This is a genomic window from Halalkalibaculum sp. DA384 (assembly GCF_043951955.1).
Classification (GTDB): Bacteria; Bacteroidota; Rhodothermia; order Balneolales; family Balneolaceae; genus JAMQKA01.
Genome location: NZ_JBINJE010000002.1, coordinates 173,015 through 230,685, shown reverse-complemented (window position 1 = coordinate 230,685; position 57,671 = coordinate 173,015). Strand labels below are relative to the sequence as shown.

General features: G+C 50.6%; 52 protein-coding genes and 1 tRNA gene (2 of these 53 running past the window's edge). 36 read left to right on the top strand and 17 right to left on the bottom strand.

Going from position 1 to position 57,671, the window contains the following annotated elements; translation table 11 throughout:
• A protein-coding gene (locus tag ACG2E4_RS02350) for a VWA domain-containing protein (protein WP_395259315.1) crosses the window boundary here: on the top strand, window positions 1-891 show its 3' portion. 171 nt of this gene lie to the left of the window's left edge; the window shows 891 of its 1,062 coding nt (coding positions 172-1,062); its start codon lies beyond the left edge, outside the window; it ends in the stop codon at window positions 889-891.
• A 78-nt stretch (window positions 892-969) separates the two neighbouring features.
• On the opposite strand, the gene ACG2E4_RS02345 is transcribed toward ACG2E4_RS02350, so the two are convergent.
• A complete protein-coding gene (locus ACG2E4_RS02345) occupies window positions 970-1,497 on the bottom strand; it encodes a PH domain-containing protein (RefSeq protein WP_395275595.1) in 528 nt (175 codons plus the stop codon).
• Between the two features lie 220 nt (window positions 1,498-1,717).
• Here ACG2E4_RS02345 and ccsA point away from each other — a divergent pair, with 220 nt between their 5' ends.
• The 7 genes from ccsA (at window position 1,718) to ACG2E4_RS02310 (ending at window position 7,354) form a co-directional block, all read left to right on the top strand.
• Window positions 1,718-2,386 (top strand): cytochrome c biogenesis protein CcsA, encoded by a 669-nt coding sequence (ccsA, locus tag ACG2E4_RS02340; RefSeq protein ID WP_395259313.1) that lies wholly within the window; start codon window positions 1,718-1,720, stop codon window positions 2,384-2,386.
• Window positions 2,383-2,655, top strand: coding sequence for a hypothetical protein (locus tag ACG2E4_RS02335; RefSeq protein WP_395259312.1), 273 nt, complete (start codon window positions 2,383-2,385; stop codon window positions 2,653-2,655). Before ccsA ends, ACG2E4_RS02335 begins: the two co-directional genes overlap by 4 nt.
• 4 nt (window positions 2,656-2,659) lie before the next feature.
• Window positions 2,660-3,058: a cytochrome c maturation protein CcmE gene (locus ACG2E4_RS02330; protein WP_395259311.1), complete on the top strand. Its 399-nt coding sequence runs from the start codon at window positions 2,660-2,662 to the stop codon at window positions 3,056-3,058.
• 138 nt (window positions 3,059-3,196) lie between these two features.
• Entirely contained in the window at window positions 3,197-5,710 is a 2,514-nt protein-coding gene (locus ACG2E4_RS02325) for a heme lyase CcmF/NrfE family subunit (protein WP_395275594.1), read from the top strand.
• Window positions 5,711-5,736: 26 nt separating this feature from the next.
• Window positions 5,737-6,396, top strand: a complete 660-nt coding sequence (locus ACG2E4_RS02320) for a hypothetical protein (RefSeq protein WP_395275593.1) — start codon at window positions 5,737-5,739, stop codon at window positions 6,394-6,396.
• A gap of 61 nt (window positions 6,397-6,457) precedes the next feature.
• Window positions 6,458-7,186 carry a tRNA pseudouridine(38-40) synthase TruA gene (truA, locus tag ACG2E4_RS02315; RefSeq protein WP_395275592.1) on the top strand — a complete coding sequence of 243 codons (729 nt, stop codon included), beginning with the start codon at window positions 6,458-6,460 and terminating at the stop codon, window positions 7,184-7,186.
• Between the two features lie 93 nt (window positions 7,187-7,279).
• Window positions 7,280-7,354: transfer RNA gene (locus ACG2E4_RS02310), tRNA-Asn, on the top strand.
• A gap of 157 nt (window positions 7,355-7,511) precedes the next feature.
• On the opposite strand, the gene ACG2E4_RS02305 is transcribed toward ACG2E4_RS02310, so the two are convergent.
• The 8 genes from ACG2E4_RS02305 to ACG2E4_RS02270 form a co-directional block, all read right to left on the bottom strand.
• Window positions 7,512-8,795 (bottom strand): mechanosensitive ion channel family protein, encoded by a 1,284-nt coding sequence (locus ACG2E4_RS02305; protein WP_395275591.1) that lies wholly within the window; start codon window positions 8,793-8,795, stop codon window positions 7,512-7,514.
• Between the two features lie 367 nt (window positions 8,796-9,162).
• Window positions 9,163-10,071 (bottom strand): alpha/beta fold hydrolase, encoded by a 909-nt coding sequence (locus ACG2E4_RS02300; RefSeq protein WP_395259306.1) that lies wholly within the window; start codon window positions 10,069-10,071, stop codon window positions 9,163-9,165.
• A 242-nt stretch (window positions 10,072-10,313) separates the two neighbouring features.
• Window positions 10,314-11,948, bottom strand: a complete 1,635-nt coding sequence (locus ACG2E4_RS02295; protein WP_395275590.1) for a LuxR C-terminal-related transcriptional regulator — start codon at window positions 11,946-11,948, stop codon at window positions 10,314-10,316.
• 611 nt (window positions 11,949-12,559) lie between these two features.
• Window positions 12,560-13,468: a hypothetical protein gene (locus ACG2E4_RS02290; protein WP_395259304.1), complete on the bottom strand. Its 909-nt coding sequence runs from the start codon at window positions 13,466-13,468 to the stop codon at window positions 12,560-12,562.
• Window positions 13,469-14,026: 558 nt separating this feature from the next.
• The gene (locus ACG2E4_RS02285) at window positions 14,027-15,862 is read right to left on the bottom strand and encodes a hypothetical protein (protein WP_395275589.1); all 1,836 of its coding nucleotides are present in this window, start codon (window positions 15,860-15,862) and stop codon (window positions 14,027-14,029) included.
• 290 nt (window positions 15,863-16,152) lie between these two features.
• On the bottom strand, window positions 16,153-16,443 hold the full coding sequence (locus tag ACG2E4_RS02280) for a Smr/MutS family protein (protein WP_395259302.1): 291 nt from the start codon (window positions 16,441-16,443) through the stop codon (window positions 16,153-16,155).
• Window positions 16,444-16,488: 45 nt separating this feature from the next.
• Window positions 16,489-17,358 carry a CHAD domain-containing protein gene (locus ACG2E4_RS02275; protein WP_395275588.1) on the bottom strand — a complete coding sequence of 290 codons (870 nt, stop codon included), beginning with the start codon at window positions 17,356-17,358 and terminating at the stop codon, window positions 16,489-16,491.
• 58 nt (window positions 17,359-17,416) lie between these two features.
• Window positions 17,417-17,614, bottom strand: a complete 198-nt coding sequence (locus ACG2E4_RS02270; RefSeq protein ID WP_395259300.1) for a hypothetical protein — start codon at window positions 17,612-17,614, stop codon at window positions 17,417-17,419.
• 445 nt (window positions 17,615-18,059) lie between these two features.
• Here ACG2E4_RS02270 and ACG2E4_RS02265 point away from each other — a divergent pair, with 445 nt between their 5' ends.
• Entirely contained in the window at window positions 18,060-18,470 is a 411-nt protein-coding gene (locus tag ACG2E4_RS02265) for a DoxX family protein (protein ID WP_395259299.1), read from the top strand.
• Window positions 18,471-18,574: 104 nt separating this feature from the next.
• On the opposite strand, the gene ACG2E4_RS02260 is transcribed toward ACG2E4_RS02265, so the two are convergent.
• The gene (locus ACG2E4_RS02260; protein WP_395275587.1) at window positions 18,575-19,975 is read right to left on the bottom strand and encodes an FAD-binding oxidoreductase; all 1,401 of its coding nucleotides are present in this window, start codon (window positions 19,973-19,975) and stop codon (window positions 18,575-18,577) included.
• Between the two features lie 553 nt (window positions 19,976-20,528).
• Between ACG2E4_RS02260 and rmuC the strand changes: the two genes are divergently transcribed.
• Window positions 20,529-21,923 (top strand): DNA recombination protein RmuC, encoded by a 1,395-nt coding sequence (gene rmuC, locus ACG2E4_RS02255; protein ID WP_395275586.1) that lies wholly within the window; start codon window positions 20,529-20,531, stop codon window positions 21,921-21,923.
• Between the two features lie 90 nt (window positions 21,924-22,013).
• Window positions 22,014-22,610, top strand: coding sequence for a hypothetical protein (locus tag ACG2E4_RS02250; protein WP_395275585.1), 597 nt, complete (start codon window positions 22,014-22,016; stop codon window positions 22,608-22,610).
• 247 nt (window positions 22,611-22,857) lie between these two features.
• Here the strand turns inward: ACG2E4_RS02250 and ACG2E4_RS02245 are convergent, their stop codons facing one another.
• From ACG2E4_RS02245 to ACG2E4_RS02235, 3 genes are all read right to left on the bottom strand, one after another.
• Window positions 22,858-23,754, bottom strand: coding sequence for a hypothetical protein (locus tag ACG2E4_RS02245; RefSeq protein ID WP_395259295.1), 897 nt, complete (start codon window positions 23,752-23,754; stop codon window positions 22,858-22,860).
• Between the two features lie 122 nt (window positions 23,755-23,876).
• Window positions 23,877-24,749 carry a class I SAM-dependent methyltransferase gene (locus tag ACG2E4_RS02240; RefSeq protein WP_395259294.1) on the bottom strand — a complete coding sequence of 291 codons (873 nt, stop codon included), beginning with the start codon at window positions 24,747-24,749 and terminating at the stop codon, window positions 23,877-23,879.
• 16 nt (window positions 24,750-24,765) lie between these two features.
• Entirely contained in the window at window positions 24,766-25,461 is a 696-nt protein-coding gene (locus tag ACG2E4_RS02235; protein ID WP_395275584.1) for an RluA family pseudouridine synthase, read from the bottom strand.
• 812 nt (window positions 25,462-26,273) lie between these two features.
• On the opposite strand from ACG2E4_RS02235, the gene uvrC reads away from it, so the two are divergent.
• The 6 genes from uvrC (at window position 26,274) to ACG2E4_RS02205 (ending at window position 33,097) form a co-directional block, all read left to right on the top strand.
• Window positions 26,274-28,142, top strand: coding sequence for an excinuclease ABC subunit UvrC (uvrC, locus tag ACG2E4_RS02230; RefSeq protein ID WP_395275583.1), 1,869 nt, complete (start codon window positions 26,274-26,276; stop codon window positions 28,140-28,142).
• Window positions 28,143-28,591: 449 nt separating this feature from the next.
• Window positions 28,592-29,239 (top strand): RNA polymerase sigma factor, encoded by a 648-nt coding sequence (locus ACG2E4_RS02225; RefSeq protein ID WP_395259291.1) that lies wholly within the window; start codon window positions 28,592-28,594, stop codon window positions 29,237-29,239.
• On the top strand, window positions 29,223-29,870 hold the full coding sequence (locus ACG2E4_RS02220) for a hypothetical protein (protein WP_395259290.1): 648 nt from the start codon (window positions 29,223-29,225) through the stop codon (window positions 29,868-29,870). The genes ACG2E4_RS02225 and ACG2E4_RS02220 overlap by 17 nt, the downstream gene beginning before the upstream one ends.
• Before the next feature lie 349 nt (window positions 29,871-30,219).
• Window positions 30,220-30,969, top strand: coding sequence for a DNA repair protein RecO (gene recO, locus ACG2E4_RS02215; RefSeq protein ID WP_395259289.1), 750 nt, complete (start codon window positions 30,220-30,222; stop codon window positions 30,967-30,969).
• Window positions 30,970-30,971: 2 nt separating this feature from the next.
• On the top strand, window positions 30,972-32,519 hold the full coding sequence (locus tag ACG2E4_RS02210; RefSeq protein WP_395275582.1) for a trypsin-like peptidase domain-containing protein: 1,548 nt from the start codon (window positions 30,972-30,974) through the stop codon (window positions 32,517-32,519).
• On the top strand, window positions 32,519-33,097 hold the full coding sequence (locus ACG2E4_RS02205; RefSeq protein ID WP_395275581.1) for a hypothetical protein: 579 nt from the start codon (window positions 32,519-32,521) through the stop codon (window positions 33,095-33,097). Before ACG2E4_RS02210 ends, ACG2E4_RS02205 begins: the two co-directional genes overlap by 1 nt.
• 423 nt (window positions 33,098-33,520) lie before the next feature.
• Here the strand turns inward: ACG2E4_RS02205 and icd are convergent, their stop codons facing one another.
• Complete coding sequence (gene icd / locus ACG2E4_RS02200; protein ID WP_395259286.1) at window positions 33,521-34,768, bottom strand: NADP-dependent isocitrate dehydrogenase; 1,248 nt, start codon at window positions 34,766-34,768, stop codon at window positions 33,521-33,523.
• Between the two features lie 232 nt (window positions 34,769-35,000).
• Between icd and ACG2E4_RS02195 the strand changes: the two genes are divergently transcribed.
• The 7 genes from ACG2E4_RS02195 (at window position 35,001) to ACG2E4_RS02165 (ending at window position 42,579) form a co-directional block, all read left to right on the top strand.
• Window positions 35,001-35,201: a hypothetical protein gene (locus tag ACG2E4_RS02195; RefSeq protein ID WP_395259285.1), complete on the top strand. Its 201-nt coding sequence runs from the start codon at window positions 35,001-35,003 to the stop codon at window positions 35,199-35,201.
• Between the two features lie 120 nt (window positions 35,202-35,321).
• Window positions 35,322-37,178: a DNA mismatch repair endonuclease MutL gene (gene mutL, locus ACG2E4_RS02190; protein WP_395275580.1), complete on the top strand. Its 1,857-nt coding sequence runs from the start codon at window positions 35,322-35,324 to the stop codon at window positions 37,176-37,178.
• A gap of 81 nt (window positions 37,179-37,259) precedes the next feature.
• Entirely contained in the window at window positions 37,260-38,390 is a 1,131-nt protein-coding gene (locus ACG2E4_RS02185) for a DUF3524 domain-containing protein (protein ID WP_395259283.1), read from the top strand.
• A gap of 412 nt (window positions 38,391-38,802) precedes the next feature.
• A complete protein-coding gene (locus tag ACG2E4_RS02180) occupies window positions 38,803-39,621 on the top strand; it encodes an RraA family protein (protein WP_395259282.1) in 819 nt (272 codons plus the stop codon).
• A gap of 72 nt (window positions 39,622-39,693) precedes the next feature.
• The gene (locus ACG2E4_RS02175; RefSeq protein ID WP_395275579.1) at window positions 39,694-40,860 is read left to right on the top strand and encodes an endo-1,4-beta-xylanase; all 1,167 of its coding nucleotides are present in this window, start codon (window positions 39,694-39,696) and stop codon (window positions 40,858-40,860) included.
• 94 nt (window positions 40,861-40,954) lie between these two features.
• Window positions 40,955-41,482 (top strand): hypothetical protein, encoded by a 528-nt coding sequence (locus ACG2E4_RS02170; RefSeq protein ID WP_395275578.1) that lies wholly within the window; start codon window positions 40,955-40,957, stop codon window positions 41,480-41,482.
• Between the two features lie 107 nt (window positions 41,483-41,589).
• Entirely contained in the window at window positions 41,590-42,579 is a 990-nt protein-coding gene (locus tag ACG2E4_RS02165; protein WP_395275577.1) for an aldo/keto reductase, read from the top strand.
• 14 nt (window positions 42,580-42,593) lie between these two features.
• On the opposite strand, the gene ACG2E4_RS02160 is transcribed toward ACG2E4_RS02165, so the two are convergent.
• Window positions 42,594-43,952, bottom strand: coding sequence for a Y-family DNA polymerase (locus tag ACG2E4_RS02160; RefSeq protein ID WP_395275576.1), 1,359 nt, complete (start codon window positions 43,950-43,952; stop codon window positions 42,594-42,596).
• Window positions 43,953-44,064: 112 nt separating this feature from the next.
• On the opposite strand from ACG2E4_RS02160, the gene ACG2E4_RS02155 reads away from it, so the two are divergent.
• Window positions 44,065-44,388, top strand: a complete 324-nt coding sequence (locus tag ACG2E4_RS02155; protein WP_395259277.1) for a hypothetical protein — start codon at window positions 44,065-44,067, stop codon at window positions 44,386-44,388.
• Here the strand turns inward: ACG2E4_RS02155 and ACG2E4_RS02150 are convergent.
• Entirely contained in the window at window positions 44,385-45,023 is a 639-nt protein-coding gene (locus tag ACG2E4_RS02150; protein WP_395275575.1) for a LexA family protein, read from the bottom strand. The two genes, ACG2E4_RS02155 and ACG2E4_RS02150, sit on opposite strands and share 4 nt — an antisense overlap.
• Window positions 45,024-45,172: 149 nt before the next feature.
• Here ACG2E4_RS02150 and dnaG point away from each other — a divergent pair, with 149 nt between their 5' ends.
• Window positions 45,173-47,209 carry a DNA primase gene (gene dnaG, locus ACG2E4_RS02145; protein WP_395275574.1) on the top strand — a complete coding sequence of 679 codons (2,037 nt, stop codon included), beginning with the start codon at window positions 45,173-45,175 and terminating at the stop codon, window positions 47,207-47,209.
• 118 nt (window positions 47,210-47,327) lie between these two features.
• The gene (locus tag ACG2E4_RS02140; RefSeq protein ID WP_395275573.1) at window positions 47,328-48,146 is read left to right on the top strand and encodes an inositol monophosphatase family protein; all 819 of its coding nucleotides are present in this window, start codon (window positions 47,328-47,330) and stop codon (window positions 48,144-48,146) included.
• 99 nt (window positions 48,147-48,245) lie between these two features.
• Here the strand turns inward: ACG2E4_RS02140 and bshB1 are convergent, their stop codons facing one another.
• Entirely contained in the window at window positions 48,246-48,998 is a 753-nt protein-coding gene (gene bshB1, locus ACG2E4_RS02135; protein ID WP_395275572.1) for a bacillithiol biosynthesis deacetylase BshB1, read from the bottom strand.
• 240 nt (window positions 48,999-49,238) lie between these two features.
• Here bshB1 and ACG2E4_RS02130 point away from each other — a divergent pair, with 240 nt between their 5' ends.
• From ACG2E4_RS02130 to ACG2E4_RS02090, 9 genes are all read left to right on the top strand, one after another.
• Window positions 49,239-50,483 (top strand): ABC transporter permease, encoded by a 1,245-nt coding sequence (locus ACG2E4_RS02130; RefSeq protein WP_395275571.1) that lies wholly within the window; start codon window positions 49,239-49,241, stop codon window positions 50,481-50,483.
• A 17-nt stretch (window positions 50,484-50,500) separates the two neighbouring features.
• Window positions 50,501-51,724, top strand: a complete 1,224-nt coding sequence (locus ACG2E4_RS02125) for an ABC transporter permease (protein ID WP_395275570.1) — start codon at window positions 50,501-50,503, stop codon at window positions 51,722-51,724.
• A gap of 270 nt (window positions 51,725-51,994) precedes the next feature.
• Window positions 51,995-52,210, top strand: coding sequence for a hypothetical protein (locus ACG2E4_RS02120; RefSeq protein ID WP_395259270.1), 216 nt, complete (start codon window positions 51,995-51,997; stop codon window positions 52,208-52,210).
• Between the two features lie 2 nt (window positions 52,211-52,212).
• Window positions 52,213-52,650 carry a phage holin family protein gene (locus ACG2E4_RS02115; protein ID WP_395259269.1) on the top strand — a complete coding sequence of 146 codons (438 nt, stop codon included), beginning with the start codon at window positions 52,213-52,215 and terminating at the stop codon, window positions 52,648-52,650.
• Between the two features lie 16 nt (window positions 52,651-52,666).
• Window positions 52,667-53,071, top strand: a complete 405-nt coding sequence (locus ACG2E4_RS02110; RefSeq protein ID WP_395275569.1) for a hypothetical protein — start codon at window positions 52,667-52,669, stop codon at window positions 53,069-53,071.
• Window positions 53,072-53,181: 110 nt separating this feature from the next.
• A complete protein-coding gene (locus tag ACG2E4_RS02105; protein ID WP_395259267.1) occupies window positions 53,182-54,546 on the top strand; it encodes a TolC family protein in 1,365 nt (454 codons plus the stop codon).
• Window positions 54,547-54,598: 52 nt separating this feature from the next.
• Window positions 54,599-56,002: an efflux RND transporter periplasmic adaptor subunit gene (locus ACG2E4_RS02100; protein ID WP_395275568.1), complete on the top strand. Its 1,404-nt coding sequence runs from the start codon at window positions 54,599-54,601 to the stop codon at window positions 56,000-56,002.
• 7 nt (window positions 56,003-56,009) lie between these two features.
• Window positions 56,010-56,741, top strand: coding sequence for an ABC transporter ATP-binding protein (locus tag ACG2E4_RS02095; RefSeq protein WP_395259265.1), 732 nt, complete (start codon window positions 56,010-56,012; stop codon window positions 56,739-56,741).
• Window positions 56,742-57,148: 407 nt separating this feature from the next.
• Window positions 57,149-57,671 carry the 5' portion of a rhomboid family intramembrane serine protease gene (locus ACG2E4_RS02090; RefSeq protein WP_395275567.1) on the top strand. It continues 104 nt past the right edge of the window, so 523 of the gene's 627 nt are visible here — the first part of the coding sequence; its start codon is at window positions 57,149-57,151; its stop codon lies beyond the right edge, outside the window.

Here is a 57,671-nt window from a genome sequence, read left to right as displayed (position 1 = left end):
ATAATCACCATGCTGGTGGGGCTCACCTTCCTGGTACTTGCCATTGCCGGCCCGAAAGTGGGTACCCAGGTGAGAGAGGTTAAACGGCAGGGAGTGGACCTGCTGATCGCCCTGGATCTCTCCGACAGCATGAATGCCGAGGATGTGAAGCCAAGTCGCCTTGAAAAAGCGAAGTACGAGATTACGAGGCTGATTGAACGTCTCAGGGGCGATCGCGTCGGGCTGGTCGTCTATACCGGGGAAGCCTACCTGCAGTCCCCGATGACGCTCGACTATTCGGCCCTGCGCCTCTTCCTCAATATTGCGGAAACCGATCAGATGCCGAGTTCCACCACCGATTTCAGCGCGCCGATGGAAGTGGGTCTGCGGGCATTTGATTCGCTGGAGGAGGAGCAGAACCGCTCGAATGCCGCAAAGGTGATGCTGATCATCTCCGACGGGGAAAATCACGGAGATGATTATGAAACCGCACTCGAGACCCTGCAAGAAAACAATATTTCGGTCTACACCCTTGGTATCGGCACGCGTTCCGGGTCGACCATTCCCCAATACAATGCTGAAACCGGTTCATTGATCGGGTACAAGCGGGATCAAAGCGGCGAGGTTGTAACGACGAGGTTACAGCCGGAAGTGCTCAGGAGTATCGCGCAGGAGGGGAACGGGGAATACTATTCGATAGAGTCCGGCAGCGACGGCATCGATTCATTCCTGGGACGGATCGATGAACTGGAACAGGGAGAATTTGCGAGCCAGGAATATGCCGATTTCAAGAACCAGTACCAGTTGCTGGGAGCGATTGCGCTCGGGTTCATCTTTCTCTCTCTTGTGCTACCCAGGTATCGCAACGAATCGGAATCAGGGCGTAAGGTGACAACAGGGGAACCAGGGTAGGAAAACAGGATCTCCAACGGGGCCGGAAGCGCTTGCCTGTTTGGGAGGGTGTTCCTTGGAACCCTTGTATTACGCGTATCACTCAAAATTTTTCCTTTCACTCTCAAAATCCTCTTCCGATAACAGGCCCTGGTGCCAAAGTCCGGTAAGGTAATCCATCTTATCCATCGATCCCGGCTTGTGTTTGGGGTCTTGGGTTCTCCTGAAATTCTTTTTCTCCTGCTGTTTTTTTTGCCGGGCAATCGCCTCCTCGATCATCTGCTTCAGCTGCCCGGGATTTTCCATACCGATCAGCTCCACCGATGTGGCCGACGTGCTAAGCAGGAGCGTACCGACATTCAATTTTTCCTGGAGCCAGCCCTGTTCGATGGTCACCTTCTCAATGTTGACCAAATCGATATTGCGGTGATATTTTGAGTCGATTGACGAGATCTGGGTATCAGTGACCGCAAAACGAATGTTCTTGTGTTTTTTTCGCACAAAATAAAAGGCAATCAGCCCGATCCCGAACAGCGGTATCGCAAGCACCGACAGCACATAAGCAATAAAATAGTGCTTCCAGCTGGGCGTGAGGGTAATTTTCTTTGTTTTTGTGTTAGTAGACATAGGATAACCGCTCGTAAATTTATGAAGATTCTACAAAGTCCACTTTACAATTTAATCTAAAACTCAGCAACTGTAAACATAGGTAAAATACAGCAAAACAATAGGGGATCCCGTTCAAATTTTCGGTTGATGTTTCGTATATTATTCGCCTTTGCCAGCTGAAACAAAGTCAGTGCAAGGCTAAAAGCTACTCACAACATTCAACGAACATCTTGTGAAGGTGAAATTAAAACCCTGGAAATATCTGGTGGCGATATGGATGACCGGTGTACTTGTCGCGGGTTTCCTGATCCCCATCCCGGATATCCCCATCCTGAAGGAATCGGCTCGTAATCTTTTTCTGCACGTCCCGATGTGGTTTACCATGTCGGTCTGCTTTGCCGCGGGATTTGTCTACAGCATTCGCTACCTGAACAGCCAGGACCTGGAGCTGGATCGAAAAGCGGAGTCGGCCACGCAGGTGGGACTTGTTTTTGGTATCTGCGGGTTGGTTACCGGTTCGCTCTGGGCACGTTTTACCTGGGGAACATGGTGGACGTTTGCCGAGCCGCGCATGAATCTTTCGGCGCTGGCCATGATGATATACGTCGCCTATTTTGTACTGCGCACCGCCTTTGACAACCGGGAAAAACGGGCCAAGCTGTCGGCCGTATATAATGTATTTGCCGCTACTACAATCCCGTTTTTGCTGTATATTGTACCAAGGCAGCTGCCGAGCCTGCATCCCGGGGCCGAAGGTAATCCCGCATTCAGCGAAATTACCGCGCCCGAGCTGCGTTATATCTTTTATCCTGCTATTATTGGATTTATCGGGCTGTCAATATGGTTGATAGAGATACTCAATCGTTACAAAAAAATTAAATACCAGTATGAAGAATCGTCTGTATGAATAAGATTTGGGCCCAAATACAAGAAGATACGCTTTCAAACGTTGGCAAAGTCGACACGCTCACCGAAACCTATTCCCAGAAATGGGAGGGAACGAGCGGCATGGAAAACGCGGGCGTGCTGATGCAAACAGCGGCCTCCTACGATCTTATTTTCATCGTGTTGGGCGTCAGCCTGATTATCTGGTTTATTCTCCTGTTTTTTATCATCCGGGTAGACAAAAAAGTCGCCAAACTAGAAGACAAGGTAACTAAAGAACACACACAATAATCTCATGAGACCCAAAGTTTTAGTAGGAATTGTAGCTATTGTCGGTTTTACCTCGCTGTTGATGTACAATTTTGGTAACAGCATCAGCACCTATGTTAACTTTGAACAAGCCGAAGGTATGAGCGGGGCTCATGTTGTGGGCAAGTGGGACGACTCCCGGGACTACGGTTTTTCAATGGAAAACAAGCAGTTTTCTTTCTTTATGGAAGATCAGGATGGCAACATTCGCCGGGTGGTGTATCCAAAGCCAAAACCCAACAACTTTGAACAGGCTACCCAGCTGGTGGTCATCGGGGAGATGGATAACGGCGTCTTTTACGCCAACGACATGCTGATGAAGTGTCCCTCCAAATATAACGATGCAGATGCCGCCGAGTTTGAACGGGCCAGTGCCGCCGGGTAATCAATTGGTCGCTCCATGTTTTATCAACTGCAGCGGCTGCCCTGAGCGTGCACTGGCAGCCACAACCTTGTCCAGGTCTCTGGCGCCAGACTTATGCTGATCTGTGACTTTCAATTCTAAAATTTTGTACAAAACCTGATGATTGGTACAATAGGAAACATCCTGATTTATGTGGCTTTTGCCACAAGTATTTTTGCCGGCATTGGCTATTTTTTGTATTCCAGTCGCAACGATGAACGCCTGTATCGCATCTCCAACTGGCTGTTTGGAATAAAGGGAGCCCTTATTATAGCGGCCTCCGGGTTGCTGCTCTACCTGATCCTGAACCACCAGTTTCAATACTATTATGTATACAATTACACCAGCAGTGATCTGCAGCTGAAGTACCTGATCTCCGCGTTATGGGGCGGCCAGGAGGGCAGCTTCATGGTATGGATCCTGTGTTCATTTTTTATCGGCCTGGGACTGATGAAATGGACGGAAAAGCCGTATCGCGGGCCGGTGCTGTTCTTTTTAACACTCACGCAAATATTCCTGATTTCGATGATAGCGGGGGTCTCCATCGGGGATTTGCAGCTGGGAGCCTCCCCGTTTCGAACGCTGGCCCAGGAGATGCCGAACGCGCCCTTTATACAGGCCAATCCCGATTTTGTGCCCTCCGAAGGGAAAGGACTCAACGACCTGCTGAAAAGTCCCTGGATGATGATTCACCCTCCGGTGCTTTTCCTCGGGTTTGCGATGATGACGATTCCCTACTGTTTTGCGATGGCCGCCCTCTGGAAAGAGAAGTATAATGAGTGGGTACATCCCGCCATGCCGTGGACCCTCGGGGCAAACGTGGCCCTGCTCACTGCAATCTTCCTGGGCGGGTACTGGGCTTATGTAACGCTCTCCTTTGGCGGATACTGGGCGTGGGACCCGGTCGAAAACGCCTCGTTTGTTCCCTGGCTGCTGGGTACGGCGGGTATCCATACAATGGTAATACAGAAGAAGAGTTCCACGTCGCAAAAAGCCTCTATCGTCTTTGCAATCCTCGCATATGTGGCTATCGTCTATGAAACGTTCCTCACGCGTTCCGGAATTCTGGCCGACTCCTCGGTACACAGCTTTGTGGACCTGGGACTCTACAACCAGCTGCTGGCCTTTATGTTTGTCGTAACGGCCGTAGGCATCGGGATGTTGATCTACCGCTATAAAGATCTGCCGCGGCAGAATAAGGAGTCGAAACTGCTGAGCAGGGAGTTTATGACTTTCGCGGGGGCCATGGTGCTGTTCCTGATCGGGTTTGTGATCATTATCGGTACCAGTTCCCCGATTATCGGCCGGCTGTTTGAGGCAAACCCCACGCCGCCGGAGATCAGCTTCTACAACGAGTGGACCATGCCGCTGGCCATACTGGCGGCGTTTATGACCGTGATCGGCCAGTTCCTGTTCTGGAAACGACAAGATGCGGAATCGCTGGCACGCGATCTCACCTGGCCGGTGATCATTAGCTGCGTGCTGACGCTGGCCACCATGATGCTCGGCAATGTACGTAACTTTTACTACCTGCTCTATATTCTTGCCGGCTGGTTTGCCCTGGTTGGTAACGGTTTCATGATGGTTCGGATGATGTTTAAAAATCCGAAATTGATCGGGGGCGCATTGACGCATGTCGGTTTTGGAGTGCTGCTGCTTGGTATCCTAGCCTCCTCTGCATACAACGGAACCCTGCTGGATCTTTCCACCCGAAATTATAATGAGGCGATAGCCGCGGGAAAGGTCACGGATGACGAGGGAATACCTGTCCGCCAAAAGGTGAACTTTCTTGAGCTGAAATTGAACGAGCCCAAGGTGGTGAACGGTAAATACAAAGTGACCTATGAGGGATATACGCTGGCCAACCAGGAACGCCCGGGTCAGCAACAGTACAAAATTAAATTTGAGCCGGTAGACGGCAACGGCCGCCAGTTTACCCTTTATCCCGAAGTCTACCCGATGCTGTCCAGCTCTTCGGCCAATCGCATTGAGTGGTCGGTGGATCCGGATGTCTATACTACTTTTATGAGCGATATCTATATGTACGTGGCGGGCAGCTCTTACGTGGAGCAGAAAAACGAGCAGGTTAAAAATAACAGCCCGGACAACTCAAATATGCAGCCGGCATCGGCCTCCCAAACGACGCCGGATCAGCAGAGCGATTCCACCCAGGTACAGACCATCAGCCTTGGCAGGGGAGAGTCGCTGAATATGGGGGGCTACCAGTTCGACTTTTCCGATTACACGCCCGCGGACCCGGAATCCCTGCCCGACAGTACACTCATTGCCGTGCGCGCCGATCTCGATGTTATTCACCGGGCCACCGGGGTCAGGGATACACTCAATCCGCTGTTCGCAATTTACAAAAAGGATGGAAAAAGCTGGACGTACGCTCCGCCCATGCAGGTTCCCGGGCGGGATATGTTTGTCCAGTTTACGAGCGTGGATCCCTCTACCGGCAAAATCGAGCTTAAAGTCCATGGTATTGAGGGAGAGCCGCAGGACGAATGGGTGCTGATTGTGGCCGAGGAAAAACCGTTTGTTTCGGTTGTGTGGCTCGGTACATTTATCCTGATGGCGGGATTCAGCGTCTCTATATTTCGGCATTGGGACCGGGACCGCAAAAAAAACTAATTACAGATCGGAAATCCCGTGTACAGATGAAATGGTTCCTGCCGATTATACTGGTTTTGGGGTTGTCAGGCAGTGCTGTTTCCCAGGACCTGGATAGTGAAGCCTCCGCTCCCCGACTGGATTCCGATCCCAAAATCGCATTTCTCAAGTCGCTGGTTGTCCCCGGGTGGGGGCACCACCACGTGAATCCCTCGGATTGGGAACGGGGACAGTATCACCTGGCGGCAGAGGCGGCGCTTTTGCTCTCCTATGCTGGATTGAAGATACATTCGGGCAATATGCGGCAGAACTGGTTTACCTATGCCCGTGCAGAGGCTGGGGTAGATATTGAGCCGCGCGACCGCGGCTTCCGGCTTGCCGTGGAAGATTACGACAACCTCGATGCCTACAACGATTACCAGGAGCGGAGCCGAAACTGGGATCAACTGTATGAAGATATTTCCGCCAACCGGTGGAACTGGTCGGATACCGGGGCGCGGCACCACTACCGGGATTTGAGATCGCGGTTTGAAACAATGGAACAGCAGTTGCCGGCCCTGCTCTCCCTGATGGTGTTGAACCGGGTGATCAGTGCGGTCAGCGCCTATAACCGGGCGCAGCATTCAAAATCTGCAGGAACCACGTTTTCTCTTGATCCCGTACAGGGAACCCACGGTGTTGTGGCACGAATGAGCTTTCGCTTTTGATGGTTAATCACGCAATATTTCGCCAGTCATCCCCGGGCTTGCGGCGTCAAAATTATTGATCATGCCCCGTTATAAAATACATGTCGAATACGATGGGACCGATTACTACGGCTGGCAGCGACAGCCGGAAGGGCCAACGGTGGAGGGAACGATAGAAGAGGCGTTGTCCCAAATTCTGGGATATCCTGTCGATATAAAAGGGCAGGGGCGCACCGACAGCGGGGTTCATGCCGAGGAGCAGGTTGCCCATTTCGATTACCCGGACGAGCTGGACGCCGACCGACTAATCTATGCGCTGCTTGGCGTACTCCCGCGGAATATATCAGTATACCGCCTGGAACAGGTTCGGGATGACTTTCACGCCCGTTTTGACGCTCGCAGCCGGCGCTACCGGTACCAAATTGTTACGCGCTCCAGTCCGCTCAACCTGCGCTATGCCCAGATGGTGCTGAACCCGCTGGACTTGCAGGCGATGCAGATCTGCGCTTCTTCTGTTCGGGGAGTCCATGACTTCGAAAGCTTTATAAAATCGGACCCTGAACAGGGAAACACCAGCTGCGATATACTGCTCTCAGAGTTTGAACAGCGGGGACATATGCTGGTATATCATATCGAAGCCAATCGCTTTTTGCGACACCTGGTTCGGCGGTTGGTGGGAACAATCCTGCAAGTCGGCAAAGGCAAGAAAACGGTGGATGAATTTATCTATCTGCTGGACCATCCCTCGGCAGACCAAAACGGTCACGGAACCCCCTCAAAGGGGCTGATACTGGAGAAGGTGAGGTACTAAAAAAGTTTTAAATTCGCCTTGACTTGAGTTGCATGAATCCATTATATTTGTCCTCTGTTTGAGACGGTTGAAACAGGTAATCAACTGCTCTATTCCTCGGTAGCTCAGCGGCAGAGCAATCGGCTGTTAACCGATGGGTCGTAGGTTCGAATCCTACCCGGGGAGCCATCACATAATGAAGTGCGAATCTGGTCCTTTCCAGGTTCGCACTTTCTTATTTTGTGCCAGTCTTTTCCCACCTTTTTATCAGCTATACAGTTGATTTCAACTTATCCAGATGCTTGAGGACCTAAAGGGCATACAAGGGAATTACTAAAGTGGAAGGTTAATTTTCACGCGAAATATTGTTTCCCAGAGGCTGGAAAACGTTGGAAAAATTCCTGCCGCTGGGTTCCTGGAAGATATCGAGGTCGAAGAATGCTACCGTAGCATACAGGTGGTCAAAAATATCTGCCTGTATGGTCTCATACTCCAGCCAGGCGGTGGTATTGGTAAAACAGTAGATCTCCAGGGGAATGCCCCGGCTCTCCGTTCCGAGCTGGCGAACCATCACGGTCATATCCTGTTTAATTTGGGGATGGTTTTTCAGGTACAATTCAACATACTTTCTGAACACTCCAAGATTGGTCATTCGCCGTCCATTGATCAATACAGACGTATCCAGGTTATGTTTCTCATTGTATTCTTCAATCTCTTTCTGCCTCGTTTCTAGGTATTCCTTGAGCAGGTGGTATTTTTTGAGCTCCTCGCGCATCTCCGCATCTACAAACTTTACTGTATGGGAATCGATATAAATCGCCCTCTTGATTCTCCGCCCGCCGCTCTGCTGCATGCCTCTCCAGTTTTTAAAGCTGTCGGTGATAAAATAATAGGTCGGAATGGTGGTGATGGTTCGGTCCCAGTTCTGAATTTTAACCGTGTTCAGGTTGATTTCAATCACATCCCCGTCCGCGTTGTATTTGGGCATCTCCACCCAGTCGCCCACCCGCACCATATCATTGGACCACATCTGCACACTGGCCACCAGTCCGAGAATCGTATCTTTAAAGATCAGCAGGACAATTGCTGTCATCGCACCGAAGGCACTAAGGAAATAGACGGGTGACCGCTCCAGGATCAGGGAAAGAACCAGGATACCGGTAATGATATACAGGATGATTCTGGCAAGCTGAAAATAGCTTGCAATCGGTTTATCTTTAAAGATGGGATGGGAAGCAAGTCCGTATTGTGCAACCCTGAGAAAGGCAAAGATGATTGTCATGCCCACAATCAGCAGGTAACTGTCCGTTATTTTAATGACGAACGGAAGGGCCTGCTCAAAGTCGGCGAAAATAACGGGTGCCATGATGCGGACTAAGATCGCGGGAATGATGTGGGCTACGTTGTTGAATACCTTGTGATCGGCCAGGGCATCATCCCAGGTTACGGATGACATCTTTACAAATTTATAGAGATAGTGGATGATAATCCGTTTTGTAGTAACATAAGCGATTCCCGAGAGCAGGATCAGAATCAGGATAAAAAGTAAAAGCCGCAGGTAGACCGCCCACTCTTCAGCGATTCCTGTATTTACCAGTAGCGACTCAATCCAATCCTCAAGGTGATTCATCGTTTTTTATTGTTGTGGTAAAAAATGAGTTGCAGCTCTTCAAATGTTCGATACAATATATCACATCGTCAGCAATATATTTAACAGCACGAAATAGCGCTTCTTAAACTTCATGTTTTTTGTAATTGTCGAATTCCCAGTGCATTCTATCCATGTAGGTCAGCCTGATCGGTGGTATACGTGTTCTGCCAGCAACGGCCGACATCCGGCACACCAGGAGGTAAATTATTTCAGGGCATTTACCATTACCATGGCAAGGAAGCGTTCATGATTTTGGGAGTGGTTTTGAACCGTAGGTGTCATCGCAATGCTGCTTTGTTTTCGTTTTCATAATTGTACTCCATTTTAGTTAGATAGTTAGCAGTGCTCAGGGTGTCGGCATATGGTTTATAATGCTGTAGAGCGCATCCACAAACGCTTCCGGTCGTTCGAGCTTGGGGTCGTCTCGTGTTTTCTCAATAATCTGCAAGGGCCAACCGTACTTTTTGCTTGCGGCTTCTGCAATGTTAAGTTTGTTCGCTTTGTCATGTCGTCCCCATATCAGGGCTGTGGGGACATTAATTTCCCGTAATTCTTTGTCAGGAATCTTTGGGATACCGAGTTTTTTCATCATGAATTGCAAAGCATCGCTCCGCTCTTTATCGCGGGCGCATTCAAGATTATATGCTACAAAGGGATCCCAGTATTTACCCATGCTTTGACGCAGGGTATCCACATCATACATGCAGTGCGGGAAGAAACGGCTAAAGTTTTTCTCGGTTGGCCAGAGCATGAAGCGGAACAGATTAAAAGCAAAGCTGGGTTTTGGCCTGAATTTTCCAAGCCCGAGTGAATTGACGAGCACCAACCGGCTGATCTGATTTCCATGCTCGATCGCGAAGCGGGCTCCAATGGATCCTCCAAGAATGTTACCTGCCAGGATGGGAGGAGAGGGGCAGGTTTGATTGATCAGATCGCTGAGCCAGCCGAATACGAGGCCGGTATCCAGGGACTCTTTATCGACTCTGGATTCCCCGTGTCCGGGCAGGTCGGGTACGATTAGGCGATTGTTTTTTATAAGCTTTGGAATGACACGCATCCACCAGACGGATGACTCACCCGGTCCATGCAGCAGTATCACCGGAGTTCCTTCACCGCCCATAAGTACAGCTGTTGAAATACCCGCTATATTAAGCTGGTGCTCAGTCACGGGAAGAGGTTCCGTAAGCTGCGTGCGATTTTTGGTTGCCGAGGTGTGTTTCTCTTTTTCATGTGCGGAACGTACTGTATTCATCATAATCCCCACCTTCAATTTATAAGTGAGTAGTTTTTATTTGCCGGAAATATAACCGGTAATAGAGGAGGGCGAATCGGAGAGAGTACCCAATTGTTGGAAAAAGTAGATCTGGGTAATATTACCCATTTTTTGATATCGGATTATAAACCTTGGCCGGGGAGCGGTTTTATTTTGTATTCCGAAGACAGCCGGGCTTGATTGTAGGATAGAAAACAGCGTATTAAATCCGTTATATACCAGCTTCACACCATATTATGTTCATAGGCATAGGCAGTAGCGGCAGCCCGGGTTTCTACGTTCAGTTTGCCCAGGATGTTGCTAACATGGCGGTCTACCGTTCGCTCGCTGATATACAGCTCTTTGGCGATATCTTTATTGGTTTTGCCGGTAGCAAGAATGCAGAGCACTTCCAGTTCGCGCGGCGTCAGCCCGTGAGTGTTTTCAGGTCTCTTTTTTTTGATGAGGGAATTGACGTTGGAAAGGTCCGGGGTGGCCCCAAGCTGTTCAAATATCTCCCGGGCGGCATGAAATTCCATCGTGGCAGTGTCTTCATCTCCGAGATTGCGACAGGCAAGTCCGATGAGTACCTGTGTTCGGGCAGATTCGTATGAGGCCTCAACCTGTTTCAGCAGGGACCAGGATTGCCGCATTTTTTTTAATGCCGTACCCGGTTTTGAATTTGCAAGTAGAACACTTCCCTGGGATCGAGCTGCAATGGCCTTCAGGTAAGGAGCTCCGAGCTCAGTGGCAATGTCTGAAAGTTCACTGGCTTTTGCCTTAGCGGTCTGTAATTCCTGCGAGGCCAGCATAATTTCCACGTATGCAGGAAGTATTCTTGATCGGGGCATCCGTTCCTGGATTTCATCTTCCACATGCTGGATGGCCGTTTTGGCGGAGTCGATATCGCCCTGGGCCAGTCTTAACAGAGCCAGCCCCGGTTGTGGACTTCGGCCCCATTTGCTGCTCTGCCGGTATGCTTTTTCCGCCTTGGAATAGTGACCCTGCAACCGGTATAGTTCGGCCTGCCTGTAAAAAGCCTCCCCGGTAGCGGGCGGACTTGATGTTTGCGTGAGCTCACAAGCCCGCTGGACTTCTTCCATGGCATCCGGCCACCTGCCACGCAATTGCAGGATTTCGGCGCGGCGCACCAGGCACTGCCCTCGATAAGGGATCAGGTCCGGCTGAGCATCGCACCACCGGCTCAGGGCATCCGTCCATTCCTGGGCCCGCTGGAGATCATAAATCTTTTGACAGGTTTCGATGATTGCGCAGTACACAATGCCGGCAACAATGGGCGAGAGCTCATCAGAAACAACACCTACCATCGCCTCGTCCAGCAGTGTTGTACCTTCCTCTATTCTTTTTTGCTGGATCAAAGCTTGCCCACAGCCTAGTCTGCCCAGTGTTTGGAGATCTTTATTTTTGAAACGGGTTCCGATTTTCGCAGCTTGATTAAAAAGGTTATAAGCTGCCTCACCGTCCCCTTGGCGAAGTTGTTGAAGTCCACGGGGTATCAGCAGAAGTCCCTGCTCAGCACATTTCTGTTTATAATCTTTAATCAGTCGCTTTGCCCGGGCGATCCAGCCGCTGCCCTGGGCATGTTCACCTCGGTTAAAGAGCACCATCCCCAGCCAGAACGCACTGCAGGCCGCCCGCTCGGTATTATTCTGTTCCAGAAATTTTTGATGGACCCGTGCCCATATTTTGGTACATTTTGATTCCTTGCCGATCAGATATGCAGCTTTCGCCAAAGATTCGAGATCATCAGCATCAAGAACGGTTTCTTCGTCCGCAGCAGACAGAAAGGTATATGCATCAGCCCACGCCTGCTGACGAAATGCTTGACGCCCCTGTTTAAGTGTGTTGTCGCTGGCCATGTGGACCCCCCTTTATAATAGAGCATCCCCTTCCATTAGGATACGGCAAAAAGTTTGAATATTGAAAAACATTTTGTCAGCAGGATGAAGTCAGAGTTTAGTAACTGCTAAATAGTTACACTTTTTTGTAACTGTACTCGACTTATCCCCTGGGTCGGAGATGTATTGTATGGGCCAGCTAATGATATTTAGCTTAAGCGGTAGGCGGAACGACGCAAATTATTTTTCAGAGGTCTTTGCAAAATCGTTGTTTTGGCCGATATCGTCATTTTCGCGGATTTGAACTCCTCATTTATGAGATATAAACTGCGGTTCCAAATCCGCTCAGGGGTTGATCTTGACCAACCCTCCTGGCTTTTCAAAGCCCTCTTATAGTGCAATTTCAGATAGAAAATTTTGTGTAGGCAGCCAGCGGCGAGGCCTGTCGCCCGTTAAGCTCATGTTAGCACTAAATTATTTGTTTTGTCCGGAAAAGTGCTTAACTGTTTCCGTAATAAATTTTTTATTCCTGGTCATTTTTTCATGTTGCGATGATACATATATCGATTTAAAAAGCCCTCCTGTTTTGCAAGAGGGCTTTTTACGTTTATAGAATGAGAGAAAGGATGCCGTTACCGGCTGTCTTTCCCGGTGTTGACATACCGAATACACTGGCCTTGATTTTTGAAACCGAACTCTTCCCAGCCTCCCTTCATGCACTCCTGCCTGGTTTCGGGATTGACGGCTATTTCAAAGTCGAATATCGTGTCGTTGATAGTGATGTAATCTACATGTCCTTTGAATGAACCATTCCAGCCGGAGCCGATACCTGCCTCGATACCTTCTACACTGTATCCATCCAGCCACTCGTCGGTCAGCGAGCGATCAAACTGGAAACAACCGTATGGATCTCCAGCCTCATTACAACCGCTGAAGCCTACCCATTCGCCATTTACATATTGGGGTATTCTCCAGAAATTTCCGTTCAGCAGATTCTCAGTGATCCACTGGTCAGTGGGGGCAGGTGGACCAGTAGTCGGGTACCCATTGTAAACACCCTCCCACTTAAGCAGCCAGGAATTTCCATTACCATCATCTACAAAGATCCCTATGGCCGGTGTCAGGTGGTCCGGAGCGGTGCTGCTGCCATCCCTGTACCAGTCAAAACTAAGGGCATTCAAATTTTCGACCGGTCCAAACGCCTGGACCAAGCGAAAATCTGTTTTTCCCTCACTATCGCTAAAGGACTGTTGCAACGAAGCCATCCCACCGTGCTGGTCCGCTACCGCGTCACTTATTATGCTCTCCCCATCTCCCCGAACATTCAGTTCTTGCCATCCCATAAGGTTATCCGGGGTGACAACAACAAGGCTGGCGGAGCTGTTGGATCCCGCATGCTGGCCTTTTTCCAGGATCAGACCGGCTGATTGCTGCTTCGTTTCTCCGGCTAATTGATCAGTATTTGTTACAGAATCGCAGCTATACAAAACCATCACTGTTACTAAAAAAATACCAAGTGCCAAATAGTTGTTTTTTATCATCTTCCCTCGATTTTATATTGATATTTATTTCCCAGCATCACCTCTTTTTAGTTATTGAAATCGGGGTGTAACCACAAAGAATTATGTTAATATTAATTGAATATAATATTTGTTGGCCTGCCGGTACCGATGCAGATCCAGCCAATATTGATCAGGTACTATTTTGTACTGCCTGCTTTAAATTGGGGTACATCTGGGAGAGGGGTACCAGTAAGCAATAAGGATTCGAAAACGTAACAATTTTCTTCAAAACAGGGAGGCTAATAAATTTAAAAGCCCTCCAGGTCAGTGGAAGGCTTTTGGTGTAGGTTATCTACGTTCAGAAAATCGGGCTGACTTTCTGAACTTGGGATATAATGTAAATTGGATTACCTCGAGCCGAGCGGTGATAAATTTGCAAGAAATGTCACCATAGCTTTGCTCCCATCCCTAACTTAACGGGGGGACCCTTGGCGAAATGTAGTTTGCTTTTTCGTAACAACTCGTGAAAAGTTGCAAAAAAAGAAATAAACTCGTGGATCTCCCGGTTCCCACTCACTCAATGAATCAATCATTCAATCATTCCACGGGCAACCCTTCCATTTTCATGATGGTCAGTGCGTTGGTGGTGGGACAGGGACCCGGCTTCAGCTTGTATTCGAAGCTCATTTTCCCGTCTTTGATCGTCTCCTCGAAATGCCAGTTGGTGAGCTGTGGAATCTCATCTTCCAGCGAGGCCAGTTCAAGATCGTGGGTTGAGACCACACCGACCCCGTCGGTGCCGGCCACATGCTTCAGGAAAGCGGTGCTCCCGATCAGGCGTTCCCGGTTGTTGGTACCACGAAAAATTTCATCCACCAGAAAAAAGAGCGGCCAGGTATCCTCCCGTTCCAGCGCATCCAGCAACCGCCGCAGCTTGCGTACCTCCGCATAGAAATGCGAGAGCCCTTCATCCAGCGAGTCCACCACGTTGATACTGCTAAAGAGCCGAAATGGGATGGCATGGAAGCTTCGGGCATTCACCGGTCCACCGGAGAGACAGAGGCACAGGTTGATACCCAGCGTCCGCAGGAAGGTGCTTTTGCCAGACATATTTGACCCGGTGATGAGAATGAGAGAGCCATTTTTTTCAATCGTCACATCATTTGTCACCTTCTCTTCGTGGGGAATGAGGGGGTGTCCCAGGTCGGTGGCGCTCAGGACCGGCTGTGAGCGATCGGCGGCCGGTGCCGAAAGGATGTAGCCAGGGTTAAGCCACGCAAAGTTGGCCAGCGAACAGAGCGCCTCAAGCTGGTAAAAATGGTCTAGCCAGCGGTTCAGTGGATCTTTGAGCTCCGTTTTGTATTGATCCAGCTTGTACGAAAAGTAGAGATCCCAGGGCAACAGCAGGTTCAGTATAGCCCAGATAATCTCGCTTTTTTGGGATGAAGCCGCCGCGGCCAGGCGGACAATTTTTTTAAGGAACCGGGAGGGCCGGGTTTCCTGCTGTTTGTACAGAGCACAAAACTCTTCAAGCCTGGAGCCTTTCTTGTAGGGGTACTCTTCCAGGTAGATCAGGATGGAGCTGAATCTTGACAACAGTTTTTCCATCTGGTAGGAGGCGTCAAAGAGCCCTTTCACCTTTCCGGAGTTGAAATTATAGGCTAGCAGGTAGATTACAGCACTGAAAATAACATAGGGGGGCACCATTCCCGCCAGGTAAAGGATGCCCAGTATCCAGTTTGCGGCAGCCAGTCCGCCCAACAGTGCAAGGGCACCGGTATAGGATTCCGAGGCCGACCGGTCCAGCCAGCGGAGCAGTGCCGCCATATTCCAGTCCTGCTCCGATTTGTACGATTTGCTGATGGCCGCCCGCAGCTGAAGCCGATCTCGAAAGTGGGCCATCGGCTTGAGTTCCCGCACCAGCTGCTGGCGCTGCAGGATACGGCCGGTATCCGGGGTGTTGTCGAGCAGCCACTGTTTAAGCTGATCGCTGCCCCCGGCGTAGATCGCCGTGTCGATCAGGTGGAGCAGCGAGCGGCGCCCCGTAATGTTGAGGTCGCCGGCATACGGATGGTCCTCTTCCGGCTCCGAGGAAGGGGGAGGGGGAATCTGTTCCCAGTCCAGGTCCATCCGTGCCAGGTGCGTGCCGCGGATCTTTTTCCAGAGCGTCAGCCGCTGTTGTTGCCGCTCCACTTTTTGATGTCGCGATACCAGCCAGAAAAATACGCCCAGCAGAAGCCCCAGGACCAGGAGAGTGATCGCGGGACTCCCGGTTTGGGCGGCGACATAGAGAGCTGCAATGCCCCCGCCAAATACGCCGAGGCGATACCGGGAAATACGGCTGTCCCACCGATTGACGATCTCAATTTTGGATTCTATTCTGCGCAGCTGGTTGGTAATGGCTTCTCGTAATGCGGATCTGTTTTGTGGCATCTCTGGGTATTAACAAATTTTAAAGCGGCGTTGCCGGTTCTCACGTTTGTCACCCAGACCGAGCCCGGTATCCCGCAGGGTCTTGGACTATTGATATCTCCAGCCTTTAATCGACGATCTGAGCCGGGCAGATCCAGCGGTCGGGTGACAGGTTTTCGATTCTGGTTGATTCTGAATATAGGAAAGCGTCAGTGATTTTCCCGAAAGAGTTCGGACAGGAAAATCAGAGGTTTAAAATACTGAGAAGGGACGCTGAAACCAGGCAACTCTTTGTGTGACGGGTGATAGTATTAAAACGATTCCCGGGGTTCCTCCCTCAAATTAACAAGGGTGGCGCCCCAGCCGCTGCGGTCACCTGCCAGCGAATAGCTTTCAACGCGGGGATGCCGGTCCAGGAGGGCATGTACCGATCGGCGGAGGCTCCCCGTTCCCTTCCCGTGGATAATACGGAGAGCGTAGATCTCCCTTTCCAGGCAGGCTTCAATATAGTCGGGAATCAGCGAGCCAAGATCCTCCGGCCGGAAGGTGTGCAGGTCCAGCGTGCCATCAATCGGGAATTCATTGGGTTCACTGTTTGTCATAATAGTGGGAGCAGGCTTCTGTGACCGTGAAGAACAGGGAACAGATCAATTAAAAAATGAGATAAATTCTTCTTCTGTTTTCGAATAGATGAATCCTCCGAGGTTCAGTGCGCTTCGCTGCAGGAATGATCGTTTTTGATCGACATACGAGCGCATCGCCTTGATATTGCCCAGATGCCGGCGGAAATCCTGGTCCACAAGCAGGTCGTCGAGCAGGGCCAGGTCATGCTCCTCCCCGAGGTAATCGGAAAGCTGTGCGAGACTTTTCCCCTTGATATCCAGTTTTCCGGGCCAAAAATATGCCAACACCTGGAAGGCGTTCATAAAATATTTTACCTGCTTGCGCCACTCGTGGAACTGCTCTTTGGTACCCTCCTCGTCTGCCCTGAAGTAGTTTTCGCGCCCTTTTTTGTAGATCTCCTTCAGTCCGGGGAATAAAAGTGACTGTTGGCCTGGCAGCCCCTGTTGTTCTGTGAACGCATTTTGAACCTCTTCGAGCCGGTCGGCCATATCTTCAAAACGGTGCTGATCCCGGGCCTCCTCCAGCAGTTCTTTTTCCTGCTGTTGAAGGATGTTCAGGCCTTCTTCAATATCTTGCGGCCGGACCGAATGAGACTCCCTCGCCACATACTGCATCAGGAGAATGAACACATGCAGGTCCCGAAGTTCCGAGACGAATCGGCCCATGTCGCGAAACATATGGTTTTGTTGCTCATACGCCTCCGGTTCCAGGGAGAACTTGATCAGCCGGATCAAGGCGCGCATAAACTTGAAGCCCCTGCGCGCATCGTGGATCGCCTCGTGCAGGTTCTGGTGAGGAGGCCGGATAGTCGGTATAATCTGCTGCAGCCGGTCCGTGTAGATCCGCTTTATTCCCTCGTCGATCGATTCATCTGTAGCCAGTGCATAATCCATAATGTCACAAAAATAGCGAACCCATGGAAGGAAGCAATTCAAATTATATAAAAATTGGTCAGCCCGAAAATCGGGCGGCGTCAAGTATCGACCACAGGTGGATGATCCATCCCAGCCAGATTAGCCAGAGGAGACCCGCCAGCAGAAAGTGGGTAAGAGACATTAAAAACCGTCCCTGCAACAGCTGTCCGAGTCCCGGTACAAAAAAGCTTGCGAGGGCGGCAATTACATTTCCGGTTGATCCTTGTCCACTCATTTACCTATTCCATTTGATTTGCGTTTATGTTCATCCGATTACGAAAATAAAGGTAAAAAGTTTAAGGAATGAAAAGCAGTTCCGGTTCGGCATTATGTACGGGATATAAAGCTGCGGGTTTGAATTTGTTTAGGTTTTGATCTTGGGTAAAATCCCTGATTTTGCAACGTCCACTGGTACGTGATTCCTTCATTTTTACGCTTATCCCGGCTAACTCCTCGATTTATTGAGGAAAATACGATACCGGTTGCCAATTTAGTTGATTTTGAAGAAAAGGAAAGCTTTTTTGTAATTTATATTCATGATAAATTTCTCCCCGCGGAGATACTGTTGTTTTTTTTAGGGAGTTGCCAGGCAGCAGGAAGTCAATTCTTATTGGCAATACTGCCAGGAAAGTTGTTATATAGAACTAGCCACTAACTAACTTAATAATAAGGGATATACTATGCTAAAACGTCTTAAATCAAGTAAGCTGTCAGAATTTGTCGATATCGGGATATCACTCCTTATACTACGGGTGGTCGCCTCTTTTGCCATGATCTATGGGCACGGCTGGGGTAAATTGATGAACGTGTTCAGTGGCAATTTCCAGTTTGCCGATCCCATCGGGTTGGGGCCGACCATTTCTCTGATTCTTGCGGCATTTGCCGAAGCGATTTGTGCTTTCCTGGTCATGATCGGTTACTATACCCGCGCTGCCGCTTTGGTGCTGGTGATTAACATGACGGTGGCCTTCCTTTTTGTCCACCTGTTCAACGATCCCTTTAGCGGTATGGAAAAAGCAGTATTATTCCTCACTATCTATCTCACTATTTTCCTTACCGGTCCCGGCAAATATTCGCTGGACAGTGAATAGAAAGTGATATTTTTTATTATCCTTAAGCATCAAGGGCGACATAAACGGTCGCCCTTTTTTAATTCATGATTGACGAGCCACCAGTTCGATCCCGGGCCGGGATGTTACGTGCTGGCCATCGGTTTCGGTTTGATATTCTGATTCATGTGGAAAAGATTTTCAGGGTCAAACTTTTGCTTTAATACCACCAGCCGTTCGTAGTTGGCACCATAGGCCGAGGCAACGGCATTGTTCTCATCTTCCGTCATAAAATTGACATATGCTCCCCCGGCAGCATACGGTTTGGTCGCATTGTACACTTCTCTGGCCCAGCCGATCAGCCTGTCATCGTCGGACTCATCCTCCCACCTTCCATGGACATTCATGATATATCTTGCATGACGCAACGGGTAGGCGGTGGCTTCCGCGGGTATTTCATTCTGAAGACCTGATATGGATCCCAGGAAAATTTCAGTGTGCGGAGAAGGGATGGTTCCGGCAAATTTTACCAGGCTTCCAATAAGCTCGTCAGTTACGGTTTCAAAGTTATGCGATTTCCAGTAGTTGCGCAGTCCCGGTGTGAGCAGCGGGTCGAACGCCTGCTGCCACTGGGTATAGGGCTGCATCCCGGTATGTTCGCCAACCGGATTTCCAAATCCCCTTAGAAAATCCACAAGTTTTTCTCCCTTGTCGGCCTCCCCGTTGTAAAATATTGCAAGCACCAGCACCATTTTACCGTGTACGTCGTCGGGGAGGAAGGGCAGCGGCGGGGCGTGACGCAGCACTACCCAGACATTAAGTTCGCGGGGAGCGGACTGGGAAAATTCATTATACTGCCTGAGTACGTTTTTAGCCTGGTGGAACGGGAAAACCATCAGGCCGGCAAAAACTTCCGGTCCCATGTTGTGCAGGTTGAATTCGAATCCGGTAACGACTCCAAAATTTCCACCGCCGCCACGAAGAGCCCAGAAAAGGTCGGGATTTTCCTCCTCGCTCGCCTTTATTGCCTTACCGCCGGCACTCACAACATCTGCTGAAACCAGGTTATCGACTGTCAGTCCGTACTGGCGGGTCAGCCAGCCGAACCCGCCACCCAGTGTCAACCCGGCCATACCTGTCGTGGAATTGATGCCGGTGGGGGTTGCCAGGCCGTGAGCCTGCGTGGCTTTGTCAAAATCTGCCAGCGTGGCTCCGGGCTCCACGTAGGCACGCCGCTTTTCTGGATCCACCTGAACTTTCTTCATATTGGAAAAATCGATGGTTAGTCCATTTTCAGCCAGCGAATTTCCGGCGATGTGGTGTCCACCACCCAGTACCGAGAGTTCAAGCCTGTTTTTACGGGCAAAATTAACAGCAACAGGTACATCTTGTGTATCGGCTACCTGGACAATAAGTGCAGGTTTTTTGTCAATCATCCCGTTCCAGATAGTGCGGGCTTTATTGTAGGTGGGATCGTCCGGCAGGATAATAGTACCGGCTATCGTACTTTTTAATTCTTCGATCAATTTTTTTTCTAAATGTAGCATGGCGTATCCATTATTTATAGGTTGGAAATGGAAATCCACCCCGTTTTAGGGTGTTGTCTTGCAGGATAACAGGCAGGCAAATGACTATTCAATGTACTGCAAAAACAATTAAAAACAACTATTTAGAAATAATAGTTAAAAGGATTTCGGCACTATTGACCGCCGGATTAGGTCACAGTTAAAATACTTGATAAGCTCCTTCCTGTTACGTTCGGACTATACTGCCAGGGAACCGCTCCGAATACTTCCGGGGTGACATTCACCTGTCAGTGAATGCGTTATTTTGAAGAGGAGAAAGAAAAAGCAAGATCAATTGACAAGAGAATATTGGAAATACTAAACTTTCTACGTTTTACTTTCTACCTTCTGTTGAAGAAATGACTTCTTTCCACCAAAGAGAACTCTTAATCTAAGAGGCTTTTGCAGCACCTGATGCTTAGTTGGGGGGTGGTTGTATTACCGATCTCATATAGCACATAAAGCGGGAGTGCAACTCCCTGCGAACGATGATTCGGATGTTTTGCAAAGTCCTCACTAAAGCTTAAATCCATAAATGGAATTGATTTCTATCGTATTTATTCTCATTGGCCTGGTCCTCGGCTACCTCATCGCTCACTACAAATTCAAAAGCAGTCGGGCCCTTGGCAAAGAGGAGGCCGAGCTACTGGAGCGCGAGCACGCGGAGGCGATGCAGGATGTCAGCCGGCTGGAGGAGCGCAACAGTAACCTGGCTGGGCAGCTGGAGTCGACCCGGCAGGAGCTGAAGCAGGCTGAATCCAGGGCCGGTGAAGCTGAGAAGGAGAATGTACGACTCCGCTCGGTGAACGGGACCCTGAGAGAAAAACTGGAAGAGCAAAAGGAGGAGATGCAGAACCTGCAGGATCGATTTAAGGATGAGTTTGAAAACCTGGCGAACAAGATCCTGGAGGAGAAGTCCCAGAAATTTACCGAGCAGAACCGGGAGAAGCTGGACCAGCTGTTGAAGCCGCTGGGTGAAAAGATGGAGGAGTTTAAACAAAAGGTGGAGGAGACCCACAAAGAAGATCTCAAAGGACGCAGTTCTCTGGAACAGCACCTGAAACACCTGCAGGAGCTCAACCAGCAGATGGCCAGGGAGGCCAAGGATCTGACAAAAGCCCTCAAGGGGGAATCCCAGACGCAGGGAAGCTGGGGCGAGGTGATCCTGCAGCGTATCCTGGAGAAATCGGGACTTACCAGGGGGCGCGAGTACGAGATCCAGGAGCACCATCAAACCGAGGATGGTCGTCGCCTTTACCCGGATGTGGTGGTGTACCTGCCCGACAACAAGCGGCTGGTAATCGATTCCAAAGTATCGTTGACAGCCTATGAGCGATTTGCTTCTGCCGAGGACGATGCGGAGCGGCAGGCGGCCTTGAAACAGCATGTCAGCTCGCTGCGAAGTCACGTCAAGGGACTCAGCAGCAAGAATTATGAGCAGCTGCATGGCGGCAACAGTCCCGATTTCGTGCTGATGTTCGTACCGATCGAATCGGCGTTTGGAGTTGCCCTTCAGCAGGACAGCAGCCTCTACTATGAGGCCTTTGACAAAAATGTCGTTATCGTCAGTCCCTCTACGCTGCTGGCCACCCTGGCTACGATCGACAGCGTGTGGAAACAGGAGTACCAGAACCGGAACGCGCAGGAGATCGCAGACCGTGGAGGCAAACTGTATGACAAGTTTGTGAATTTTGTAGAGAGCATGCAGGATATCGGTCAACGGATACGGCAGACCCAGGAGAGCTACAATGAAGCGATGAATCGTCTTTCCACCGGGCATGGCAACCTGACCCGCCAGGTCGAGATGCTTCGGGAGCTGGGAGCCAAGACGAGCAAGCAGCTGCCGGAAAACATGACCGGGCCATCCCCGGAATCTCTGCTCGAACATGAGGAGCCGGACAACAGGCACGAAGATGATCGTGATACGTAATACAGAGGTGCGGCGACCATTTTATCTCTACTGCCCATGTACAACACAGCACGGTAGATAATGACATTTATTGTTCTCATATTCTGCCTTATGAATTCGATTAGTTTATTATCTACAGTTGTACTTGCGCTCTCTATCTTTGCAGCCGCATCTGTGGCCCGGGCCCAGCCGGAAACCGGTGGATTCATGCCGGACGGGCAGGTGCGATCAGAGAATCAAGCGGTCAGCCAGGCGCTGATTAATACCATTATGCCCATTGGCGTGGGATATGGTGCCGTCAAACTGTTTGATGGAAACACCGCTGAAACCCTTGGCGCCTCGCTGGCGATCTATGGGCTGGTTGTGGGCCCTTCAAGCGGAAATTTTTATGCCAATGATTATCTGCGCGGCGGACTGGGAGCGTTGACACGACTGGGCGCGGCGTTTTTGCTGCAGGATGCCACCAGCGAGGTTTTTGGCCGCGAATTTGCCGATGCCCTCGGCGTGGATAACAGCTCAGTCTCATTCAGTGAAACCAATATTGTTGTTGGCAGCACCCTGATGGTCGGAACAATCGCCTACAATATTATTACAGCCCCGGTATCTGTCAGGGAGTACAACCGGGAGATGGGCTACACCATGGAAATTCAGTCCCTTCCCGGTACAGGTCGCGCTGCGCCCGTAATTACCGCACGCATTCATCTTTAGAGGATTTGGTTAAACCAGGAGATTTTCTGCAAGTTCAAAAAAATGATTGAATTTAAAACCGCAGTGGTGGGCCAAATAACGGCTTTGCGAAAGGTTCTTTTAAAGAGGAAGTACCGGCCTTAAAAAGGAATGAAACCAATATTTTATAGGGGGCTTTGCAAAACCCCTGGTTTTTAAAAGTCCTCTTATAGTGAGCAAGACACTTGGTTGCCACCCCCCTGTTCAATTAGTAAACCCGACCCTCCAATCAATTATTAACTCCGAGGGGCTCTACAAGCGAGGCCAGCGTTTGGCCATCGTGATTGGAGATTGCGGCGTACCATGTGTCATCCCATTTCCAGGAGACGACATGCTTGCCGTTGACATCCCGGACGTGAAAATCTTTTGAGCGGATACAGGAGTTGACCGCTTCCTCGCTGCGCTTAAGCTCATCAAACTGTTTAAGCTGTTCAATATTAAAGGCAAAAATATAGATGTACTGGTCTTCCGAGGGCAGGTAGTACTCCATCATTGGAGTTTCGAAACCGGGAACAAAGTCGCTCAGCACCACCCCTTTGAAATCAGCATTTTTTAGCGCGGGAATTGTGACCGGCATATTAAATGAAGAGGCCAGTTCCAGCTCGGCGTTTGCCGGGCTGGCGGTCGCGATCGTCGGCTGCACCATTTGACCGTTGTGTTTTACAAAGTGGGCGTAGGCATACTCTTCTACGTTATAAGACTCGGAGGAGGACTGCATATACAGGAATCCACCTAAAATAACTGCGGCGATCAGGAGCGTTGCCGCGGCCGCATATTTCCACAGGTAGGCGCGGTTGTCGACAGGAGACGTGGAGGCATCTTCAGCCTGGATGGTATGGGCGGGAGGCATGTCATAGATCGGCGCCTGCTGGTCATCTCCATCCGCCTGCTGTTGATGCAAAAATTGCCGGATACGTTTTTTCAGATGATCAGGAGCGCTGGCACAGGGGCACCGGGTGGATACAATATTTTTGAGCCGTTTGGCGGACTCATACTTGGATTTTACGGATTCATCCTGCTGTATATACGCAAAAAATGCGATACGAGTATCTTCGTCAACCTCCTCATCTACAACCGGTGTGATAAGTTCTAACGCTTCTTTCCTGGTAAGATTACTTCCAGACATCCTTCTGACCCCTCAGTAGATCTAATGCTGACTTTTTAATATAGCCTGTCTTATTTGTGTTTGTCTAATACCTATCTGTCAACATCAACTGGTTATTGAGTGTTCCAATCACAAATAAAAATCTATTTTTCGCTGAACGAGAGATAAAATCCGTTCAATACGGATCGGTCGACATGACGAGGTGCTGGCAGTTTTTGCAGCATGTTCGTAGAATCGATCGCCCGGGTGGGAGTAAAAGAGGCTGCCGCCAGCATGGATTCAAACTCATTTTTTGACAGGTGCAGACGAATCTTTTCTCCCACCATCCGGACGCCGGCGGTGAAGATGGCCCGCCGTGCGGCGGAAAGCTCGTCAAGGGCAAATATGGTGCTGATCAACTGGACCCTGTTCCGGAAAAACGTTTCCAGATCTTCAAGAATCTGTTGGCTCTGATGTTGATCCAGGTAATCAAAAAAGCCCTCTGCCACGATGACGGTATCCCGGTTCGGATCGAGCTGTTCAAGGTTGAGACCGCTGCCCCGGGAGCTGAAATGGTGGCTTATGATGTGGAGGTCCGTATTCTGCATCCCCTGTTGTGTCACGAAGTTCTGCTTTATGGAGGACATCCGCGGGGCGTCGATCTCAAAGCACGGGATACGGCCTTGCGAATGGAAGGCCGCCAGGTGATCAAAGCCCGCTCCCATTACGAGCAGTTGTGTATAGTCCCGCGAGAGGAGCTGTTCCACCTTCTGCCCGATAATATATTTGCGCATAAGAATGTGCATGAGGTCTCCGGGCAGCAGCAGTTCTTCTGAGATGATGAAAAATTTGCGAAGCCAGGATTTCTGCAGTGCCTGGTGGTACCAGTTCAGGGGTGGCGGCAGGTACTGAACAAGACGCTCGTAAAATTGGATAATTTCCTGGTCGAACCAGTCGTGATAGGGGGGGATGCGTGTCAGCCCATAGAATTTAATGGCAACAAAGGCGGCGGTCCGGCTTATCTGGTCGGGTCTCATGGGCGCTCTTCTCTGTTCATTTTTTGAATTGGCTCCAGGGAGAATGGCCGGGAAACGGGAGAGCAACATGCACCTCCTTATTATGTATGGGGTGTTCGAATCTCAATTCCACCGCCCGTAAGGCCATGGTGCGTCCCTCGGGCTGCTGAATTCCGTATTTATAGTCGCCCCATACCGGGTAACCTTCTTCAGCCAGCTGCACGCGAATCTGGTGCGGGCGCCCGGTCTGCAGGTGAATTGCCAGCAACGCCAGCTCGTCTTCTTGATCCTGTTTTTGGAATGAAAGAACCGCCTTTTTACTCTCCGGGTTAGTGGAGGCGGTGGCCCTCACCCGGTTTCGATTCCTGTTTTTCACCAGGTGGTGGATAAGCAGCCCGTTGGCGGGAGGCGTGCCCTGAACGATGGCATGGTAGGTCTTCTGGATCGTACGGTCCCGCAGCTGATCGCTGAGTCGCCCGGCGGCTTTGGAACTTTTGGCCAGCAGCATCAGCCCGCCAACAGGACGGTCGAGGCGGTGAACCAACCCGAGATAGGGATCGCTGTCGCTGCCGGATTCCTGCTTGAGATACTGCTTGCAGAGGGTCACCACGTCAGGGTCACCGGTATGGTCCTCCTGCGAGAGAAGTTCATGGGGCTTATCGATGATGAGGAGATGATGATCCTCAAAAACGATCGGGATCTGCGGGGTTGTGCTTGTATATTTTTTTGCCATTACGGAAATATGCATGTTACAGAGGGTTTTGCAAAGGTCCCGTTACAGTCATATGTCGGGCCGGAACCCGGGAGCTGGCAAGTGATTGCGCCACGGTTGCCGCCGCCCAGCCAGCTCCATGCCTGTGCTGACCACCGCCCGTTTGCACGGGGAGGAATATCGGAAAAAAATGGGGTTAGCCATTAAAAATATGACAAATAGATTTTTCCGGTCACCCCCGATTCAGTCCGGCAGGAGTATTATAACGGAATCAGCTGTCAAGGAAAAGGATCCCGTTTGAGGGAACAAAAATAAATCCCAAAATCACCGGTTGGGATCAGGATTGTAGAATGAAGAATTATTAATTTCGAAGGAGGAGGTTGTATTTATGATTTATAGCACTATGTCTGACCGGTGAATTTCGGTCTGTAGGGGAGTGGGTTACAAAACACACTTCGCTTTCCCGGCCCTGATGGGGCGCGGAAGCCGGAGCAGGTTCCAGTACAGACGCGACATGTCGCGTCTCAACGAGCTCCTACGACCGCTGCAGGCTGGACGGGTGGGTTATCCGTAACAAATGTAATGTAAGTGAAGGAGTTGGCGAAAAATTGTGCATCTGAATGACCCGGTTTAATCCTGCAAAATAGGAGTATATCGTGGTTTGGAACCTGTCTGGGGATACCCTGATTAGCAGATCGCTGACATCAAATAATGAATAATGAGCCCGTGATGATTGTGGCAAAATGTTTCTATATTTTGGATCTGAACGAAGGACATGACAATTCTATTCTCGTACATCCTGTGCACAGATATAAATTTGCCAATTTCTCCAGATGAGCAGTGAAACTACAGATATTGATCTCCGGGAAAAGGTTGACCACCTGCCGATGTCTCCCGGGGTTTACATGTTTAAAGACGATGGCGGCAACCACCTGTATATCGGGAAGGCAAAGCGGCTTCGCGACCGGGTACGCTCCTATTTCCAGGATTCACGGGGACACGACGGGCGCATCAAAGTGATGGTCTCGAAGATTGATGATCTCGAGGTCATCGTCACCGATTCCGATTCCGAGGCGCTGATACTGGAAAACAACCTTATCAAAAAGCATCAACCCCGGTATAACATTATGTACCGGGATGACAAGTCGTATCCCTATATCTGTATTACAAATGAAGAACGTCCCCGGGTGTTTCCCACGCGCACCGTAATCAGCGACGGCAGCAAGTATATCGGTCCCTATGACAGCGTAATGCATATGCGCCGGATGCTGGAGACGATCAGAAAAACTTTTGGCCTCTGTACCTGTGCCATCTCATCCAAGAATATCAACCGCACCAGGGGCGCTCCCAAATGGGGATCCTGCCTTGATGACTATCTCGATCGCTGCTCCGAGGAGATGGACCTGGAGGAGTATAACGCCAACATCCAAAAAGTGGAACGGATGCTCAACGGGCGCACCGACGAGCTGATGCGCGACCTGAAAGATGAGATGGAGATCGCCTCGGAGGCACTTGAATTTGAGAAAGCCGCCCGTATTCGCGACAGTCTGAAAGCGGTTGAAAAATACAGCAAAAAGATGAAGATGGTGGCCGACAAGAAAGTAGACCGCGATGTGTATGCGGTTACGGTTGATGAAGAGCTCTCTGAGGCCTGTGGCGTGTTATTCAAGGTCAGGGAGGGCAAGCTGATCGGGAAGTTCCACCGTTTCCTGAAGAATATTTCTCACCTGGAGGAGGGAGCAATGCTGCAGTCCTTTATCGAGGATTATTATACGGGACAATTTGCCGGAGCTATCCCCGATGAGGTTTACGTTAGCCACGATCTCCCTGAAGATGAACCGTTGCTGGAGTATTTGTGGGAGGAGAGGGGACGGAAAGTGCCGATCCACCGGCCGCAACGGGGTGAAAAAGCGCAGCTTATGCGCATGGCGATCTCGAACGCCGAGCTGTTGCTGGGCGAACGCAAGCTGGAAAAGGAGAAGGCCGACCGAAAACGTATTCCCAACTCGGTGGAGGAGCTGAAAGAGCATCTGCAGCTCGATCGGCTGCCCCGTCGCATTGAGTGCTTTGATAATTCGAATATTCAGGGCTCCGATCCGGTCGCATCCATGGTTTGTTTTGTGGATGCCCGCCCGCGCAAAAGCGAGTACAAGCGGTTTCATATCAAGACGGTAGAGGGACCCGACGATTTCGCCTCGATGAAAGAGGTGATCTCTCGCCGCTACAAGCGGGTGATGAAGGAAGAGCAGCACATTCCCGATCTGATTGTCGTAGATGGAGGCAAGGGACAGCTGAATGCGGCGATATCTGCACTCAGGGAGATCGGGTTTTACGGCGAATGCGAAATAGTGGGCCTGGCCAAGCGCCTGGAGGAGGTCTTTTTACCCGGAAAATCGGATCCGGTGATGATTCCCAAGACCTCATCCGCACTGAAGCTGCTGCAGCAGGTACGGGATGAAGCCCACCGTTTTGCCATCAATTTTCACCGCAATACCCGGGCTAAACGGACCATCAAAACCGAATTGACAGAAATTAAGGGTATCGGGCAGAAAACAGCTCAGAAACTCCTGAACCATTTTGGATCGGTAAAAAAGATAAAAGAGGCCCACAAGGGGGAGATCCAGGCGGAAGTAGGCCAAAAAACGGGAGAAGCGGTCTATGAGTATTTTGAGCAGCAAAACGGGCACCCGGAAGAGGAGTAAGTCGGGAACTGGGAACTGGTTTCTGTTGCTGGTGCGGCTTGTTGTGCTGAAAAACCTCCTGTAAAGACTGAATGAAACCAAACAGGGAGAAATATCGTATAAAAATAGTTGTTGAGATTGTTGCTCGTGTATTGAGACTGTATCACATTATCATGTGATATTTATTGTCTGCCTCAGCAGATACCATTTATGGTAAGATGGGAAAACTTTTATTTACGTGAAACTTTTACAGCTTAAAATAGTCTGTATAAATAATTCAGTATAAAAGGAAGCCCAACTACAGGTGCAGTTGACTAGCTTTACTGTTTTGTTAATGGCGAATCGATTTAGCCTGATTTTTTGTTATTGGGAAGAGCAAAGGAAAAACAGGCATCAATTTTTAACAAATTCAGCCGGTTCAGTTGCATTGACGTCGAAAAATTTGTAATAACAGGCGTGAGGAAAAGTTTATGAAATTTGAGAAAGCAGAACATATCAGCTCTAAATATCAACAGCTGGACGACAAAGATCTGGTCCGGTTCTACCGGCAGAATGGCGATGAAATGGCGTTCAGCGAATTGATGAATCGTCATCAGGCCAAAATCTATTCCTATATTTACAGCATGGTGGGTAGTGGCGATGTGGCCGATGATATTTTCCAGGAGACCTTTACGAAGGTCATCACCAAGATGGACGACACGTACAATGAACAGGGCAAATGGATCGCGTGGGTTATGCGGATTGCCCATAACGCAACAATCGATTATTTAAGAAAACAAAAACGGTTTGTTGACGTTAGTTCTAACTACGACGAGGAATCAGGTACCGATTTCTACGAACGGCTGCCTGACGAGGATATGGCGAGTGCAGAAGAGCAGCTTGAGAAAGAGGAAGCCAAAAGCAGCCTGATGAAGCACATCGCCGAGCTCCCCGAGGAGCAGCGAACAGTGGTCATGCTTCGTCATTATTACGAAATGCCGTTTAAGGAAATCGCTGAATTAACCGATGTTTCCATAAATACCGCACTAGGTCGCATGCGGTATGCGTTAATAAATCTTCGTAAACTCTTTGACCAGGAAAAAGAACAAGAAGAAAACAATTATGCCGAACGACGATAATGCCTCGATTCGCTATCTGATGAAGGAGATGGATCCTTCTGAAGAAGTACTCATGGAGCGTTCGATGATGGAAGATGAGGATCTGCTGATCGAAGTGGAGTGTATGCGTCAGACACTCAAGCAGCTGGATGAAAATTTACCGGTGATGGATCCTCCCGCTCACGTAACCAGCAATGTATTACGAAAAGCATCCGAACATAAACCGAATAACAACTCCGGTTTTATTCCGTCTTTAGGGGGGAACAGAGTTGGATATGTGGCCGCTGCCGCAGTTGTAGCAGCGGGCCTGATTTCCGGTGTTCTGCTATACCAGGATGGATTGGATGGGGCCGGACCGAATGCGCAGGAAAATACGACGTCTGCGGCGGTTTCCTCTTCTCCTTCGATGGAAGTTGACCAGCCTGGAGTCGCCAACGCGGAAATGGAAGCTGAACCGGTGGATGTGCGTGATGTAGAGCCGTGGGTGGATCGAGACGAGATTCTGAGGTTTCAGGACCAGTTCGGGGAGCAGAACCAGGCGGAATTCGATTCTATCCTGAATACAATGACACGGAAGCTGAAGCCGATTGACGATCCCCTTGATATGAATTCAAATACCCGATCGCTCCAGTTGACCGGTTCTGAGCAATAACGTGATTCTGAAATATTTTGAATAAAAAATGCAGCTTAGGGGCTGCATTTTTTATTTTAGGGTATAATTTAGGAGTGTGTCAGTGAGCAGTGATTAATGAACCGTGAATATAATGCATAGCGCTGCTTCACAAAACGAAATTCAAAGCAGTGCTACGAGTTAACTATAAATTTGATGGGGTGAGAGGGAGTTGCACCCCCGACCGATACGTAGTGTTTTATTTGTGATAGAAAAGAATAGGATTATCGTTAGTTTTAAAAAAATATGCGTCACGTATTATTTATGTAAGCAAGCAATATAGATATTTGACTCAGACCACAGAACTAAGCAGCCTCAGACAACAGACAATGTGATTGTACACACCTCGGCCATAGTATTTCGAACCGTTGACTACTCGGAATCGAGCAAAATAGTTACGCTTTTTACCGAGGCTCACGGCAAAATTGCGGTGATGGTGCGCGGGGTAAAGAAACCCAAAAGCAAGTTTTCCGGGTTGATGGAGGTGGGGAATCTGCTGGATGTGGTTTATTACTATAAAGCGTCGCGGTCGGTGCAGACGCTTTCGGAGGCGAGTTATCTGGAAAAAACATTTTCGATTCGGTCGGACTTTGAAAAAATGGCAACGCTGACTTCTTCGGTGGAGCTGATGGGGCAGCTGCTGCATGAAGAGGAGGTTAATGAACCGATGTTTGAGGTGGGAAAGCGGTTTGTCCTGTGGCTGAACCAAACGGATCAACCTCCGCAGCAGATCTTTCCCTACCTGCAGATCCGGCTTGCTGAACTGGCGGGTCACGGGCTGCAACTGCATCTGAAAAACGGGAACGAGGAAACGCCGCAGCCTCAATATTACTTTAATTTAGAAACGGGGCTTATTTCTACGGAAAGTGCGGCCTCGTACTCCTACAAATTGACGCAAAACCAGTTCAGATATGTGCGACTGGCCCTGCAAGCCCGAAGTTCCCGGTTGTTGAAACTGGATTTTGCAACCGGGGAACTGAAACAGCTGGTTGAACACCTGGATCGCTACTTCAAATTTCATGTTGAAGGATTCCGGGATCGGAAATCGGATGCTATTTTTGAACAATTACTGCAGGATTAATTATGACTTCCCGTAACAGATATCTCACCGGTTTGTTACTGCTGTTGACTGGCATTCTTATCGGTACGATCTTTTCGCTCTACCAGCAGGGGGTCTGGATCAACGATCATGCACAGGTGAATGTGACGGAGGTAAAGCGCAGCAGCGAGCCGCTGATCCCCGAACAGCAGCTGGAGCGCATGGATGCGCGTTTCCTATTTAAATCGGTGGCTGAACGGGTCAAGCCCACGGTAGTCTATATCGAGACGGTCATTCCGATCAATGGGTCCAATATCCCCGACGATGAGGATCACGATCGTGATGAAGGATTTTGGGATCGGTTTATGCCGCACCAGGCGCGCACCGTCGGGTCGGGGGTCCTGATCTCCGGGGACGGCTATATATTGACCAATAACCACGTTATTGATGATGCGGTGCAGGATGGAATTGAAGTGACCCTGAATGACAAGCGTATGTATGAAGCGCGGGTGGTGGGGCAGGACCCGACGACCGATTTGGCAGTGATCAAGATTGACGGTAAGGAGTTGGCTTCCATCACCGTCGGAAATTCCGACCATGTGAATGTGGGGGAATGGGTGCTGGCCATTGGCAATCCTTTTGGCAGTCTTCGTTCCACGGTGACAGCCGGTATCGTAAGCGCGGTGGGACGGGGTAACCTGCAGGTAATCAACGATCAGCTGGGTGTGGAAAGTTTTATACAGACCGATGCAGCCATAAACAAAGGCAACAGCGGGGGGGCGCTGGTCAACACCAGTGGTGAGCTTATTGGTATCAACACTGCTATAGCTTCACAGAGTGGAACTTACCAGGGGTATGGATTTGCCGTTCCGGTCAACCTGGCAATAAAGGTGGCCCGGGACCTTATCCAGTACGGGGAAGTGCATCGCGCCATGCTGGGAGTGAGTATACGGGGCGTAGATCACCGGCTGGCCGAGGAGTTGGGGATGGAACAAATCCGCGGGGTGATGCTCTCTGCTGTGCCCGAGGGCGGGGCTGCAGGAAAGTTTGGACTTGAAGTGCGGGATGTGGTGCTGGCAGTAGACGGCGAGGAAGTAAATGAGTCAAATGAACTGCAGGAAAAGATCGCCGTATTGAGTCCCGGAGATATCGTGAAGCTTAAAATCTGGCGTGACGGGGATGAATTCGATCGTAACGTGAAGCTCGGAAGCATGGAATCGGCCGGCCGAAGCTTCTTTTCTGACTCCGACAGCAGCCCGGAGGTTGAGCCTGAAGAGGAGGAACAGGGCCGCCGATATGGCAACGGGGTGGAGTTCGGTTCGTTTTCTCTCGGTTTTAAAGTGATGGCGCTCTCCAAGCCGGAAGATGCCCGCAGATTTGATTTAATCATTACTGAAGTGGAGGAGCAGTCGGAAGCCGGGCGGCGCGGGTTGAAGGAAGGGTATGAAATCCTGGAAGTAAATGAAACGAAAGTTGAAGATCTGGAAACTTTAAAGGATCTTATCGACCGCAGCCTGCAGAGGCGGGGTTCAGTTCTGCTTCAGGTTGAAACAGCGGACGGTGCTGTCGGCTATTATGAATTGAAAGAGTAATGGATAATTTTTTTGGAATGCCCGATTTTCGCATTTATGTATCACTTTTGATCGCGGCGGTTTTTGCCGTTTCATGTTCAACTCCCCAGCCGGTATCCGAATCGTCGGAGGAACCGGACCCCGAACCTCAAACCGAGTCGATTTATCCGACGTGGTTTTCAGGTACCAGTGAGTTTGTAGAGAGTGATTCCACCTTTACTGCATATGGTATGGCTGTCGATATGGATTCAACCGCTGCCACCCGGAGTGCGGTGACAAAAGCAAAGGCTAATTTTGAGCAACATCTCTCCATACGGCTCGAATCGATCCGCGAGAGTGCGGCCCGGGAACAGGATAACAGTGAGATGGAATCGCCGGAATTTATTTTTGCCCTCCGTAATGCAGAAGCATCGCTTTCCGGTATTGTGAAGGTTTCGGATAAAGTGGCGAACCGGAGTCGGAATCTGAACAGCCACCTGGGATTTGCCGCAGTCACGATTTCAAAAGAGGAGCTGGTTCGCAACCTGGAGAGCCGGATGGACTCGAACCGGGAAGCCTGGAGGACACTCCGAAATTCGGCGGCCTTTGAACAGTGGTAGTATCATTCTTCATCATCTATCTGCCAGCATTTTCTTCTTTCAGGATTAGCTCTCCCCAATCATTAAAATATTTATATGTAAATTAGTCATGCGGGGCAGCGTTTTTCCGGGCTTGGGGCTGCCGGTCCCCCCCCTCCGTCATTTGATTTCTGAGCCGCCCGGGACAAGCGCAACGCAGGCGTGGAAGCTCGTTGAGACGCGACATGTCGCGTCTGTACTGGATTTTGCTTCGGATTCCGCCCCCCCCCATTCAAGGCCGGGAAAAACCGATCTGTATTTTTTGTCCTATCTGCTGCTCCTTGGAAATTCTACATTCTTAATTCCGAACCAGGACTTTTTGAAGAAGAAAGTCTCAATAAAAAAAGGTGCAAGAATGTTGGAATGACACTCTTGCACCCAGGATAGGCAAAGGTTTGTTTGGACCTACATGTTTTCAACGATCTTGTCCCCGAATTCGGAGCATTTCAGGAGCGTGGCATCGTCCATCAGGCGTTCAAAATCATAGGTTACCTGTTTCTGGCTGATCGATTTCTCGATGCCGTTGACCACCAGTTCTGCCGCTTCATCCCAGCCCATATAGTTGAGCATGATAACGGCCGACAGAATCAGGGAGCCGGGATTCACCTTGTCTTGGCCGGCATATTTCGGAGCAGTTCCGTGGGTTGCCTCAAATACCGCGTATCCGGTGTTGTAATTGATATTAGCTCCCGGTGCGATGCCGATACCGCCTACGCAGGCTGCCAGTGCGTCTGATATGTAGTCTCCGTTCAGGTTCAGGGTGGCGATGACGTCGTATTCGTCGGGGCGGGTCAGGATCTGCTGCAGGAAGGCATCCGCAATTACATCTTTCACAACAATACCGTTGGGCAGTTTGCACCAGGGACCGCCGCCAAACTCTTCGGCGTCAAATTCCTCTTTGGCCACCTCGTATCCCCAGTTTTTGAAGCTGCCTTCGGTGAACTTCATGATGTTGCCTTTGTGAACCAGCGTTACGCTGTCGCGGTCGTTGTCAATGGCGTACTGGATGGCAGAGCGCACCAGCCGCTTTGTTCCCTCTATGGAAACCGGCTTGATACCCAAAGAAGTGGTGTCCGGGAAACGGATCTGTGTAACGCCCATCTCTTCGAGCAGGAATTTCTTCAGCTTTTCATTTTCTTCCGTGCCGGTCTGGTATTCAATGCCGGCGTAAATATCTTCGGTATTTTCCCTGAAGATGACCATGTCGGTTTTTTCGGGCTCTTTAACCGGGCTCGGGGTACCTTTAAAATAGCGCACGGGCCGTACACACGCATAGAGATCCATTTTTTGACGGATTGCCACATTGAGCGAACGAATTCCACCACCAACGGGAGTCGTAAGGGGACCTTTAATCGCTACCAGGTAATCTTCGATGGCGTTCAGCGTATCTTCGGGCAGCCACTCGTCATCTCCGTAGAACTTCACGGCTTTTTCACCGGCATAAATTTCGAACCATTCGATCTGTTTTTCCCCGTCATAGGCCTTTTCAACGGCGCTGTCGATTACGTGACGCATCGTGGGCGTGATATCAACACCGATGCCGTCACCTTCAATAAATGGGATAACAGGATTGTCGGGAACATTAAGCGTCCCGTCAGATTCTTTTTTGACTTTTTGACCTTTGTCAGGTGGAGTAATTTTGTCGTAACTCATGGGCAATGTTAAATATTTAAGGGTTCAAATTCGGATGTAAAGTATACCAAAAATTTGGCGCAGGTGCACGAGGGTATATCGGGATCGATTATGAACACCGAATGAGGATATTTTAGTTAAATTGGTTTATGCTTGCCGGCTGCGCTGCAGTGAGTACGAGACCAGGTATCACCTTTCGATTTGGCACGATATGCTGTATCTTTGCGTTAGAGTCTAAAAACGGAGGTTTGTTATGCTAAAATCGATGTTCGGGCACAGGCCCAATCCCAAAAAATTTGACTATCAATTTCGGTATTACGATCCCAAGAAGGAGGAGCGAAAAAAACGGCGGATAAAGATCAAGCGACCACGCAAGAAAAGCCATCAGGGCCGGTCGGTAATGCTTTACGCGCTGTTGCTCTCGTTTGTGGTTTGGCTTATTTCAGCATTGTAGTATTTGATTGTGGGTTGAAGTTGTTTAAGGGCGAAAGTTTTTGCTACCTTTTCGCCTATAATTGATCCGTCTGTCTGAACCATAATACGTTAAGATCCCAATACACATATCCCAGATATATTGAGCGAAACCAGTGAGACTTCCCAATCTATAATTCACCAGCTCCCGCCCGAAATCTCAAATAAAATTGCCGCCGGAGAGGTTATCCAGCGTCCCGCCTCGGTGGTCAAGGAGCTGCTCGACAATGCGATCGATGCCGGGGCCGACCAGATCAAGATCGTCATCCAAAATGCGGGGCGAACCCTGATCCAGGTGATCGATAACGGCTGTGGCATGGGAGAGGAGGATATCCGTCTTTGCTTTGAGCAGCATGCTACCTCTAAAATAAATTCAGTGGATGATCTGTTCCGCGTGCGCACGCTGGGATTCCGCGGGGAAGCGATGGCTTCAATCGCATCCGTATCACAGGTCACCTTGAAGAGCAAGCGGCCCGGAGATGAGATGGGATACGAATATGAGATATGGGGAGGAGAAGAGAAGGAGTTCAAGCCGGCGGCCGTCGATGACGGGACCTCTGTGGCCGTTCGGAATATATTTTACAACGTGCCGGCCCGCCGCCAGTTTTTAAAGACAGATGCCACCGAATTCCGTCATATCCTCAAGACGATTCAGCAGGCGGCGCTTGGACATCCGGATATCGGGTTTATCGTGATCGCCGACACCGATGAAATTTATGATCTGACCGCCGGTCAGCCGATTAAGGAGCGCATTGCGGCGATGTTTGGCAAGGGATACAAGGCCAGCTTGCTGGAATTTGAAGAGCAGACCAGCTATGTGACGGTTCGCGGGGTGCTTTCAGATCCCAAGCTTACCAAGAAAAGCCGGGGAGAGCAGTTTCTTTTTGTCAATAATCGCCCGTTTCAGCACCGGTATCTTACGCATGTGGTGCTCAGTATTTACGATCCCTGGATGGGAGAGAAGGAGTATCCTTTTTTTGCAATATTTTTAGACATCGACCCAAAGCAGGTGGATGTGAATGTGCATCCCGCCAAAGAGGAGGTCAAGTTCGAGGACGAGCGGAGTGTGATCAAACTGGTCAAATCGGTGGTAAAAAAGGCGTTGAACGAGCATTTTATGGTGCCCGAGGTAGATCGGGATGAAGGAAAAGCGAGACGCTCTGATTTTGATAGCGGCTTCAGCAGCGATTTTAATTTTAAAAGTGGAAGTGGGCGATCCCAAAGCAGGCAATCGACCGGGGGAGGCCCGGTACGGTTTCCGTCTCGAATCAACTATGAATCGACCGGCCGCCAGAAAGAGGGCGACCAGTTGGCCCGGCAGCTCTACCAGCAGGAAAGCGGGAGCAGCGGGGAAAAGGAAAAGCAGCCGGGAAAATCAGGGAAGCCCGATCGTACGGAAGATGGAAACTTCTGGCAGCTTCACAACAGCTATATCCTCACCCAAACGCGGTCTGGCCTATGCATGATAGATCAGCACGCCGCCCACAAGCGTATTATTTATGAAAAGGCGCTGCACGCTACCGAATCGGCCCTTCCGAGCACCCAGCAACTGCTTTTTGCCCAGACAGTAGAGCTCTCGGCTACCGATTTTTCTCTCCTCAAAGAGCTGCACGGCATCCTGCAGCGAATGGGGTTCAACATCCAGCTGATGAGCGGCAACACGGCGATGATCAACGGCGTACCGGCGGATATCGATATCGGGGATGAGCAGTCGGTGCTGAAATCGATGCTGCATCAATACCGTGACCTGGAGGGAACGTTTGATCTGGATGAGCGCCACAAGCTGGCCGTGGCTTTTGCCTCCAAGACCGCCATCAACAAGGGAAAGCATCTCACCAACGAAGAGATGGAGGGACTGATCGACCAGCTGTTTGCCTGCCAGGAACCTTACAAGGATCCTTTGAATAAGGCTACAATCGTTTATATTGGGCTCGAAGATATCGAATCGCGTTTCAGGTAGCAGGGAATTTTCAGTCTGCTGACCGAGCAAGAATATTGATTGGCACTCGCTCAATCACTGAATCTCTCAATCATTCAATGAATGAATATACTGGCAGTAGAACCATTTTACAGCGGATCCCACAAAGCGTTTCTGCAGGGTCTCAAGGAGCATTCGCGCCACAATATTATACCTGTCAGCCTCAGCTATAAAGGATGGAAATGGCGGATGCACGGCGATTCGGTGGCTCTCGCCGGTATGGTTAAAGAGGTGGAGGAGGAGATCGACCTGCTGTTCGTAAGCAGTATGACCAACCTGCCCGCTTTTTTGGCGCTGACCAACCCCCGGTTTGCCGAGGTCCCGAAAATTATGTACATGCATGAAAACCAATTTACCCAGCCGATCCCCGAGGATGAAGAACGGGATTTAACCTATTGCTACATCAACTACCTGAGCATGCTCGCGGCCGACCGTCTGATCTTTTCCTCAAAATTTCACAAAGATGATGTGATGCGGGCCCTGCCGGATTTCCTGGAAAACCATCCCGAAGACAAGCACTACAATACGCTTGACAAGATTGCGAAAAAAAGCATGGTTTTGTACCCGGGACTCGATCTGAAGCGGTTCGACTCGGAGCCGGACACGCGGGAAACGAATGAGCACCCGGTGATTGTCTGGAACCAGCGCTGGCAGTTTGACCGCAACCCGGCGATGTTTTTCAGGGTCCTCAACCGGCTAAACGACATTGATCTTAAATTTGATCTGATATTGGCGGGCGATACCCAGCATGAGAAGCCGGAAGAGTTCGAAAAAGCGTGGCAGCGCTATGGTCGGCATATCACTCATTTTGGCTATGTTGAAAACAAAAAAAACTACAGCAGGCTGCTGCACAGCGGAGATATCGTGGTGTCGACTGCTACCTACGAGTTTTTCTGTGTCGCCATCATGGAGGCGATCTACTGCGGGTGCCACCCGCTGCTGCCCAACCGCCTGCACTACCCGGAACTGATCCCCAAAAGCCTGCAAAAACCGCTGTTGCACGCTCCGGTACTGTACGACACTGAAGACGACCTGTTCCACTATCTCAAGGATCTGATCACCGGAAACACCAAGCCGCTGCCCAAAAATTCACTGCAAACGATTAATACATATTTGGACTGGGACAACAAAATTGCCGAATATGATCGGGTATTTGAAGAGTTTGCCCAGGAGGAAATCAGGCAACCACTCTGATTCAAACCTGGCAACAAACTGCTCGAATTGGGCGGGGTATGTTCAGAAGGTTTTAAACCCACTTGTTGGTTCTGATAGCGGTAATTTTGTGGATTTCAAATTCCTAATTTATAGTATATAAATGACCGTTTCGCATATGCCCCGGTTTAAAACCCCCGGTTTGTCAGATCCCGGGTTCAGTGACTACCTGTCGGGGACGAGGATGGATCGAACGTATTAATAGAGCGGGATTAAATTCTACAAGAGGTTTTTGCAAAACCGTTGTTTAGGCCAATATCGTTATTTTCGCGGATTCGAAATCCTCATTTATAAGATATAAACTGCGATTTCGAACCCCATCAGGGATTGATCTTGACCAACATTCCTGGTTTTTCAAAAGCCCTCTACAACTTAAAGGGAAAAACAGATGAAAATGAAAAAATCAGCATTGCTTTTAAAAACGGTAACACTGGTTCTTGTTTTTGCAGGAATATGGACCTCCGCGTCAGCCCAGGAACAGCTTACGGATCAGGAAATATTGGACCTGTACGAAGGGCTCCGGGTGGCTGATGTCTCTGACGGTATGGATATGGTGGGGCTGCCGGACGTGGGACTCATGGATCAAAAGATTGAAGCGTTGTGGAAAGATATCGATGATTTTTCCCACATTGCGCAGGGTATCGCCGTAACGGCGCGGTATGTTCCGACCAACAAGGTGGTGAAAAACCCGATGTCGAAAGAGGAGTTCCAGGAGTGGGAAGGCGACTGGTACACCAATATTTCGCCGGAACCGTTCGTGGATTCGCTGAAGGAAGGCTCCATGCTGGTCATCGATGCCGGCGGGGATGGCGATACGGGAACAATGGGATCCTATAACGGGCTGCTGTGGAAAAGTCTGGGAACCAGGGCGGTTATCTCCAACGGGGCGGTGCGAGACACCGATGAGATTATCAAGCAAAAGATACCGGTCTACCTGGATCATGCCAACCGCGGGCGCGGTATCCGTCCCGGGCGCAATGAGATTGAATCGGTGAATAAGCCGGTGGTTGTGGGCGGCGTGCTGGTGAATCCCGGAGATGTGGTTGTTGCCGACGGAGATGGTGTTATAGTGGTGCCCCGGAAGCACGCCCGCCAGGTGGCTGAGTATGCCCGCGAGATATTGAAGGGCGACAAACAGGCCCGCCGAAACCTTTATAAAAAGCTGGGAATTCCGCTGGATCACACCGTTCAGCCGGAACGGGAAGATCAGTAATTGCGAGTGCCTGTTTTGGCGCCCGATCTGTGAAAAACGATGCACAATGTCAATTTAAATGATCATCTCACAATGAATAATACAATACATAGACGATTACAACAGGAGTCGGGCATATTCATGCTTGTTCTGCTTTTGCTGGCCGGCTGTCAGGTCCGGGAAAACAGCCAGAATGAATCCGAACTGAACTCGCTTGCCCGGGCGTACCAAGACCAGTTTAACATAGGCGTCGCGCTAAACAGGTTCCAGGTGGAGGGTGAAACTCCGGAGGCCACTCCGCTGATCACCAACCATTTTAACTCCATCACCCCGGAAAATCTGCTCAAGTGGGAGCGGGTACATCCCCAACCGGATGAATATAATTTTGGCCCGGCAGACTGCTTTGTCGAGTTCGGGGAGAAAAATGAGATGTTTATCGTCGGGCATACCCTTGTGTGGCACTCTCAGGTGCCCGACTGGGTGTTTAAAGATGAAAATGGTGAAGATCTCGGGCGGGAGGCCTTGCTGCAGCGGATGAAAGCTCACATCGATTCGGTGGCCGGTCGCTACCGGGGGCGCATCGATGGATGGGATGTGGTCAATGAAGCGGTGCTGGATGAAGGAGGCATGCGTGAAACGAAGTGGTACCAAATTATCGGGGAAGATTATGTGGAGAAGGCGTTCGAGTACGCTGACCAGGCTGCTCCCGACGCAGAGCTGTATTACAACGATTACAACCTCTGGAAGCCGGAAAAACGGCAGGCGGCCATCGATCTTGTGAAGCGCCTGCAGGAGAAGGGAATTCGTATCGATGGGATAGGTATGCAGGCCCACCTGAAGATAGACCATCCTCCCGTTCAGATGGTGGAAGAGAGCATCGAGGCGTTTGCCGGGCTGGGAGTTAAGGTGATGATTACCGAGCTGGATATCGATGTGCTGCCGGGAAAGGGAGAGGTAAGCGCGGATGTGGGATCAGCGGAGGATGCCGGCGATACGGTTCCCGAGGCACTCAATCCCTACCGCGAAGGCCTGCCCGACTCGGTGCAGCAACAGCTCACCGACCGGTATGTGGAGCTGTTTGAACTGTTCAAAAAACACCGGAACAAGATTAGCCGGGTAACATTTTGGGGACTGAACGACGGGCAATCCTGGTTAAACAATTTTCCGATTCCGGGCCGCACAAATTATCCGCTGTTGTTTGATCGTGAGTACCAACCGAAGCCTGCGCTGGAGGCGGTCCTGGACGTAGCGAATGAATAGGTCCCGGGTGTATTTGTGCCGGATCATTGTATAAACGCTCCGGGAATATTATATATGGAGTGAAACTTTCAAGAATAATGCTCATTGGCTGGTTATGATTCGAATGGGTTCTGATGCTGTCGTTGCTTCAACAGGATACCGCGATAAGAACTACAATCATCGGATGTATTACACCACCACCCGTGATTTTAAAAGTTTTTCCGATACCAGGTTGCGGTATGACCAGGGCCTTAACGTTATTGATGCGACCATAAAGCCGGACGGCGACCGGTATGTGATGTTTCTGAAAAATGAGACCCGCTGGCCGCCGGGAAAAAATATACGCATAGCGTACGGGCGATACCTGACCGGTCCCTATGGAAAAGCAAGTGGTCCCATTACCGGGGAGTATTGGGCGGAGGGTCCCACAGCGTTGAAGCTGGAGGACCGCTGGATCGTCTATTCCGACAAGTATCGAAAGGGAGAGATGGGAGCCGTCTCATCACCCGATCTAAAAAAATGGAAAGACATTTCAGGCCAGGTCTCCTTTACGGAAGAGATGCGCCACGGTACCGTGTTTAAGGTATCAGGAACGGAGTTTGAACGATTAAAGCAGCCCCTGGAAAGTGAAGCGGGGGAATGATTGGATTGCAGGTATTGTGTACTAACCCGGATTACCTCACCAACATATTCGTGAGAAATCCGGGCTAACTGGACAGATCAATTATTAAGAACAAAATATTTAAGTATATGAATTATCGTTCATTTAAAGGAACATCGGTATCAGAAGTGGGACTTGGAACCTGGCAGCTGGGCAGCAGCGAGTGGGGGGATGTCAGCGAGGAAGAAGCCTTTGCCATACTCCAGGCATACGTGGATAATGGGGGCAATTTTATTGATACCGCCGATATCTACGGGATGGGGGTAAGCGAGCGTAAAATTGGCAAATTTTTAAAGCAGGTGGAAAGTGATCGCGATATTTATGTGGCAACAAAACTGGGGCGGCGCGAAGATGACGGCTACGGCTGGCCGCAGAATTTTACCTACGATGTGATGCGGGAGCACGTGGAGAGTTCCCTTGAGAACCTGGGTCTCGATCAGCTGTTCCTGGATCAATTTCACTGCATTCCCACCGAGCAGCTGAAAAAGGGCGATGTGTTTGATCATTTCCGCAAAATACAGGATGAAGGCCTGATCAGACACTGGGGCGTAAGCGTCGAGACTGCCGAGGAAGCCCGGATCTGCCTGGAGCAGGAGGGGCTCGGGTCACTGCAGATTATTTTCAACCTGTTTCGCCAGCACCTGGCGGATGATTTCTTTGAACAGGCCGCTGAAAAAGATGTGGCACTGATTGTGCGGGTACCCCTGGCCAGCGGCCTCCTGACCGGCAAATTTGATGAGGACACCACATTCCCCGAAGATGACCACCGCAACTTTAACGCGGATGGCGAAGCGTTCAATGTGGGAGAAACGTTCTCTGGAATTGAATTCAACAAAGGGGTGGAGCTGGTCGAAAAAATTAAGCAGATCATGCCGGAAGGCGAGATGCCGCAACTGGCCCTGCGCTGGATCCTGGATCATCCGCAGGTTACGACGGTAATACCGGGTGCTACCAGGAAGGTCCATGTCGAAAGCAATACCGGCGCCTCTTCACTCGACCCGCTGAGCGGGGATATTCATCGGCGGCTGCGGGCGCTGTACGATTCCGAGATTCGTCCTAATATCCGGGGCCGTTATTAACCCGCTTCACCGGTTTACATCGACCGCTCCTTGAAGTGTGTGTGTCCTTTCACATCATACCGGGCGATCCCGTGATGGACTGTATCCGGTCCGAAGCGGTTGTTGAGGTAATCCATCGCCTGATACAGCCGCTTGAGCCTGGTCTCTTCCCGGAAAAAGAGCTCGGTCTGGGTGGTCATATCCAGCTCCGTGGTGCTGAGCATGATGGACCGGAACCTGCGGCCGAATTTCCGGTAGTGAAAAAGTCTCGGCACTACCTTTTCCAGGCAGTGCTTGATCACGTAGCGGTCGAGGTTGGTATGACCCGGCGCGCGGAAGGCAAACGAGAATCCCTCTTTTTCGGTACCCTGGAAACGGACCGTCCCCATAAACTTGTCTGACTTTTTGCCGTAGCCCCGCAGCCGGTAGCATACCTGCTTGGCGGCCTTGGCAAATTCTCCTGCTACCCTCCACGGATCGTCGGTCCACGTGGAGAAGGTGTGCCCGTATCCCACCCGCCTGGGAACGTACTCCGTTTGATCCATCACCACTGCCTGGTCTTTGCCCGCCACCGTCATCCACAGAATTTTCCCGAAGTAGTCCCCGAATATTTTTTGAAAGGCTGGATAACCGTTGTCAATTCCATCTTTAATGGTATAAAGGCCCTTAAGTTTTAGCTTGGCGTACCGCCGCCGCCCGATACCCCAAACCTCGTCAAGAGGGAGCGGCCAGATATGTTTTTGTATCTCCCTTTTCTCCGTCAGAACGGTAAGTCCGTTGGGCTTTTTCAGATCTGAAGCCAGCTTTGCATAGGTTTTTGAAGTTGATATACCCAGGCTGCAGCGGAGGTGAGTATCTTCATGGATCGCTTCCTTGATCGCCCTGCCAAACTCCATCAGCTCTTCCCGGGATTCCCGCCTTTTCCAGGTGATATCCATAAAAAACTCATCCATGCTGTAGGCCTCCACGTCAGGCGAAAAGGTATCGAGCACCGCCTTGATGCGCTTGCTGTAGGCGCGGTATTTTTCATAATCCACCTGCTTGAATACTACGTAGGGACACAATTTGCAGGCTTCAAGCGCGCTCATGCCTGTTTTTACGCCCCACGCACGGGCCTCGTAGGAGCTGGTGGCCACAATGCCCTTGACCGTCCCGTCCGGTTTGCGCCAGCCCCCCACCACTACCGGGATGCCGTAGAGATTATAGCACATCTGTTCCACCTGCGCGTAAAATGCGTTCATGTCCACATGTACGTAGAGGCGCGGTTTGGAGCTGACGTGCTGCATGTCGGCGGCAATCGTCTGGTAGCGCGTGATGTTGTGCACATTTCTCCGGAGCTGGTACCGGCCGGGATCCGGAAGCGCGGGAAGCGGGGTATGGGAGATGGAATTCATGTTGACAGGCAACCGGGTTTGTGATAATTTATTTATGTACATTTGTACATAAATTATAAAACCACCCATGATTATCAAACAGAATTTCCAATGATCAGCAAAAGGGGCGTATATGAACCAACAAAATTCGCAGGAGCAGAAAAAAGAGCCGAAACCGCTGGTTGTCATCACCACCGTGGCGTCGTTTGGGGATAAAAACCGCGGCATCACCCACCGTCTGCAGCCGATCCGCATTCTAGAGGAAAACGGGCGGAAACATCGCGTGCAGAGCGTGCGTGCCTGTCACGAAGAGCCCGTGGGACACGGCCACAAGCAGGTCCACGTAACGCTGGTCACCGAAGAGGAGCGATACATGAATATCGTGTTTGACACCCGCAAGATCGGCTGGTTTTTACTGAGCAGCAGGGATGAGATGATACTGGATGGTGGAGGCTAATACGGAGATTTGATCAATCCCTGGTCGTTCAGATGTCCCACATATTTGCCCAGAATTCGAACCTCCTCCGATTCGCCCGGCTCGATGATGATATCGTCGTATTCGGGATTGGCGGGTTTCAGTCGGAGCCTGTTCTGCTCTTTGTGCACTTTTTTAAGCGTGGTCTCCCCGTTGTAGAGCACGGCACCCACATCCCCGTTGCGCAGCTCCGTCTTGGAAAGCAGCACGTAGTCACCGTCGGTGATATCGAGCTCCTTCATGCTCATCCCCTTTACGCGCAGGGCAAAAAGGTTGTCTACGCTGGGGAAGAGGTAGTCAAAGGTCAGTTCCCCGAGATCCGACTCCACGGCCTCCTGCATGGTGCCGGCCGTAATTTCGCCGAGCACCGGAATGACGGCGCTGTCCGGGTTGCCGCCGGGCCACACGTCGAGCGGGGAGGAAAAGATGTAGTTGCCGTTTTCATCCTTCTTCAGCAGTCCCTCCTCGGCAAGCGCCTGGTGATACTGCACCGAGCTGTTGGCGGATTTGAGTCCGTTGCGCCGGGCCGCCTCCCGGTGGGTGGGCATCCGCAGGTGCTGCCGGAAGAAGGAGAGGAGGCTGTCGTAAAACCGTTGTCGTTTTTCGGTAAGTGCCATAACTCAGGATCAGGGTATGTATATTTGTACATAAATATAGGGATTGGAGCATCCAGATCAAAAGATATGGATGGAACTCCTTGTAATCAGCAGGTGAAAATCATATGCTTTTCCCTTATCATTCTTACCTACTTCAAGAAGTAACGTTTATGATCCCCGATTCCAAAAAAGAAGAAATTCGCGAGGCGGCCGACATTGTGGAGGTAGTGGAAGACTATGTGAAGCTGAAGCGATCCGGACGCAGCTACAAGGGACTTTGCCCGTTTCATGACGAAAATACGCCTTCCTTTCACGTAACGCCCGACCTGGGTATCTATAAATGTTTTGGGTGCGGGGAGTCCGGCGATGTATTCAATTTTGTGATGGAGATGGACGGCATCGGTTTTGTGGAGGCGATGCGTACCCTGGCCGAGCGGTTCGGCGTTTCGCTGCCTGAAGAGGAGGCCCAGGAATTTGACGAGGAGCACAACCTGCGCGAAGGGATCTATCACGCGCTCCGCTATGCCGGCGTCTACTATTACCGGCAGCTCGTCGAAAGCGATGAGGCGGAGCAGGCACGGCAGTACCTCCAGAACCGGGGCTATAACCGCCATATCATGCAGAAGTTCGGGCTGGGATATGCCCCGCGCGGCGGAGAAAAGCTGTATAAGGCCGCCGTCGATTCCGGCTTGAACGATGAATACCTGCTGGAAGCCGGACTTATCAAGCCCAGCAAGCGGGGATCGGGGTATTACGATACCTTCCGGGGCCGGCTGATGTTCCCGATTTTTAATCCCTCGGGCAAAGTGATCGCTTTTGCGGGACGTGTGTTGGGAAATGAAAAGACGGCCAAATATATCAACTCTCCCCAGACCAAAGTCTACAATAAAAGTGAGGTGCTCTATGGGGTGAACTTCGCCAAGGGCGGCATCCGCAAGACCGGGAATGTGCTGCTGGTGGAGGGTTATACCGATGTGATCACACTCCATCAACACGATATTGAAAATGTGGTCGCCTCCAGCGGTACCTCGCTGACCAGGGGACAGATGCACCTGCTGCACCGCTACGGGGATGCCATCACGATGCTGTACGACTCGGACAGTGCGGGCCAGCGGGCGATGAAGCGCGGAATTAACATCGCGCTGGCCGAAGGTATGGATGTAAAGCTGCTGGAACTGCCGGAGGGAGAAGATCCCGATTCGTTCGTTCGCCAGTTTGGGAAAGAGTCGTTCCTGGAGTTGAAACAGGAAAATTCGGAAGATTTTTTGAGCTACCTGATTCAAAAAGCGCAGCAGGAGGGACGCTGGGAGGATCCCGGGGAAAAAAAGAAAGTGATTACAGAAGCCCTGGAGAGCATCGCCCACATGCCCGATCCGGTATCCCGCGAAACCTATGTACAACATCTGAATAAACTGGCAAAAGTGGGGGATCGGGCCCTTTTTGAGGAACTCGGGAAAATCCTGCAAGAGGTGAAGAAGCAAAAGGAGCGTGCCCGCAAGCGCAGAAAACGCCAGGAGGAGCGGGAACGCCGGCAACAGCGGGAGACTCCGCCACCTCCACATCAACCTGATGATCATACGCGGGCATTTGAACAGCAGGTTAACCAAGCCGAATCCCGGGAAAAACCTCGTAAAAGCACCCCTGTTGGCAAAAAGCCCAACTATGAAAAAGAGCTGATCCGCCTGATGCTGATGTATGAACGCCCCATGATCGATTACATCGGCTCGCTCTGCAACGAACAGCAGTTTGAAGATGAAGAGCTTAAAGCGTTCTACCTGGATATCATTGAACGATACAAGGAGGAGAAGGAGATTTCGGTGCAGGTCTATGCCGACCGCGAGCACCCCTATCCGCAGCTGGTGGGCGAAATTGCCCTGGAGGAACATTCGGTCAGTGAGCGACACTCCGAGAAAACCGGCGTTCAGTATAAACGGGATAAAAATCCCTACATGACGGCCAAAGGGGCTCTTAAAGCATTGAAGATTCATTACCTGGATCGCCTCCAGCGGGAACTATATGAAAAATACCAAGCGTGCGAGACGGCCGGGGAGCGGAAAAAAGTGATGCGCACTATGAAGGAGGTGGGAAGGCAGCGAACGCTGCTGCAGCAGTCAACCCTGGATGAACTGTTCCCGGATCCTGAGTCCGACGAGGGCAAAAGCCTGACGAAAAAAACGTTTGAGTACAAGATGAAGGGGGAGAAATAGGCTGTTTCCAGGTTCACTTGCCCACCTGAAAATCATCATTTTTATTCCTTCAACCTTCACCTGTAACCTGTAACCTGTAACCTGTAACCTGTAACCTGCAACCTTCAACCTCTAATTAATGACCGATTATTCAAAGGAACTGGAAATTGCGAAACAGGCTGCCCAAAAAGGGAGCGAAATTATTAGGAATTATACCTCGAACCAGAATTTTAATATCGAACTCAAGGGCAAAAACGATCTGGTCACCGATGCTGACCTGGAAACTGAAAAGGTGATTTTAACCCATATTCGCAATGTTTTTCCGGAGGACCAGATCATGGCGGAGGAGAGTGCCGGGGAACGCCGGGTGCCGGAAGCCCGTACCTGGCTGGTCGATCCCATTGACGGCACCACCAATTTTGCTCACGGTTTTCCCATCTACTGTGTATCGGTGGCGATGTGGGAGCATGGAGAGCCGAAAGTGGGCGTGGTGCTGGAGGTCGGTCGCGACCAGCTTTTTACCGCTCAGAAGGGGCGGGGTGCCCGGTTGAATGGATCCCCGATTTATATTTCCAGGATCACGGACCCGGCAGACTCGCTTATAGGCACGGGATTCCCGTACCGGGACCTGCACATGGTTGAGCACTACCTGGACCTGTTTGAATACCTGATACACAACACGCACGGGGTGCGGCGGCCGGGATCTGCGGCCTATGATTTGTGCTGCGTGGCGGCCGGGTATTTTGACGGTTTCTACGAATACTCCCTCAATGCTTGGGATGTAGCCGCGGCCAGCCTGATTATCCAGGAGGCCGGGGGCGAAATATCTGACTGGGAGGGCGACGACAACTGGCTGTTTGGCAAGCGGATCCTGGCGGGGAATAAGGTGATTCACGATTTTCTTCTAAACGCCGTGGAAGAGCACTTTACGCCGGAAGAGCGGAAAGCGGAGAAGTAAATTCGTATTGCGTACTGCGTATTCGAAACCGTCTAATCAATAACCTTCCGGCACAAGCAACACGGATTACGCAGTACGCAATACGTAACGTAGTATGCCTTATCGAAACGGGTCCGAATCAAACAGTTCGCCAAGCGATGTAAAAGGGATCGGTCCGTTGTAATATTTAAACGGCTCTCCATATTCGGCGCCGATCAGGTGGCCATAGTGGCGGGCCCGGGCTTCAACATTTTTGAAAAAGCGCTCTGAGGAGATATAACTTTTCGGCTCGTCGCCATGATCGCTGACGTTGAACTGCGTCTCGAAAGCCAGGATCGCTTTCTTCTTCAGCTCAAACGTGTCGGAAATATCGAAGACCAGGTCCGGCTCAAACGGGCGATCCTGCATGTAATGCAAAATATGGGAGGGCCGCCACCGCTGCTGTTCATCCCCGTCGGCATTATGCGTTTTAATTTTGGTGAGTCCGCTGTAGAACAGGGCGTCAAGTTCCAGCCTGGTGGCATCCCCGTGGTCGGGGTGCCGGTCGCCCGGGGCCCCGACAAAGCAGATATGGGGACGGTACGACCGGACGACCCGGATGATCTTTTCCCGGTATTCCGGGATGTTTTCAAGTTCGGTATCAGGGAGCCCAATATTGATACGGACTTCAAGGCCAAGAAGGTCGGCGGCATGTTCGGATTCCCGAAGGCGGTCTTCCGGGGTACCGCGGGTGGCCATCTCTCCCCGGGTCAGATCGAGGACGCCCACCTTTTTGCCCTGCTGAACCAGCCTGGCCAGGGTTCCCCCGCAGCAGAGGTCGGTGTCGTCGGGGTGGGCGGCTAATGCGAGAACATCTAGTTTCTTTTGAGACACAGCGGATCTGGGTTTATGTATTGGTTGATAATTGGGGTTTATATATCGGAGCAAAATGATAATGAACTATCAGCAGATTCTGAAATGTGAAGGGAAATTGTCGCTGTTCCAGCTCTCCTGAATAAATGAGTTGTCTATTGTCAAAACGGGACCGATATTACCTAAATACCGGGTTTTTGTAACCGAGGAGATCTCTTCCCGTAATAGTCAACATGGCTAACGATCAATGACCGCAGAGATATGTCAAAATTTTATCGGATTGCAAACAGCGTGTGGGAGAGCCTGAAAATTTCGCTGAGGGCGCTGGGAATCAACAAGACCCGTTCCGTTTTAACAGCCACCTGCATCGTAATTGGTATTGTCTCCGTAACCACCATGTCGACGACCATCGACGGTATCGACCGTTCGTTTGAAAATAGCATGAGCATGCTTGGACAGAACGTGATTTATGTGGAAAAATGGCCCTGGGGACTCGGCAGCGGGGAGTATCGGTGGTGGGAATATCGAAATCGCCCGGATATGAAGATCGACTATGCGGATCAGCTCGAGGAAACCAGCCGGTTTGCGAGTGCAGTTTCAGCCAGCTCAAACAGAAATGTGACGGTGCGGTTTGAGGATACGTATGCTAACGGGGTGATGCTCCAGGGAGCGACCGAGACGATCACCCAGACAAGCACGATGGATATTGCGGAGGGTCGTTTTTTTACGGTGGAGGAGGAGCGAACGGGAGCCAATGTCGTGGTTATGGGCCAAAGCGTTTCTGATGCTCTTTTTGACCTTGAATACCCGCTTGGCAAGCAGGTGCGCATTGCCGGCCAGCGATTTTTGGTAATCGGGCTGCTTGAGCGGCAGGGTTCTTTTTTGGGACTTGAAGATATCGATAACCAGGTTATTATCCCGATGAGTGCTTTCCAGGAAATTTATGGCACCAGGACGGGTGTTCGCCTGATCGTAAAATTCCCCAGTGAGGAGGCACAGCTCGAAGGGGAATACGAAATTGAGGGCCTCATGCGCCGGATCCGCCAGCTGGACCCGATGGAGGAGAACGATTTTGCCATCAACAAGCCCGAAGCCTTTCGCCAGCAGTATGAATCGATGACCTTTGCAATCTACGGGATCGGTATATTCCTGACCTCGCTGGCTTTGTTTATCGGGGGCATCGGGGTGATGAATATTATGTTCGTGTCGGTTCGGGAGCGCACCAAGGAGATCGGTATCCGCAAGGCGGTGGGGGCCAAAGCCTGGGAGATACTGGGCCAGTTCCTGGTCGAAGCCACTATTATCTGCATGGTCGGGGGGCTGATCGGGGTGGCGCTGTCCGTGATTACGACACAGGTCATCAACCAGTTTTTTGTGGCCTACATGAGCTGGCAGACGGTGGCACTGGCATTTGGAATCTGTACGCTTGTGGGACTGGCTTTTGGCTTTTTACCAGCCTACCGCGCGGCAAAATCTGACCCGATCGAGTCGCTCCGATATGAATAACCAACGCTGTTCGCATTATGAATATAATTGAAGTAGTAAAACAGGCTTTTTCATCGCTGGCAGCCAATAAATTGCGTTCCGCCCTGACACTTCTGGCTATCGTTGTGGGGGTATTTGCCATCATCAGTGCGTCTACTGCGGTGCTGGTGCTCGACACTTTTTTCAAGGAAACCCTTACGCTGATGGGCGGAAATGTTATTAACATCTCGAAATATCCCTCAGTCCGCATGGGCGGCGACTGGCAGCAGTATCGCAACCGGAAAGACATCACCTTTGAAACGCTGGAGGAGCTGCAGGAACGAGTGAGGCTGGTCAGCGACATCAATCCCGATGAGACATTCAGCCAGACGAACGTGCTGTATGGCGACCAGGAGACGGAGCCCAATGTACCGATCCGGGGAAGCAATCAATACTATCTTTCAAACAATGCATATGAGCTGGCCGACGGCCGCAACTTCACCAGTGAGGATATCCAGTATAGACGGCCGGTGGCTATTATCGGGAAAGATGTGAGGGAGACGCTGTTCGAAGTGGAATATCCGCTGGGAAAGACCATCCGGATTGACGGGCGGCCGTACCGGGTTATCGGGCTGGTGGAGGAGAAGGGGAGCGTGTTTGGCAACTCCCTGGACAATTTTGTGCTTATTCCCTACACCACCGCCATGAATGTGTACGGCTCGGAACGCAACATTGACATCCAGGTCAGGGCCCCGTCCATGATGTCGGTCAATGCTTCGATGGACGAACTTACAGGGCTGCTGCGTACCATCCGGAAGGTTCCGCCCGGAGAACAGAACGATTTTGAGATCGAAACCAACGAATCTCTCTCCGGCGTCTTCGATCAGTTTACGGGCGTGCTGTACATCTTTGGAGTGGTGGTCGGCGGCATTGCACTGCTGGGGGCGGGCATCGGGGTGATGAATATTATGCTGGTATCGGTGACGGAGCGAACCCGCGAGATCGGTATCCGCAAGGCCGTGGGGGCAACAAAAAAAGCGATTACCTCCCAATTTTTAATGGAAGCGGTTGTGATCTGCCAGATCGGGGGGATCGTGGGCATGTTCATCGGTATTGCGGGAGGGAACCTGCTGGCCTTCTGGATGGAGTCGAGCGTGGTCTTTCCCTGGATGGCGGCCGGGGCCGGAATTGTCGGGATGACGATTATCGGCGTGATGTTTGGGGTATACCCGGCATTCAAGGCCGCGAAACTTGATCCCATAGAAAGCCTGCGGTACGAGTAGCAGAAGGTCGCGGAGGATCATGCGTTTTTTATAATTTTTTGAGTCCGGACACGGAAAATGCCTGCAATTGCAGGGGCGGGAGCTAGCGCGAATAGATCCTGATCAGAAAAACAGCGGACCTCCTTCAGATTCTCTTCAAATTGCATGGCTATGTTGAAGCAGTACAGGCAGCAGTGGAACTGGAATTGATGTACTTTCTCATTTTAACTTAGCAGAAAAATTCTTTAGTTAGTTTTTCAAGGATATCTATTAACCCCAATCACAAGCTCGATGAACGAAGAAATTCTCGAAAACCTGAACAAACGGCTCGACGACGCCCTGGACCGCGGGCGGCAGATCGTTGATGACGATGAACTGGCAGAACGGATCGAAGAACTGAAACTGCGTGCAGAGTCCGTCATACGGGAGAATCCCATAAAAAGCGTAGCCGGGGGACTGCTGATAGGCTATATAATCGGCAAAATGCTAAGTTCCGGTGAGGAATAAATATGTCACAAAAGAAAGAGGACCCTCTTGGGAACCGTCTGAAAGCAATTTCGGGCGATCTCAAGCGATATGTTGAAAAACGGGTGGAACTGTTATTGCTCAATGTCGGAGAGCATTTTTCCCGCATGATGGCGGAATCTGTCCAAAAAGTGGCTGGAATTCTGATGCTTTCGGGGGCCCTGGTCTTTCTGCTGGTGGCCCTGGCACTGTTTCTGGGAGACCTGCTGAATAACGAGAGCCTGGGATATATCCTGGTTTCGATACCTATGCTTGTAGCGGGCCTGCTGTTTTACTCCCTGAAGCCCAAAAGTATGGCTGAAGGTCTGCAAAGTCATTTCGAAAAGGAAATTATCAGGGCTATATCGGCGAATGAGGAACAAAAAAAAGAGCAATTAACGCCCGGGCCCGAACAGCAGCAAATGGATGAACAGACTAAATAAAACGAACGGTTACAATATGTCGAAAGAGGAACTGGACGAACTGAAAGCGAAAAAAGAGGAGCTTGAGGCCGAACTTAACCGGATTCAACATGAACTGGACAGTAATATTGATGAGGTTCGCGCCGATGTTAGCGAAAAGCTGAAGCCCTCTGAAATTATAAAAAACTACCCGATTCCCGTGGTGGGATTATCGGTGTTTGTCGGATTTTTGGCCGGGCATACCCCCAAACGAAAAGGCAGTTCCCGGCCAGGCTCGCATAGCTCCGGGGATGGATTTGCCGCTCTTCTGATATCCGAGCTAAAAAAGATAGCTACCCGCAAGGCAGTATCGGCGGCAACCGACTATTTTGATAATTTTATAGAATCCCGAAAAGGGGACCTGTTGAATCATATGGAAGAGACGCCGGAACAGGAGTCGTAGAGGGGAGCATTTTCAAATCTCCGTTTGTACAAGTGAAACTAATCGAAATGAGATTCGTGTACCTCCACGAGTCGCCAAACAGAAATGCTAAAATATCTAACCGAAGTTATATGAAACGTGGGATAATTCTACTACTCATCGTTGGGATGCCTCTCTTGCTGCACGCTCAAGACACCAGTCCCGAAATGATCTCTCTTGAAGAAGCGATAGAACTCGCCATAGAAAATAATTATCAGCTTAAACAGGCGCGCAACGACCTGGATTTGGCAGAATACCAGGAGTTTAGCGCCAAAGCCGATTTCCTGCCTTCGGTCTCGGCAAGTCTCAGTGGCAACAAGCGGGTTGGTCGCCAGTTCAACCAGACGACGGGTGATTTTGGTGATTTTACCATTAACGGGTTCAGCAGTAACCTGAATACCAGTATCCCGCTGTTTACCGGGTTTCAAAATATCAACAATTTAAGAAGCAGCCAGTATTCGTCCGAATCGCAGGAGGAGACCGTCCAGCGGGTAAAAGAAAATGTCATCTTTGATACCGCATCCCGCTACCTGCAGGTACTGCTCGACAAGGAGTTGCTGCAGATAGCGAACGAAAACCTGGCTTCCTCCCGCAAGCAGCTCGAGCAGGTTCAGGCCCAGGTTGAGGTGGGGTCGAGACCTTCGGTTGATCTATATAACCAGGAGGCGACTGTGGCCAATAACGAACTTGAAGTAACCAACCGGGAAAATGCCCTGCAGATAAGCCGGCTTCAACTGATCCGCACGCTGCAGATCGACCCGCTGGGACAGTACGAATTTTCAATTCCTGACATTGGCGCCGAGGATCTGACGCCCCGGGAATACCAGCTGCAGGCACTGGTTGATGCCGCTCTCGAAAACCGTTCGGACCTGCAAAGTGCCCGGCTCAATATCAAGGCCATTGAACACCAGCTGAAGGCCACCAAAGGAAGTCTTTACCCATCGCTGAACTTTAGCGCGAGCTTGTCGAGCAACTACAATGATCAGAACTTCGACCGCGCTACCGGGGAGCTCGTTGGGTTCCAGGACCAGTTTTTTGATCAAAACCTCAACCGGTCGCTCGGACTTTCAGTGAATATCCCGATTTTTGACAATTTTAATCGCCGTACCAATGTACAGTCGCAGCTAATCAGCTATCGGAACCAGCAACTCTCGCTGGAAAATACTGAGCTGCAGGTCGTGCAGGAGGTCAACCAGGCGTATACCGACTACCAGGCAGTCATAAAACAGCTGGAGGCCACAGAGAAATCACTGCGTGCCGCTGAGCGTTCCTACGAGACTGAAAGGGAGCGTTACAATGTTGGAGCCACCACCCTGATTGAGCTGAGCAATGCCAACGCACAGTATGTCCAGGCACAATCTGACCGAGCACGGGCCGTTTTTAACTTTGTATTTCAACAAAAATTACTGGATTACTACATCGGGCGGCTGGACCAAAATATTTCGTTAAATCAGTAAGCCAATGACCGTACATTTTTCACACATGAGGGGATAAGAGAGGGGATGCGTTATGGCCGGAAAGACCAAAAAATCGCCGACAAAAAAACTGATGATGGCAGGGGGAGTCCTCATTATTGTAGTGGTTCTCGGGGCCCTGGCCGCCAAATCGATGGGCTGGCTCGGCGGGGAGGGCGAAGGCATTACGGTAGAAACGTCGACAGCCAAATTGAAAACAATTACACAGGTCGTTTCCGCATCCGGCAAGATACAGCCCGAGGTGGAAGTCATCCTCCGTCCCGAAGTTTCAGGTGAGATTATTGAGCTGCCGGTGAAGGAGGGCGACTATGTTGAAAAGGGCGACCTGCTGCTGCGCATAAAACCGGATATTTATGAAGCACGGATTGAGGAGATTAACGCCACGCTGCTGACGCAGAAGGCGCGCCAGGAACAAGCGAAAGCCAACCTGCTGGAAGCGGAATCGAACTATAACCAGCAACAGCAGTTATACGAAAAGGAAGCGATCTCCCAGGCGCAGTATGTGCAGGCAAAAACTGCGTATGAGGCGCAAAAAGCCAATTACAAGGCCGCTGAATACCAGGTTCAAAGTATTGAGGCCCAGCTCGACCAGGCGGAGGAGGAGCTTGAAAAAACGACTATTCGTTCGCCCCGGGACGGTACAATCAGTGCCCTGGCCGTAGAAACGGGCGAACGCGTCTTGGGACAGACCCAGATGACCGGCACGGAGCTGATGCGCATCGCCAAAATGGACCAGATGGAAGTGGTCGTTCAGGTCAATGAAAACGACATTGTGAATGTCGAACCCGGAGATACGACCAGGATTGAAGTGGACGCCTATCCTGAACGCATCTTTGACGGCCTTGTCACGGAGATTGCAAACTCTGCTGAAATCACCGCGTCGGGGACGAATGAGCAGGTCACGAACTACGAGGTTAAAATACGGATCACAACCCCCCATAACCTGGATATGGCGGGGGGAGAGCAGATCGTGCAGGAGGCATCGCAGGAACTGCCCGGCAGCGAATTTGTACCCAGTTTCAAGCCGGGGATGTCGGCCACCGTGGATGTGGAGACCGAAACCGTGTACAACGTGGTGTCGGTGCCGATCCAGGCTGTGACGGTCCGCGACTTCGCCCTGGACCGCAGCAGCCGCACTGATACAAGCGCCACGACCCCGGAAACGGGTACAGATTCGGATACAGCAGATACCGGGGAAGAGATGATTATCCCCGAGGAAGACCTGCGCAAAGTGGTATTCCAGGTTGAAGATGGGATCGCCAAACGCCGTGAAGTAGAAACCGGGATCAGCGACAACAGCCATATCCAGATTCTTTCCGGGATTTCCGCCGGAGATAAGATTGTGATCGGAAGTTATCGAACCCTATCCCGGGATTTAAAGGATGGAGACAAGGTGAAGGTGGACAACAATCAATTTCAACGATTCGCACAAAACTAACCTGATTATGAAACGAGCAATAATTGAGATCCGGGATCTCACAAAAATATACCTGATGGGAAACAACGAGGTGCGGGCCCTTGACGGCGTCTCGTTTGACGTACTGGAAAATGAATATATCGCCATTATGGGGCCTTCCGGTTCCGGGAAGTCTACCCTGATGAACCTGATCGGCTGCCTGGACACTCCCACTTCCGGGACCTATATCCTGAACAACCAGGATGTGAGCGAGCTGGAGGATTCCGAGCTGGCCGAAGTGCGAAATCGCGAAATCGGATTTGTGTTTCAGACCTTTAACCTGCTGCCCCGCACCGACTGCCTGGCCAATGTTGAACTGCCGCTGATCTATTCCGGGGTAAAGGCTTCGGAACGGCACGAACGGGCCACAAGTACGTTGACCCGGGTGGGCCTGGGAGACCGCATCGACCACAAGCCGAACGAGCTTTCCGGCGGACAGCGGCAGCGGGTAGCCATTGCGCGGGCCCTGGTCAATAACCCCTCCATCCTGCTGGCCGACGAGCCGACGGGAAACCTTGACACCAAAACGGGAGAGGAGATCATGCGACTGTTTGAGGAGCTCCACCGCATGGGAAATACGATTCTGCTGGTTACCCACGAAGATGAGATCGCCAATCACGCGCGGCGTATCATCCGCCTGCGGGATGGAAAGATTGAGAGTGATCAAAAGGTGGAAAATCCTGAACTGGCCAATTTGGAGATCAACGTAGCCCCGGCTTAGCACAGACATTCGGCCGCCGGGTGATCCTCTCAGAGCAGGAACAGGATATTGTTTATCAGAGGACTTTGCAAAACCCTCAATTCCTCGTTCTGAGGGAGTTTACTCCCGTTAAAGGTCCCCAAGGTCGGTAGTACAGGTACCTCCCAACAAATGGCAGGCTCTGCAAAGGTTCCTAGCAGAATATTCTGCACCTGTACTCAGCTGCTCCGTGCAAAACCGGTGTTGCACAGCCCTCTCCATATTGAATTCCGTGCGTTGATTATATCCGTCAACTTTTTTACCGGGAGAAACGGTATATTATCCCCGATCTTTTATTTTAATAAATCAATCTATTCTGTTTTATTACTGCCGAGTGGATCGGCACAACAGTTCACCATGTTAACAGATTAATCACAAGCTTCTGCATTTTGAGTTATTATTCCAATAATTACAGTCCCAATACAGCCTTTTCCATATTTCCGCCTGCCGTAAAGCATCTTTTGATTATAAACGGGTTGTTTTTTGTGGGATTAAGCACCCCGGTTGTGGGACAGTTTTTATTCCAGTACGGGGCTCTTTGGCCCATAGGATCCGGGTTGTTTCAGCCCTGGCAGCTGATTACCTATATGTTTTTGCACGGTGGATTCGGCCATATTTTTATGAACCTGTTTGCCCTCTGGATGTTCGGACAGTCAATAGAAAACTACTGGGGGACCAGGCGGTTTGTCTGGTATTATTTTTTAACCGGCATCGGGGCGGCCCTGCTGCATATGTTTATCGGAGGGGGAGGAGCCCCTACTGTCGGAGCTTCGGGCGCGGTCTACGGGATATTGCTCGCCTTTGGCATGATGTTTCCTGAACGTCCCATTATGCTGCTGTTTCCGCCGATCCCTATAAAAGCCAAGTATTTTGTTGCTATTTTCGGCGGCCTTGAATTAATGAACGGGGTCA

What these genes read in the sequence shown, in the direction of transcription:
- ACG2E4_RS02165 (WP_395275577.1), top strand. Translation starts at nt 41,590, where the DNA reads ATGAATTATCGTTCATTTAAAGGAACATCGGTATCAGAAGTGGGACTT.
- ACG2E4_RS02150 (WP_395275575.1), bottom strand. Translation starts at nt 45,023, where the DNA reads ATGGCACTTACCGAAAAACGACAACGGTTTTACGACAGCCTCCTCTCC.
- ACG2E4_RS02260 (WP_395275587.1), bottom strand. Translation starts at nt 19,975, where the DNA reads ATGCTACATTTAGAAAAAAAATTGATCGAAGAATTAAAAAGTACGATA.
- ACG2E4_RS02195 (WP_395259285.1), top strand. Translation starts at nt 35,001, where the DNA reads ATGCTAAAATCGATGTTCGGGCACAGGCCCAATCCCAAAAAATTTGAC.
- ACG2E4_RS02290 (WP_395259304.1), bottom strand. Translation starts at nt 13,468, where the DNA reads ATGATAAAAAACAACTATTTGGCACTTGGTATTTTTTTAGTAACAGTG.
- rmuC (WP_395275586.1), top strand. Translation starts at nt 20,529, where the DNA reads ATGGAATTGATTTCTATCGTATTTATTCTCATTGGCCTGGTCCTCGGC.
- ACG2E4_RS02175 (WP_395275579.1), top strand. Translation starts at nt 39,694, where the DNA reads ATGAATAATACAATACATAGACGATTACAACAGGAGTCGGGCATATTC.
- ACG2E4_RS02245 (WP_395259295.1), bottom strand. Translation starts at nt 23,754, where the DNA reads ATGTCTGGAAGTAATCTTACCAGGAAAGAAGCGTTAGAACTTATCACA.
- ACG2E4_RS02210 (WP_395275582.1), top strand. Translation starts at nt 30,972, where the DNA reads ATGACTTCCCGTAACAGATATCTCACCGGTTTGTTACTGCTGTTGACT.
- ACG2E4_RS02130 (WP_395275571.1), top strand. Translation starts at nt 49,239, where the DNA reads ATGTCAAAATTTTATCGGATTGCAAACAGCGTGTGGGAGAGCCTGAAA.
- ACG2E4_RS02115 (WP_395259269.1), top strand. Translation starts at nt 52,213, where the DNA reads ATGTCACAAAAGAAAGAGGACCCTCTTGGGAACCGTCTGAAAGCAATT.
- ACG2E4_RS02285 (WP_395275589.1), bottom strand. Translation starts at nt 15,862, where the DNA reads ATGCCACAAAACAGATCCGCATTACGAGAAGCCATTACCAACCAGCTG.
- ACG2E4_RS02235 (WP_395275584.1), bottom strand. Translation starts at nt 25,461, where the DNA reads ATGGCAAAAAAATATACAAGCACAACCCCGCAGATCCCGATCGTTTTT.
- ACG2E4_RS02240 (WP_395259294.1), bottom strand. Translation starts at nt 24,749, where the DNA reads ATGAGACCCGACCAGATAAGCCGGACCGCCGCCTTTGTTGCCATTAAA.
- truA (WP_395275592.1), top strand. Translation starts at nt 6,458, where the DNA reads ATGCCCCGTTATAAAATACATGTCGAATACGATGGGACCGATTACTAC.
- icd (WP_395259286.1), bottom strand. Translation starts at nt 34,768, where the DNA reads ATGAGTTACGACAAAATTACTCCACCTGACAAAGGTCAAAAAGTCAAA.
- ACG2E4_RS02155 (WP_395259277.1), top strand. Translation starts at nt 44,065, where the DNA reads ATGAACCAACAAAATTCGCAGGAGCAGAAAAAAGAGCCGAAACCGCTG.
- ACG2E4_RS02325 (WP_395275594.1), top strand. Translation starts at nt 3,197, where the DNA reads ATGATTGGTACAATAGGAAACATCCTGATTTATGTGGCTTTTGCCACA.
- ACG2E4_RS02320 (WP_395275593.1), top strand. Translation starts at nt 5,737, where the DNA reads ATGAAATGGTTCCTGCCGATTATACTGGTTTTGGGGTTGTCAGGCAGT.
- ACG2E4_RS02185 (WP_395259283.1), top strand. Translation starts at nt 37,260, where the DNA reads ATGAATATACTGGCAGTAGAACCATTTTACAGCGGATCCCACAAAGCG.
- ACG2E4_RS02105 (WP_395259267.1), top strand. Translation starts at nt 53,182, where the DNA reads ATGAAACGTGGGATAATTCTACTACTCATCGTTGGGATGCCTCTCTTG.
- ACG2E4_RS02225 (WP_395259291.1), top strand. Translation starts at nt 28,592, where the DNA reads ATGAAATTTGAGAAAGCAGAACATATCAGCTCTAAATATCAACAGCTG.
- ACG2E4_RS02305 (WP_395275591.1), bottom strand. Translation starts at nt 8,795, where the DNA reads ATGAATCACCTTGAGGATTGGATTGAGTCGCTACTGGTAAATACAGGA.
- ACG2E4_RS02170 (WP_395275578.1), top strand. Translation starts at nt 40,955, where the DNA reads ATGATTCGAATGGGTTCTGATGCTGTCGTTGCTTCAACAGGATACCGC.
- ACG2E4_RS02295 (WP_395275590.1), bottom strand. Translation starts at nt 11,948, where the DNA reads ATGGCCAGCGACAACACACTTAAACAGGGGCGTCAAGCATTTCGTCAG.
- ACG2E4_RS02280 (WP_395259302.1), bottom strand. Translation starts at nt 16,443, where the DNA reads ATGACAAACAGTGAACCCAATGAATTCCCGATTGATGGCACGCTGGAC.
- ACG2E4_RS02220 (WP_395259290.1), top strand. Translation starts at nt 29,223, where the DNA reads ATGCCGAACGACGATAATGCCTCGATTCGCTATCTGATGAAGGAGATG.
- uvrC (WP_395275583.1), top strand. Translation starts at nt 26,274, where the DNA reads ATGAGCAGTGAAACTACAGATATTGATCTCCGGGAAAAGGTTGACCAC.
- ACG2E4_RS02275 (WP_395275588.1), bottom strand. Translation starts at nt 17,358, where the DNA reads ATGGATTATGCACTGGCTACAGATGAATCGATCGACGAGGGAATAAAG.
- ACG2E4_RS02160 (WP_395275576.1), bottom strand. Translation starts at nt 43,952, where the DNA reads ATGAATTCCATCTCCCATACCCCGCTTCCCGCGCTTCCGGATCCCGGC.
- ACG2E4_RS02330 (WP_395259311.1), top strand. Translation starts at nt 2,660, where the DNA reads ATGAGACCCAAAGTTTTAGTAGGAATTGTAGCTATTGTCGGTTTTACC.
- ACG2E4_RS02180 (WP_395259282.1), top strand. Translation starts at nt 38,803, where the DNA reads ATGAAAAAATCAGCATTGCTTTTAAAAACGGTAACACTGGTTCTTGTT.
- ACG2E4_RS02120 (WP_395259270.1), top strand. Translation starts at nt 51,995, where the DNA reads ATGAACGAAGAAATTCTCGAAAACCTGAACAAACGGCTCGACGACGCC.
- ACG2E4_RS02140 (WP_395275573.1), top strand. Translation starts at nt 47,328, where the DNA reads ATGACCGATTATTCAAAGGAACTGGAAATTGCGAAACAGGCTGCCCAA.
- ACG2E4_RS02100 (WP_395275568.1), top strand. Translation starts at nt 54,599, where the DNA reads ATGGCCGGAAAGACCAAAAAATCGCCGACAAAAAAACTGATGATGGCA.
- ACG2E4_RS02270 (WP_395259300.1), bottom strand. Translation starts at nt 17,614, where the DNA reads ATGAGTGGACAAGGATCAACCGGAAATGTAATTGCCGCCCTCGCAAGC.
- ACG2E4_RS02250 (WP_395275585.1), top strand. Translation starts at nt 22,014, where the DNA reads ATGAATTCGATTAGTTTATTATCTACAGTTGTACTTGCGCTCTCTATC.
- ACG2E4_RS02265 (WP_395259299.1), top strand. Translation starts at nt 18,060, where the DNA reads ATGCTAAAACGTCTTAAATCAAGTAAGCTGTCAGAATTTGTCGATATC.
- ACG2E4_RS02335 (WP_395259312.1), top strand. Translation starts at nt 2,383, where the DNA reads ATGAATAAGATTTGGGCCCAAATACAAGAAGATACGCTTTCAAACGTT.
- ACG2E4_RS02345 (WP_395275595.1), bottom strand. Translation starts at nt 1,497, where the DNA reads ATGTCTACTAACACAAAAACAAAGAAAATTACCCTCACGCCCAGCTGG.
- ACG2E4_RS02205 (WP_395275581.1), top strand. Translation starts at nt 32,519, where the DNA reads ATGGATAATTTTTTTGGAATGCCCGATTTTCGCATTTATGTATCACTT.
- ACG2E4_RS02300 (WP_395259306.1), bottom strand. Translation starts at nt 10,071, where the DNA reads ATGATGAATACAGTACGTTCCGCACATGAAAAAGAGAAACACACCTCG.
- ACG2E4_RS02125 (WP_395275570.1), top strand. Translation starts at nt 50,501, where the DNA reads ATGAATATAATTGAAGTAGTAAAACAGGCTTTTTCATCGCTGGCAGCC.
- ACG2E4_RS02095 (WP_395259265.1), top strand. Translation starts at nt 56,010, where the DNA reads ATGAAACGAGCAATAATTGAGATCCGGGATCTCACAAAAATATACCTG.
- dnaG (WP_395275574.1), top strand. Translation starts at nt 45,173, where the DNA reads ATGATCCCCGATTCCAAAAAAGAAGAAATTCGCGAGGCGGCCGACATT.
- ACG2E4_RS02110 (WP_395275569.1), top strand. Translation starts at nt 52,667, where the DNA reads ATGTCGAAAGAGGAACTGGACGAACTGAAAGCGAAAAAAGAGGAGCTT.